Raw genomic sequence first — 57,671 nt, forward strand, 5'->3', positions numbered from 1 at the left:
ATAGATGACCGTCCGACGACGGATGCCGATGTGACCGACAACAGCGACCTGGTCCTGGCCATGGGGCAGGCCAGAAAAACCGATCAGCCGGCCGCCCCGCTGATCCGATGGATCGGGGACCGTCAGGAAGCAGGACAGGCCATGGTGATGGTCTGCGAGACCGATCGCCAGGTCAGCCGCCTCGCCGCCATCCTCGACCCCCACGGCGTGTCGGCGACCACCGGCACGCCGTTCCCCCAGCGACTCCGGCCGGGACGGGTATGGATCTGCAGGGGCAGCCTGTCCGAGGGATTCATCTGGCCGGGCGACGGGCTGGCGGTGGTCACGGAAACCGAGATATTCGGCCCCCGGGCCAAACGCCCCCGACCCGCCAAGAAAAAGGTGCGGACCGAACTGCTGGCCTTTTCCGACCTCAAGCAGGGGGACCTGGTGGTCCACGACGAACACGGCATCGGCCAGTACGAGGGACTGGTGAAACTGAACCTGGAAGGCACCGTCAACGACTTCCTGCTGGTTGTCTACCGGGGCGACGACCGCCTCTACCTGCCCGTTGACCGCATGGGCCTGCTCCAGAAATACATGGGGGTGGAAGGCATGATGCCCGCCCTGGACAAAATGGGGGGCCGATCGTGGGAGCGGGCCAAGGAGAAGGTGCGCCAGTCCGCGGAAAAGATCGCCGGTGAGCTGCTCAAGATCTACGCCCAGCGCAAGGTCAACACCGGGCACGGCTACGGCGCGGCCGACAGCCATTTTGCCGACTTCGAGGCGGATTTTCCCTACGAGGAGACGCCTGACCAGCTCAAGGCCATCGAAGCGGTACTGGACGACATGCGCAGCCCCACCCCCATGGACCGACTGGTCTGCGGGGACGTGGGCTACGGGAAAACCGAGGTGGCCCTGCGGGCCTCCTTTCTGGCGGTCAGTGAAGCCAAGCAGGTGGCCATGCTGGTACCCACGACGGTACTGGCCGAACAGCACTATGCCACCTTCGCCCGGCGCTTCGATGCCTATCCGGTAAAGGTGGCCTGCCTGAGCCGCTTCCGGTCCAAGGCCGATCAACGCCGCATCGTCGAAGAAATCAAAAAGGGCACCGTGGACATCGTCATCGGCACCCATCGACTGCTGCAAAAGGATGTCGCCTTCGCCGATCTGGGACTGTTCATCCTCGATGAGGAGCAGCGATTCGGGGTGCGGCACAAGGAAAAACTCAAACGCCTGCGGACCACCGTGGACGTACTGGCCCTCACCGCCACCCCAATTCCAAGGACCCTGCACCTTTCCATGATGGGCATCCGGGACATCAGCATCATCCGTACGCCGCCGGAAGAACGTCATGCCATCATCACCTATGTGTGCGAGTTTGACGACACGGTCATCAGCGAGGCCATTCGCAGTGAACTGGCCCGCGGAGGGCAGATCTTTTTCGTGCACAACAACGTGCATGCCATCGACCGCATGGCCGCCTACCTGCAGGAGCGGGTGCCCGAGGTCCGCCTGGCCGTGGCCCACGGGCAGATGGCGGAGGATGACCTGGAAGCGGTGATGATGCGCTTCATGGACCGGGAGATCGACATGCTCGTGTGCACCACCATCATCGAATCCGGCATTGATGTGGCCACGGCCAACACCATCCTGGTCAACCGGGCGGACCGCTTCGGCCTGTCCCAGATCTATCAGCTGCGCGGCCGCGTGGGCCGGTCCGACGAACAGGCCTATGCCTACCTGTTCATTCCCGAAGAGAGCCGACTGGGCAAGGATGCCCAGAAGCGCCTCAAGGTGCTCATGGAACACAGCGACCTGGGTTCGGGTTTCCAGATCGCCATGAACGACCTGAAAATCCGCGGCGGCGGGGCCATCCTGGGCGCATCCCAATCCGGCCACATCGCCGCCGTGGGTTATGACATGTTCCTCAAACTCATGGAAGAGGCCGTGGCCCAGATCAAGGGTGAGCCCATCGTCGAAGGACTGGAGCCGGAAATCAACCTGCCCATGTCCGCGCACATCGCCGAAGACTATGTCGCCGATATCGACCAGCGGCTGTCCATCTATCGCCGCCTGGCAAAAATGAACGATCTCAAGGAAATCGCCGACATGAAAGCGGAACTGATGGATCGATTCGGCCCCCTCACCGAAGCGACGGAAAACCTGCTGCTCAAGATCATGCTGCGGGTGCTGTCAGTGCGCGCCGGCGTCAAGCGCCTCGACCTCTTCGGCCATCAGCTGTGCCTGGCGTTCAGTGAAGCCCACCAGCAACACCCCCTGGGGATTGTCCAGATGATCACCGCCGGCGGACGGCCCTACCGGTTCACGCCGGACCATCAGTTTAAGGCAACCCTGACCAAAGGCGCCCCCCGGGCCATTCTGGCCCAGGCGAAAAACATCTTGATCGAAATAGCGCAACATGTTAACTCCTGATCGTTTATGGGAACCATATTTAGAAGATTTGCAATAAGTTATCGACCAGCAAAAACGTCGCTGAAGTCATGTCGGGCATCGGCCGCCGCCAGGGTCTGCAGGGCCGCCTGCTTCGTCATCCTGGCGCTGTCGACGGGGTGCTCAGGTCCGGACGATTCATCCCATGGGGAGGCCGTGCTGATCCGCACCGACCGGCAGACCGTCACCCGGGCCCAGTTCGACCGCGCCTTCGAGGCCGCCCGGATTGCCTACAGCGACGACCGGTCGGTGGACCCGGAAACCCTGGCGAACGCCCGGTTGCGCCTGCTCGATCAGATGACCGAAGAGCTGGTTATCGATCGCCGGGCCGCGGAGCTGGGGATCGTGCTGGAAGAGACCGAACTTGAAGCGGCAGTCCATGAAATCAAAAAGGACTACCCGGAAGACGAATTTGAACAGATGCTGCTGGAAAGCGCCATCCCTTTCTCCCTGTGGAAAGATCGGCTTCGGGCGCGCCTGGTGATGGAAAAAGTCGTCGATCGGGAACTGGTTCAACCGGTGGAGATAACCACACAGGATATCCAAGCCTACATCGAGGCCCACGAGGCGGACTTCGCTGCCCCGGAACAGAAGTCCACGGATACGGATCTGAATCGCCATATCGTGGAACGGATCCGGCGCGAAAAGGTCGAAGCGGCCTACCCCCAATGGATGAACGGCCTGCGAAAAAAATACGCGGTAGAGATCAACTGGGAGCTGTGGGAACAGTCCCAAGGCACACGGGAAAAATAATTACAGCCGGGTGCCCAGTCCCCCTGATGCCGGCTCCGCCGGATGGAAAAAGGAATCATGACCTTGGAACGAAATGTCTTTTTGAATATACTGATCGTAATGTCGATGCTGGTATTTTCCGCCACGGCAACGGCTTCATCGGCTGCCGAAGTGCTCGACCGGATTGTGGCGGTGGTCAACGAAGATATCATCCTGCTGTCTGAGCTGAGGCAGCGCATGGTGCCCTTCGCCCAGCGCATCCGTCAACAGGGGTTCACCGAGGACCAGGAACGGCAGATGCTGTTTAAATTGCGCGAGGACTTGCTCAACCGTCTGGTGGATGAAAAACTCACCGATCAGGAAATCGAGCGCAACGACATCCGGGTGGATGAGGCCGCCATCGACAACACCATTGAACGCATAAAAGCGGCCAACTACTTTACGGACGAGGACCTGCGCGATTTCTTGCAGAAAGAGCAAATGACCATGGAGCAGTATCGCGAAAAAATCAGGGAGCAGGTCCTGCGAACCCGTCTGGTCAATTACCGGGTGAAATCCAAGATTGTCATCACCGATGATGAGATCCTGGCTTATTACGACAGCCATCCCGAACTTTACGGCGGGAAAATCCGCTACCATTTGAGAAACATCCTGATGCGGGTGCCCGAGTTTTCCACCGATGCCGAAAAGGCCGGAATTCATGAACGGATGCAACAGCTCCGCTCACGGATAGAAGCCGGTGAATCCTTTGCCGATCTGGCCCGAACCGACAGCCAGAGTCCCGCCGCTGCGGACGGTGGAGATATCGGTGAGTTTGATGAAGAGACCCTCTCGCCGCAGATCCGGGCGGCGATCGAGGGATTGAAGCCGGGCCGGACCACCGGGGTGCTGGACACGGACCAGGGATTTCAACTCTTTTATGTGGAAGCAATCAGCCGCACAGAAGGCAAGCCCCTGGAAAGCGTCAGGGCGGAGATCCACCAGAAGCTTTTTGCCGAGGTGGTAGACCAGAAATTCATCTCCTGGCTGGAGGATCTGCGCAATGGGTCTCACATCAAAATCATCAATTAGTGTCCGCCCGGGAAGGGGCGGTTCCGGCCACGATCAAACCAGGCAAAGGCTTTTGCCACCGGCATCGGCAGGGATGCCGGGAAAACTGGCACTCGCAGAAGGCAGCCGTCCGGAAGCATTGCCGTTTGGGGACTGACACTGACCGGGATCGGGCCCACGATCCTTGGATATAGCGGTTCTTCTATGGAATCGAAAACCAATCAGGAAACGTTTGGAAGCTACTTGCAGGGCTTTCGACTTGAACAGGGTTTGGCGATCGAAACGGTCGCCCAGCAGACGAAGATTGCCGCGCACTGCCTCAGGGCCATGGAGGAAAATGCCATTGACCGGCTTCCCCCGCGGGCCTACGTAAAAAGCTTCATCCGCACCTATGCCGATGCCACGGGAGCCAATGCGGATGTGGCCATGGCCCTGTACACGGCCGAGCTTGAACAGCAGGCCACCGTCGAACAGCGGCGCCTGAAACGGCGGGCAAAATTAGGACTGCTGCGCCGCACACTGATGGCCGTCGGGGTAATCACCAGCATCCTGTTGCTGGTGCGGTACACCAATTTTTTCCCCGATACGGAACCGCACCCGGGCGCCGTCGCGCCTGAACAGGCTGCTGCGCCGGAGCCATCCGCCGGCGGGACCGCTCCGGCCGCAAGCGGCCTGTTCGTGGAAAAACCGACGGGCAAATTGAAGCTTCAGGTGGTCGCCGTGGAACAGACCTGGCTGAAAGTCATTGTGGACGGCCAGAATGCCCGATCCTATGAGTTGAAGCCCGAGGACCGCCTGGAACTGGAAGGAACGACCGATTTCAACCTGTTGATCGGCAACGCCACCGGATTGAGGATATTCCTGGATGAACGGCCGGTAAAAATATTCGGTGACAGCGGCCAGGTGGTCAGCCTGAAAATTCCATGAACCGACGCCTTGCGTCTGATCGCACCGGCCGGACATCACCCTGAAAACGAACACCCTAAATCTCGACACGTTAATCTGATGCAGCAGGATCGCCAAAAAATACTGACCGTCAGCATCAAACGATTGCTGCGTCGCGGTGCCAGCAGCCGGCTTCGCAAAATCGTCAATAAAACCCATGGTGCCGACCTGTCCATCCTGTTCCGGGACCTGCCGCTGAAGGACCGGCGGCTTCTGTTCGACATGATCGACGACGTCGAGCAAAAGGGAATCCTGTTCAGCGAACTGGATGAGGATCTCTTCATTGAATTCATCGACGGCATGGATCCGGATGAGGTCGTGGCGATCCTGGATGACATGCCCAATGACGATGTCGCCGATCTGCTCAACCAGCTTCCCGACGAAACCGCCAGCAGCCTGCTCAAGCGCATGAAGAAAGAGGGGTCCGACGAAGTCGAGGACCTCATGCGCTTCGAGGACGATACCGCCGGCGGCATCATGAACCCCGACTTCATTGCCCTGAATCAGGAAATCACGGCCAAGGCGGCCATCGAGCAGATCCAGAAGGAGTTCGCCGACGTCGAGATGCCCTTTTATCTCTATGCGGTGGACGAATACGGCAACCTGGTGGGCGTGTGCTCCCTGCGCCAGCTGGTGGTGGTCAAGCCCCAGACGCCCCTGAAGGCCTTCATGACCACCGACGTCCTTTCGGTGCAGACCCACATGGACCAGGAGGAAGTCGCCAAGCTGGTGGCCCGTTACGACATCCTGGCCGTACCGGTGGTGGACGACAGCAACCGGCTGGTCGGTATCGTCACCGTGGACGACGTCATCGACATTTTCCGCGAAGAGGCCACCGAAGACATCCTGAAAATGGCCGGCGTGGGCGAAGAATTCGTGGAAACCAAAAGCATTTTCAAGAGCACCCGCATCCGGCTGCCCTGGCTTTTTGCCAGCTGCCTGGGCGGCATCTTCGCCTTTTACGTGATCGGCACGTTCGAGGACAGCCTGAGCCGAATCACCTACCTGGCCGCCTTCATCCCGGTCATCATGGGCATGGGCGGCAATATCGGCACCCAGTCCTCGACCATCGTGGTGCGCGGTCTGGCCACCGGCCGGCTCAACATCCATGACATCTGGACGGTGGTGGGCAAGGAGCTGACCGTCGGTTTCATCCTCGGCCTCGTCTACGGCCTGCTGATCGGATCGGTGGCCCAAATGCAGTACAGCACCTTCATGCTGGCCCTGGCGGTCTGTCTGGCGGTGGTCTGCTCCATGTCCGTGGCGGCCCTGGTGGGATCCTGCGTCCCCATGATCTTTGCCCGTCTCAACATCGATCCGGCCGTGGCCACCGGACCGTTTGTAACCACCGCCATCGATATCATCAGCGTCTATTTTTACTTTACCATCGCCACCCGCTTTCTCGGCGTCTGACACCATGGCCTGCCTGAGTACCCCCGCCATCCTGCTGCGCCGAATCGAATTCGGGGATTACGATCTCATCGTCACCCTGTTCACCCGGGCACAGGGCAAAACCAGTGCCATTGCCAAATCCGCCAAAAAAAGCGTCAAGCGCTTTCCGGGTGTGCTGGAACCGTTTTCCCGACTCAACGTGGTCCTGGCCAGGGGGCGGGGAAAAGGCATGCCGGTGCTTCAGGAGGCCTCTCTCGAAGATCCGTTTTTCAAAATCCGCGAGAGTATCGTCAAAACCGCCTATGCCAGCTACTGGATGGAGCTGATCTACCTGTGGATGGCCGAGGGAGAGCCCCAGGAACCGCTGTACCGGCTGATGCTGCACGTGCTGGAAGCACTCAACAGTGGGGAAACACCCGTTGAAGTACTCAGCATCCTGTTTCAGATGCGATTTTTGTCGCTGGCGGGATTCCGGCCCAATTTTGACCACTGCCATGCCTGCAAGACCTGTCTGGACCAGATCCGGCATGCGTCGGTGTTCTCGGACCCGGCCAAAGGCGGCATCGTCTGCCCGAGTTGCGGGATCCCCGCCAACGGCCTGCTGAAGATCTCCAAAGGCACCCTGAAACAGCTCATGTGGACCGATTCCGGCGGCCTCGAGCGGGCCGCCCGCGTCAGGTTTACGCCGACGGCCGTTGCCGAGGGACTGACATTCCTGGAATCCTTCGTCCCCTTCCACATCGGCAAACGCCCCAAGAGCCTGAAGGTGCTCAGGAACATCAGGCAGGTGGTCAATAAAAAAACAAATATGTCAAAGGGATATCAACCACCATGACGACCCGGACCGACACAATGACGCTGGGCACTATCGGGCCGATTCTGGAAGCGCACCCCGTCTGTGCCTCGGCACCCTGCCGGATCGATTTCGGGGGGACCCTGGACATCAGCAGCTTTCACTATCCGCTGCGGCACCTGGCCCCATCCACCGTCAATATTGCCCTTGACCGGCGCACCACCGTCAGCCTGCGTCCGGCCGCGGACCATCGGGTGCAGATCTCGTCGGCGGGATTTGCCGACGCGGCATTCCATCCGGCGTCCGCCCCCTATGATCATCCTTTGGGGCTCATGTTCGCCGTGGCCGACTATTTCGGCGCCGGCGGGGTTCACATCGACATCCAATCCGCCTCTCCGCCCAGGAGCGGGCTGGGGGGGTCCTCGGTGGCGGCCGTGGCCCTGATTGCCGCCTTTTCCAAGGTGATGGGCCACATGGGGAAAAAGGCCCTCTCCCGGGAACGCATGGCGCTTCTGGCCCATGCCATCGAGCAGGGCGTCGCCGGCGTTCCCTGCGGCCTCCAGGACCAGCTGGCTGCCGCTTTCGGCGGCGCCAACGCATGGTCCTGGCCGGCCGATCCCGGCCGGGCACCCTTCGCCAGACGCACCCTGATAGAAGCGGATGCCATTGCACGCCTGGACCGCCACCTGCTGGTGGCTTATCTGGGCGTCACCCATGTGTCCAGGGAGGTCAACACCACCTGGGTCAGGCAGTTCATCGGCTCAGAGGGCCGCGACCGCTGGCAGGCGATCATCCGCCTGACCCGGGATTTTGAGACGGCGCTCACCCGATGGGACATGTCGGCGGCCGCCGATGCCATGAACCGGGAAACGGCCATTCGAAAAGCCATGACCCCGCGGGTGCTCGACGATATGGGCGACCGGCTGGCGGCGGCCGCCGTTCAATGCGGATGCGGCGCCCGTTTCACCGGTGCCGGGGGCGGGGGGTGCATGTGGGCCCTTGGCGAAAAGGATGATGTGGCCGCCCTGAAACCCCAATGGCAAAAGCTGCTTGCCCGGCGCCCCGCAGCGGGAATCCTCGAGTGCCGTCCGGACCCAGACGGCGTTCGCTGAATCCTGCTCGTCTGGAAAAGGACCAGCCTGCCTGTTCAGGGACAGCCAGAAATAACCGACGCAATCAACGGCATCGATGGGAAACAACATGAAAAAAATACTGTTCACGGTGATGCTGGCACCACTGGTCTGGGCGTCATTTTCGGGAAGGGGGCTTGCCGACACCATTCGCTGGGTGCAGTATGACGTGTCTCCCTATGCAGCCGAACATCTTCCCGCTGGCGGATTCTGGTGTCAGATGGTCAAGGAGGCGCTTGCCCTGCACGGACACGATGCGACGATCCGATGGTTCCCCCTGAAGCGTGCATTCGCGATGGTCGAAGAAGGCGCTGCAGACCTGTCCCTGGGGTGGCTGAAAACGCCGGAACGTGAGAAAGCGGTCCTTTTCAGCGACGCGCCGGTCGCCCGGTCGCCGGTCGTTATATTCCATCGCAGGGATAAAGCCTTCGATTGGGAGACCCTCGACGATCTCAAAGGGCTGCGCATCGGAGACCGACTGGGCAATGTCAACGGGGGGAAAGCCTATCTGGCGGCTGAAAAAGCCGGCGTGATTTCGGTCGAACGGGTTCCCACGGACGAACAGAACCTGAAAAAACTGCTCAAGGGGCGGATCGACGTGATCGTCGGCGCGGAGTCAATGATCAAAGGCGTGCTGCGGGACAGGTTTTTACCGCAGGAACGATCGAAAATCGCCATGCATCCCAGGCCGCTCCATGTGGTGTACGGCTATGCCGTGTTCAACAGGCAGCTCTCGCCACACCTCATACGCGCATTCAATGACGGCATCCGGCAGCTGCGCGAAAACGGGCGTTTCGATCAATTGTCCCGTGAAACCATGCAGCAGTAGTCATTCGCGCCTTCCCACAGGAATCTCTTTCGGGGGACGGTCCAGCCAAACCTGTGTCGGCGAAGGCAAAATGCAGGTGTCCCGGCCGGAGCCAACGCGCCTCTTGTTAAACCCCATCGATAATGGTACGTAAAGCGCTTATCAGAAAGGCATCAGATCTGAAAACCCCAATCGATTATAAACTTTTTCAGTCATTTGACGAGTGATACGGACAATCGAGGAAAGTGTATGAATTTTCAGGATGTGATTCTCACGTTGGACAGATTCTGGGCCCGCAAGGGCTGCGTGGTGGTTCAGCCCTATGACCTGGAGGTGGGCGCCGGCACGTTTCATCACCACACCACACTGAAAGCACTGGGGCCCGAGCCCTGGGATGTCGCCTATGTCCAGCCGTCCCGGCGCCCCACCGACGGCCGCTACGGGGACAACCCCAACCGGCTGCAGCACTACTACCAGTACCAGGTGCTGCTCAAACCCTCCCCCACCAACGTCCAGCAGCTTTACCTGCAAAGCATGAAAGCCCTGGGCGTGGACCCGCTGGAGCATGACATCCGCTTCGTGGAGGACGACTGGGAATCGCCCACCCTGGGCGCCTCGGGACTGGGTTGGGAGGTGTGGCTGGACGGCATGGAGTGTACCCAGTTCACCTATTTCCAGCAGGCCTGCAGTATGGAGCTGTCTCCCATATCCGTTGAACTGACCTACGGCCTGGAGCGCATCGCCATGTACCTCCAGGGCATCGACAACGTCTACGACCTGAAGTGGAACGAGACGGTCACCTACGGCCAGGTGCACCACCAGCAGGAGGTGGAACAGTCCACCTACAATTTTGAAGTCGCCGATGTGAAGATGCTGCTGGACCGCTTCAACATGTACGAAGCCGAAGGCAAGCGGATCATCGAAAAGGGCCTGGTCCTTCCGGCCTACGAATACACCCTCAAATGCAGCCACACCTTCAACCTGCTGGATGCCCGGGGTGCCATCAGCGTCACCGAGCGCACCGGGTACATCGGACGGATACGAAACCTGGCCAGGGCCTGCGGCATGGGCTACCTGAAGCAGCGTGAGGCCATGGGTTTTCCGTTGATTAAGAAGTGTTAAGCAAATGTATCCTGACGGTTATATTCAGTCGAAATTATCCGGGGCTTAACACTTGAAACGGATGTACGCATTCGGTTTGGTCCGACCCTCGTCCTGAAAAATGACCAAAGTCGAGCGGTTCGTAAAATTGTATTAATTTATTGAGGTGAATATGGATACCCTACTACTTGAAATCGGCGCCGAAGAGATCCCGGCAGGATATATCCAGCCCGCCCTGGACGCTCTGGCCCGGAACCTTCTGAAACGGCTGGACACGGCCCGCGTCGCCCATGGCGGGGCACGCACCTGCGGGTCGCCCCGGCGCCTGACGGTGATCGTGGACCAGGTGGCGCCCAAACAGGCAACGGTGACCGAAGATATCATGGGGCCGCCGGAAAAAATCGCGTATGATGATGGGGGCCGGCCCACGGTGGCGGCCGTCAAATTCGCTGAAAAGGCGGGCGTTGCCGTCAAGCGCCTGAAGGTCGTCCAGACGGACAAGGGACGTTACCTGAGCGCCCGCAAGACCAACCGCGGGCAGGCCACCGTCCGGCTGCTCAAAACCATCCTGCCCGAGGTCATCCTGGCCACGCCGTTTCCCAAAAGCATGCGCTGGGCCGATCTCTCCATTCAATTCGCCCGCCCCATCCAGAGCATCGTGGCGCTTTACGGCAGCCGGGTGGTCTCGTTTACCCTGGGCGGCAGCATTAAAAGCGGCCGCCGGGCGCTGGGCCACATGTTCATGAATCCGGGCAAAGTGACCATCCCCTCCCCGGAGGCCTACGCGGAGACCATGGCCTCGGTCAACGTGGTGGTGGACATCGACAGACGCCGGGAAATGACCGCTGCGGCCGTGGCCGATGCCGCCGCCGGCATCGGCGGGCAGGTGCTGCCCGACGAAGAGTTGCTGGATATCGTCACCAACCTGGTGGAAACGCCCATCGCCACGGCGGGAAAATTCGACGACATTTTTCTCGATGTGCCCGGGGAAATTCTCATCACGGCCATGCGCGAGCACCAGAAGTACTTTGCCGTGGTCGACACGGCTGGCCGGCTGATGCCCGGTTTTGTCGCCGTCAACAACACCCGGACCCGGAACATGGACCTGGTGGCCACCGGGCACGAGCGCGTGCTGCGGGCCCGGCTGTCCGACGCCCGGTACTTTTACACCGCCGACGTCAAGGTGCCCATGGACGACTGGGTCGAGGATCTCAAACGCGTGCTCTTCCAGGCCAAGCTGGGCAGCATGAACGAAAAGGTGATGCGGGTGAAAGCCCTTGCCGGATGGCTGGCCGATGCCGTCAACCCTGCCGAAAAGGAAAACGTGACCCGTGCCGCCCACCTGTGCAAGGCCGACCTGGTGAGCCAGGTGGTGGGTGAATTTGCCAAGCTGCAGGGCGTCATGGGGCGGATTTACGCCCTGGCGGCCGGCGAGGCGCCGGATGTGGCGGCGGCCATCGAGGAGCATTACCGGCCCACCCACAGCGGGGGACAGCTGCCGGAAACGGAAACCGGCGCCCTGCTCTCCATCGCCGATAAAATCGACTCCATCTGCGGATGCTTCTCCGTCGGCCTGATTCCCACCGGCGCCGCAGACCCTTACGCCCTCAGGCGCCAGGGAATCGGCATCCTGCAGATCATGCGCAGCCGCAATATCGGCGTTTCCCTGTCCCGACTGGTGGACAAGGGGGTCTCCCTGTTCGCCGACAAGAGCAGCGATCCGCCCGACCGCATCGCGGCGGCCGTCATGACGTTTCTTAAAAACCGCCTCTCCCGCCTGCTGGTCGACCAGGGAATGTCCAAGGATATCGTCGCTGCGGTCATCAGTGCCTCGACGGACCGGATCCCCGATGTGGAGCGCCGGGCGGCCGCCCTGGAAAAACTCAAGGGCAAGGCGGACTTCGATCCCCTGGCTGCGGCCTTCAAGCGGGTGGAAAACATCCTGAAAAAAGCCGCCCGGACCGAATCCGCGCCGGTCAGTCCGGCCCTGTTCACACACGACTCGGAAGGCGCCCTGCACACGGCCTGCCAGTCGGTCACGACCCGGGTGGACCGCCTCATGGACCAGGGAGACCTGGAGGGCGCCCTGGGTGCCATCGCCACCCTGCGTGACCCGGTGGATGCCTTTTTTGACGATGTCATGGTGATGGCCGACGATGACGCGGTCCGCCGCAACCGGCTGGCCCTGCTGGCAGCCATTTCGGCCCTTTTCGGCCAGATTGCCGATTTCTCCCAGATTTCGACCTGACCCGGCGATGTTGGGTCAGACCGAGGAATTCTGAATTGTGGGATCGAGGAACTTAAAAAAGCTCAAATCGATTCTAATTCCTGAATCACGGAAGTCCCTGATCCCCGAATCCCTAAATTATTATTTTCAGGAGGCGCTATGCCCTTTGATCCAAACAAAGACAAGGTGCTCAAAAAATGGCAGTGTCCGGAGACCGGGCTGCTGGTCACCATCAATCGCTATGACCAGGGGGAAGCCAAAGTGCAGATCGGCCCCCGTATCCTCAAGAAAAAGGACGGCAGTGACCGCGCCCCGGTGAAAGCCGGCCGCCTGACGACCGAAGACGTTCTCTGGCTTTATGACGTCATGGATGAAATCAAGGACGAACTGACGGACCTGCAAAGACCCAGTTGATCCATTGCGATGCCAGAAATACCGGACGGATGGCGGTTCCCGTTTCGCCTCCGTCCGGCCAGTTTCACAACCCCCGGGACGAACGCATATCCGCAGACCCTGCCCTTTCATGTCCGACCTGAGCGCCTGTGGATCGAGATCATCGTGCTGGCAAGGCCGGAGAAAGGAATCTGTATATGCATGCCGCGACGCCCCATAACACAATTCAACGACCCAATCTCGAATGACAGATCATGCCTGACCGCCGCGCCATCGTGAACCCCGTGAAAGGGAAAAAACCGCCTGAAACCGGCACCGTGGCCATCATTGCCGCCACGGAAGGCGACCTGCGGCTGCTTGCGCGCCTGACGGAGACCCCCTTGGTGGCGCAGCGAAAGCTATACATGAGCACCCTTCAGGTGCACGCGGACGGCCAGCGGCGGTTTACCCTAACCGGACCGGTCGTCGGTGCCCCGTACGCCGCCATGATCGTCGAATCGTTGTGGGTCTGGGGGGTCAGGACCCTCCTTTTCGTGGGCTGGTGCGGGGCCGTATCGCGCCAGGTCAAGGCCGGGGACATCATCGTACCGGAAAACGCCATGGTCGACGAAGGCACATCGGGCCACTATTGCGATCCGTCATGCCGCGTGGCCCTGCCGGCCCGCCCGCTGGTGCACCAGGCCCGGCTGGCCCTCCAGCACCACGGTGCATCCTTTCACGAGGGTTCCGTCTGGACCACCGATGCCATCTTCCGGGAAACCGTCGAAAAGGTGAAACACTACCAGGCCAGAGGCGCCCTGGCCGTGGAGATGGAACTGTCCGCCATTTTCACGGTGGCCGGTTTTCGCCGCATGGCAGCCGCCGGCATGCTCGTCGTATCCGATGAACTTTCCGATTACCAGTGGCGTCCCGGCTTCAGGACGCCGTCCTTCAAATCATCCCGCGAGAAGGTCTGCCGGGCGGCGCTGACCCTGGTCAGCTGTTTAGGGGTTTAGGGAGGGAGTATTGAATAAGGGATACGCCCGCCTGAGGCCTCGCCCCCTTGAACCGTGAACCCTAATTTATTCTTTACCCATGACCCAGACAACCACAGACGAACTGGTCGACCTGCTGACCGCGTATAATCAGGCCTATCGCCAGGGCTCCCCCATGGTCGAAGACGCGACTTATGACGCGCTGGTGGAACGGCTGCGCACGATCGCACCGGACCACCCGTTCCTGAAGGCCGTGGAGCCCGAACAATTTCCAGGCAGGCAGGAAGTGCGACATCCGGCCCCCATGCTCTCCATCGAAAAGGCTTACACGCGCGAGCAGCTGGAGCGGTTCGTGGCCCGGGTCCGGAAAGAAGCCGACGCAATGGGGCTGGAGTCGGTGGCCTTCCGGCTGACGCCCAAGCTGGACGGCCTGGCCGGTCGGGACGACGGCCAGGTGTTCGCCACCCGGGGCAACGGCCGCGTGGGGTACGAAATCTCCAGCGCATTTGAAAAAGGCGTTGTCCCCATCGGTGGCCGGGGCCGGGGAGTGGGTGAAATCGTGGTGGTGAAAAGCTATTTCGACCAATGCATGGCCGAATTTTTCGAGCACCCGCGCAACATGGTGGTGGGCATCATCTCGTCGGACACCCTCAACGAAAACGCCAGAACCGCCCTGAACGACCGCAAGGTTCATTTCGTTCCCTACAGCCAGGTTTTCTCGATGGTCGTCGACGGTGCCCGACTGGTGGAAGAGACCCGGTCCCTAGTGGAGCGGCTGCTGGCCGATGTGGACTACCCCACCGACGGCGTCGTGGCCGACGTCACGGATGAGCGATTGAAGGAACGCATGGGCGCCACGGCCCACCACTACCGATGGCAGATCGCGATAAAGACCAAGGGCGAAACCGCCAGGACCACGGTGACCGGCATCCAGTGGCAGGTGGGCCGCACGGGCAATGTCACACCGGTCATGGAGGTGGAACCGGTATCGCTTTCGGGTGCGACCATCCGACGGGTGACGGCCCACCATGCCGGCAACATCCGCAACGCCGGCATCGGCATCGGCACCCGCATCGAAATCATCCGCAGCGGTGAGGTCATTCCCAAGCTGGAAGCGGTCCTGGAGGCCCGGGGAGAGTTACGATTGCCCGATGCATGCCCCTCGTGCAGCCAGCCGCTGACATGGCAGAACGATTTCCTCAAGTGTACCAACAGCGCCTGCCGGGCCCAGATCGAGCAGCGCCTCAGCCACTGGTTCCGGATCCTGGGAAATGCCGACTGGTTCGGCATCAAGACCGTTCAGAAAATCGTGGACAACGGCCACGACAGCCTGGAGGCGATCTATCGCCTTTCCGAAACGGATTACACATCCATGGGCTTCGGACCGGTGCAGTCCAAAAACCTGGCGGAAGCCATCGTCATCAGCCGGACCAAGCCGGTGGAGGACTGGCGGTTTCTGGCGGCCTTCGGCATCGCGGACCTGGGCACCGGGGACAGCCGCAAGCTGCTGGCCCATGTGCCGCTGGAAAAAATCGTGGACGTGGAACCGGACGCCATCATCCGGATCAAAGGGTTCGGCGATAAAACCAGCGGACGGATCGCGGAAAGCATCGGCGCCATGGCCGGCACCATCCGCCACATGATCGACCTCGGTTTCAATCTCCAGCGCACGCCCCTGGTCTCCGAGCAGGCTGCCGTCAGCAGCCCCATAGCGGAAAAAGGGATCGTCTTTACCGGAAAAATGGTTCACGGTTCCCGGCAGGCAATGCAGGACCAGGCCCGAGCCCTGGGCGCCCGGGTGCAGACCGCTGTCAGCGGCAGCACGGACTATCTGGTTTGCGGCCAAAAAGTCGGGGCATCCAAGATGGACAAAGCCGAACGACTGGGGGTGGCCATCCTCACCGAGAGCCAATACCTGGCCATGCTCGACGATGCGACGCCAGGCCATTGAAAAAACGGACAGGCACCGCTACCCGTGAAGGCCTTCCATGAACCGATCTTCGAAGACAGCCGCCATTATCCTGGCCGCCGGTTTTTCCCGGCGCATGGGGCGATTCAAACCCCTGTTGAATCTGGCCGGCATGACAGTGCTCGACCGGGTGGTGTCCCTTTACCGCAATGCCGGCGTGACGGACATCCGGGTCGTGACCGGCTTCCGTTCGCAGGCGATCCGGTCTGCCCTGCCCGCCGGCACGGTATCCGTGGTTCACAACCCGGACCATGAAAAAGGCATGTTCTCGTCCGTGCTGGCCGGCGTCAAGGCCCTTGCCCCGGACGTGAGGTCCTTTTTTGTCCACCCGGTGGACATCCCCCTGGTCCGTCCCCACACCCCGGCCATGCTGATGGCGGCATTCGACGGACACCCGCCGCCGGTCGTCTACCCGGTGTTTGACGACCGCCGCGGACACCCGCCGCTGGTTCATGGACGACTGCGGGCGGCCATCGGCACCCATGACGGCAGCGGCGGCCTGCGCGCCCTGCTGGGCCGTTTCGATGCAACGGCCCTGGATGTGAACGTGGCCGACGAAGGGATCCTGCTGGATCTGGACACGCCTGATGACTTCCGGCACCTCTCAACCCGCCTGGAGAGCGCCGCCTGTCTCACCGAGCGGGAGTGCCGGATGCTCATGGAAAAGGTTTGCGGCCTGCCCGGACCGATCATCGACCACTGCCGACGGGTGGCGCAGGTGGGGCAATCCCTGGCCAGGGCGGTCAATGCCGCCACCGGCGCCCGCACCGTTGATGTCTCCATGGTCCGGTCCGCCGCCCGGGTTCATGATGTGGCGCGCCTCGACAGGCACCACGCCGCTGCCGGGGCGCGCCTGCTGGAAAAAATGGGATTTCCCGCCATGGCGGAGATCGTCGCGGTTCACATGGATATCAACGTGACCGCGTCGTCTCCCCTTGACGAAGCCCAGATCGTCTATCTGGCCGACAAGCTGGTCGCCGGGAACAGGGTGGTCAGCCTGGCGCAACGGTTTGCCGCAAAACTCGAGAAATATGGCCATCAACCTGAAATTGCAGCCAACATCGACAGACGGCGGCGGGCGGCGCTGGCGATCCAGGGCAAGGTGGAGCGAATCGCCGGCAAAGCCGTCGATCAGATCCTGAAGACGGCTCGAACTGGGGAAGGGGCCCTTTATGCACAAGATTCTGAAATCCTGGCTGACCGCAGGCCATGAGAAAAAGATACTGCTGCTCCGCCATGGCGACACCGGCGCCGGTGATGATGAAAAGCGCTTTATCGGCCAGTCGGATGTGCCCCTGAACGATATGGGGCGTCACCAGGCACACTACTGGCGGCAATGCCTGGCCGAGGCCCCACCGGCACACATCGTCTCCAGTGATTTGCGCCGCTGCATGCAAACGGCCCGCATCATTGCCGCCGGCCAGCACACGCCGGTCACCCCGCAGGCCGGCCTGCGAGAAATTCTCCTGGGGAAATGGGAGGGGATGACCTTCCGCCGTGTCAGGGAACGCTGGCCAGACGCCTTTGAGAAACGCGGGAGGGACCTGGCCCACTTCCGCCCCCCCGGGGGGGAGAGCTTCCTGGACCTTCAGCACCGGGCGGTCCCCGCATTTGAACAGGCCGTCCGGCAGCCGGGCAGGCGGATTCTGATCGTCGCCCACGCCGGCGTCAACCGGATGATTCTGTGCCATCTGCTCGGGATGCCGGCGGCGAACCTGTTTCGGATCAGCCAGGACTGCGGGGCGTTGAACCTCATTGACGACCGGGCCGGCAGGCATCGAATCGTATCGCTGAACCTGATCCCGTCCCCGTCGGGACGTCGTAACGGATACCCGGCCGCCGCCGACCGGCGGCCGGACGGTGATTCCGGGCCCCCGGTTTGACCGTCCCCCGTTCCTGCCTTATTTTGAATTCCGGGCCATCCTCCGGCAGCGTTTGCCCGAACCGGTTTGCAACCCCATTTACGAGGATCAATGAAATCCTTCTCCCTGATAGAACCCTATCTGCGCGCCAACCGTTACCGCATCCTTTTCGGCCTGTTGTGCCTGATCGTGGTGGATCTGCTGCAATTGTTCATCCCCCGCGTGATCAAGCGGGTGGTAGACGACCTGACCCTTTTACGGGTGGACCGCAGCGGCCTGCTCGATGCGGCCCTGACCATCCTGGCCCTGGGGCTGTGCATCGGCATCTTCCGGTTCTTCTGGCGCCGCAGCCTCCTGGGCACGGCCCGACTGGTGGAAGAGGCGTTGCGAAACCGCCTTTTCGCACACGTCCAGACCCTCTCTCCGGCCTATTTCGACCGGGTCCTCACCGGCGACCTGATGGCCCACGCCACCAACGATATCCAGCAGGTGCGCATGGCCTCCGGCATGGGGCTGGTGGCCTTGAATGACGCTCTTTTTTTAGGATCGGCGGCCATCGGTTTCATGGTGTATATCAATCTGGAACTGACCCTGTATGTCTTGATTCCCATGCCGCTGATCGTTCTGGGCACCCGGTTTTTCAGCCGGCGGATGCACCGGCGCTACAAGCGGGTACAGGGCGCATTCAGCGAACTCACCGAGGCCATCCGTGAGCGCTTTTCCGGCATCCGCGTCATCATGGCCTACAATGCCCAGGAAACCGAGGCCCGTCGGGTAGCCCGGATCTCCGGTGCCTATGTAAAAGAGAACATCGACCTGGTGAAAATTACCGGGGCATTTTTCCCGCTGATGCTGCTGCTCACCAATCTGAGCCTGGCCATCGTCCTGTTTCAGGGCGGCCGCCAGACCATCTTCTCGCGAATCACCCCCGGCGATTTCGTTGCCTTCATCAGCTACCTGGGGCTGCTCACCTGGCCCATGATGGCCCTGGGCTGGGTGACCAATCTGATCCAGCGCGGACGTGCCTCCCTGGACCGCCTGGACGGCATCTTGCAGACACGGCCGGAGTTGGCCGAAGCCCGGGACGCAATTTCCGTCTCCGGGTTCCATCAGCGACTGACCGTCGAGGATGTCAGCTTTGCCTACGACACCGACCGGGGCCGCGTGCTGGACCACATCGATCTGCGGCTGGACAAGGGGGACACCCTGGGCATCGTCGGGCCTCCGGGTGCCGGCAAGACCACCCTGATGCATGTATTGATGCGTCTCTACGATGTGACTTCGGGCAGGATCCGCATCGATGGCATCGACATCCGCCAACTGAAGATCGAATCCCTGCGGTCACTGGTGTCCGTTGCTCCCCAGGAGCCCTTCCTGTTTGCGGGAACCGTCCGGGAAAATATCACCTTCGGCAGCAAAAGGGTATCCGACGCCGAACTGCAGCAGGTCACGCACATGGCGGCCCTGGACGACACCATCGACGAACTGCCCGACGGGTTCGACACGGTGGTGGGAGAAAAAGGCGTCATCCTGTCCGGCGGGCAGAAGCAGCGGGTGGCCCTGGCCCGGGCCCTGCTCAACGACGCCCCCATTATGGTTCTCGACGATCCGGTCAGCCAGGTGGACACGCGGACGGCCGCCCGCATCGGCCGCACGCTGAAAGCCATGGCCGGTGAGAAAACGCTGTTGATCGTCTCCCACCGCCTGTCGGCCGTTCGCCATGCGGACCGCATCGTGGTAATGGAAAAGGGACGCATCGTCACCGCCGGCAGTCATGCCCGGCTGATGGCCGCCGGCGGATACTATGCCCGGTCCTATCGGCTTCAGGAGATGGAAGATGCGATTTGACTACGGCTACGATGAAGAGCAGCGGCTGGGGAAATCATACGACCTCAACCTGCTGCGGCGAATTCTTCCCTTTGCGGCCCCCCATCGGGGCAAACTGGTCGTATCCGTGCTGCTGGTGGTGGCCATTACCCTGCTGGAATTGTCCGTCCCTTACATCACCAAGGAAATCATCGACCGTCATATCCTTCCACAAAACCGCATCAGCGGCAATTCCGGCAGCTCGGATCAGGCCGCGCCGCAACAGCTGACCGTTGACCTGACGGACCCCGAGGTCGCTGCAGTGGTGGCCCGGCACGACCACCTGTTCCGGATCCGCGGTGACCGGGCGACCATCCACCTGGCGAATCTGGACCGTCTCGATCAGGCCACGTTGAGCCAGTTACGGCACCGGGACCTGTCCGGGCTGGCTGCGGTCGCCGGCCTGTTCATGGCGGTGGTGGTGGCCATTTTCGTCTTCACCTTTGTCCAGAATCTGATCATGGAACTGGCCGGCCATCGGATCATGCACGACCTGCGTGTGGGCCTGTACCGTCACCTCCAGGCCATGCCCCTGTGGTTCTTCAACCGCAACCCCGTGGCCCGCCTGGTCACCCGGACCACCAATGACATCCAGAACATGCACGACCTGTTCACGTCATTCATTTCCATGGTGTTCAAAGACATGTTCCTGCTGGTGGGCATCGCCGTCGTCCTTCTGGCGATGGACTGGCGTCTGGCCCTTTTAACCTTTCTGGTACTTCCCCTGGTCGTGATGACGGCCTTCGGTTTTTCCATGCGGGTTCGGGATGTGTTCCGGGAACTGCGCATCAAGGTGGCGGAAATCAACACCCGCTTTTCCGAAACCATCAGCGGGATCAAGGTCATCCAGACCTTCCGCCGCGAACGGGAGAACTTCGATGCCTTCGCCCGTCTCAATCACGACAACTACCTGGCGGGAATGCGGCAGATCAACATCTTTGCCGTGTTTATGCCCATCATCGAAATGCTGGGCATTACCAGCATCGCCATTGTCGTCTACGTCGGCGGCGGCCATGTGCTGGACCAGTCGGTGAGCATCGGTGTCCTGGCCGCATTTCTGGCCTACATGAAAATGTTTTTCCGCCCCATCCGCGACCTGGCGGAGAAGTACAACATCCTGCAAAACGCCATGGCCTCGGCCGAACGGATCTTTCTGCTCATGGACAGTCCGGCCACCGGCATAAAAACGGGGACGGCGACCATACCCGGCCCCATAGAAGAGATCCGCTTCGATGGGGTGTCGCTGGCCTACAACGGCGGCGAACCGGTGCTGGAATCGATCGACCTGACCATCAAAGCCGGGGAAACCATAGCCATTGTGGGCGCCACCGGCTCGGGAAAAACCTCTCTGGTGAACCTGCTGGTACGCTTTTACGAGCCCACCGCGGGAACCCTGCGTGTCAACGGCATCGATACTGCGTCCATCCCCCGGGCCGAGTTGAGAAAACGAATTGCACTGGTCATGCAGGACCCGTTCCTGTTCACCGGTTCGCTGAGATCAAACATCTTTTTTGGTGTCAACGGTTTTTCGGACGACCGGCAGGCGACCATCCTCGAGGCATCCCGGTGCAGCGACCTGATCGCCCGTCTTCCGGACGGCCTGGACACCCGCATCTCGGAAGGGGGCGGTTCCCTGTCCAGCGGTGAGCGCCAATTGCTCTCGGTGGCCCGTGCTTTTACAGCCGATCCTGAAATTATCATCCTCGACGAGGCCACCTCCTATGTGGATTCCCAGACCGAAGCGCAGCTGCAGCAGGCCATCGCCAACCTGATGCGCGGGCGAACCTGCGTGGTGGTGGCCCACCGCCTCACCACCGCCCGCACCGCCGACCGGATCGTCGTGCTCAGCAACGGCGTGGTGATGGAAACCGGCACCCACGCGACACTGATGGCCGCACGGGGATTATATTACCGGCTCTACCAGTTGCAAGGCCGTTAGGGCCGCCGCACCACGCCGCTTATCTTGCGTTCTCTGCGGACCGCCGGCGTCCGGCTATTCGTACGTTTTTCAATGGATTAGCACCTTTTCCGTGAACATCCGATCCACGTACATAAGACTTGCCAAAATGGGTTTGACATGGTAGGTTAGCCTCGTTTTCGGTGGTTCCTTGATCATTCAAATCTTACATAAATTCCGATAGTGTTCTACTCATTAACGCAACATTGTAGTGGTTCCTGATGATGGGCTATCAGGGCCTCCCCTTTAATCTCTTTAATTACAGGAGGATTGGATAGATGGCTTATGATGCGGTAAATATGGCAGACTGGCAGATTTCTGAAGCAGCTGAGGAAAACATGCCGACGCCGGAACAATGGCAGGAAAAGCTGGGACTCAAGAAAGAGGAAATGCTTCCCATGGGGCGTCTGGCAAAAGTCGATTTCCTGAAAGTAATCGAACGGCTCAAGGACAAACCCGATGGCAAGTACATCGAAGTGACCGCCATCACCCCGACCCCTCTGGGTGAAGGCAAAAGCACCACCTCCTGCGGTCTGATGGAAGGTCTGGGCAAACGCGGCGTCAACGTGGGCGGCGCCCTGCGTCAGCCCTCCGGCGGCCCCACCATGAACGTCAAGGGTACGGCGGCCGGCGGCGGCAACTCCCTGCTGATCCCCATGACCGAGTTCTCCCTGGGCCTCACCGGCGACATCAACGACATCATGAACGCCCATAACCTGGCCATGGTGGCCATGACCGCTCGCATGCAGCATGAGCGCAACTACAACGACGAACAGCTGGCCCGCCTCACCGGCATGCGCCGCCTGGACATCGATCCCACACGCGTGGAAATGGGCTGGATTATCGACTTTTGCGCCCAGGCCCTGCGCAACATCGTCATCGGCCTGGGCGGCCGCTTCGACGGCTTCACCATGCAGTCCAAGTTCGGTATTGCCGTCGGTTCCGAGCTGATGGCCATCCTGGCCGTGGCCACCGACCTCGGCGACCTGAAAGAGCGCATCAACAACATTACCGTGGCCTTCGACAAATCCGGCAAGCCGGTCACCTGCCGCGACCTGGAAGTCGGCAACGCCATGGCCGCGTTCATGCGCAACACCATCAACCCGACGATGATGTGCACCGCCGAATACAACCCCTGCTTTGTGCACGCCGGCCCCTTCGCCAATATCGCCGTGGGCCAGAGTTCCATCATCGCCGACCGCGTCGGCCTGAAGCTGTTCGACTACCACGTCACCGAATCCGGCTTTGCCGCCGATATCGGTTTTGAAAAATTCTGGAACGTGAAGTGCCGCTTCTCCGGTCTCAAGCCCCACGTCTCCGTGCTGACCTCCACCATCCGCGCCCTGAAGATGCACGGCGGCGGCCCCAAAGTCGTTGCCGGCAAGGCCCTCGACGACGCCTACACCAAAGAGAACCTGGAACTGGTGGAAAAGGGCATCGAGAACATGGTTCACATGATCGGCGTCATCCGCAAGGCCGGCATCAATCCGGTGGTCTGCATCAACCGGTTCTACACCGACACAGATGCCGAATGCGCCATCGTTCGCAAGGCTGCTGAGGCAGCAGGCGCCCGTTGCGCCGAGTCCAAGCACTGGGAAAAAGGCGGCGACGGCGCCCTTGAATTCGCCGATGCCGTCATCGACGCCTGCAACGAAGAAAACGACTTCGACTTCCTCTATCCGCTGGACATGAAACTGCGCGACCGCGTCTCCATCATCGCCAAGGAAGTCTATGGCGCCGACGGCGTGGATTGGGCTCCGGAAGCCAATGCCAAGGCCGAAATGCTGGAAAATGATCCCAAATACGCCGACTTTGCCACCATGATGGTCAAAACCCATCTTTCCCTGAGCCACGATCCGGTCAAAAAGGGTGTGCCCAAGGGCTGGCGTCTGCCCATCCGGGACGTGCTCATCTACTCGGGTGCCAAGTTCCTCTGCCCCTGTGCCGGTACCATCAGCCTGATGCCCGGAACGGGCTCAAACCCCGCCTTCCGCCGCATCGATGTCGACCCGGAATCGGGTAAAGTGACCGGTCTGTTCTAGATCGATCCAAAACGTTGCATGTTCATTGGCCCGGGCCTTTCGCCCGGGCCTTTTTTGTTGAAATCCTTGACAAAAATAGGAAAACGCCCATACTATCACCCCAAATAGCAATTGCCGGTCTAACTGAGAACCGATGGAATGAACCATTCACAATTTGAAACTTGAAATTGGAAATTAGATAACGCGTTCGCAAGCTTCTGTTTGTTCCAATTTCTATTTTCTAATTTCCCCGATCGGAACCCGATGGAAAAAATCACCGACGACACCATGCGCCAGACGATTGTCTCCACGCTGATCGAGACGTTCGATGCCATGCTGTCCATGACGCTGGAAGCGGTCGATGAAAGTGCGCCCGCCGCTCTCGATATAAACAGGATGGTGGGGGCGATCCACTTCGGCGGCGAAGTGGTGGGCGTGATGAGCTTTAATCTCTCCGAGGCATTCGCCCTCACCGTCACGGCTGCCATGCTGGGCATTGAAGCGGATCAAATAAAGAACCAGGAGGAAATCAAGGATGTCATCGGCGAGTTGGCCAACATCGTCGCCGGCAACCTGAAAACTGAATTTCTGGACGTCGGCCTCACGTGCGTCATTTCAACGCCATCCATCACATCGGGAAGCGATTTCAAGATCGATCCGGTTGACATTGCCGAGCCGCTTCAATTTACATTCAAATCCCAGGATGATTGGGTCCAGGTGGAATTATGCGTCAAGGAAGAGATTGGCGCCAAGGAAGATATCATGAGCGACCTCTCCAGCGAGGTCATCATGGAGCGGGTCGCCGGCGTGGACATCAAGACGGCCATCATCAACTCCGTCATCGATGTCTTCTACACCATGCTGGACATGGAAGTGGAAGCCATCCAGGAAGTGCCTGAATCCTTTACTGAAGAGATGCGGACCGTAGGGTCGGTGACTTTCGCCGGCGAGGTCGACGGCATGTTCAACATCCAGGTCAATGATGACTTCGGTAAAGCAATGACGGCGGCCATGCTGGGCATGGAAGTGGACGAAATCGAAAGTGAAGAAGAAGTCTACGATGTCATCCGGGAACTGAGCAACATCATTGGGGGCAACCTGAAATCCAATTTTGTGGATGCCGGGCTTTCCTGTGTCTTGTCCACGCCGGCCATCACCAACGGACGGGACTTCAAGGTGAGCCCGACCCACGTGATCACGCCCTCCCGATTTCTCTTTTCACACAAAGACAGCATCATCATCGTTGAAGCCGGCGTCAAAAGAGACAAGTCCGTTTCCGAGGAAGCAGATGATGAAACCGGAGAGGACAAAGCGCCGCCGTCGTCGACAGATCAGGTGATGATGACCGAAACCGATGGAGAAGTAGATCAGTTCAAGAATCTCGGCCTCGTCATGGACATCCCGCTTCAGGTCACCGTCGAACTGGGCCGATCCAAAAGGCGGATCAATGATGTGCTTAAAATGGGACCGGGATCCGTGGTTGAACTGGAGCAGATGGAAGGGGAGCCGGTCGATATCCTGATCAACCAGACACTGATCGCGAAGGGTTTCGTCGTGGTGGAAAAAGAGAAGTATGGTATCCGGATCAGCGAAATTGTCAGCCGGAAGGAACGGATGAAAAGCATCCGATGATCCACGGTGGGAATCGTCGGCCGGTAAGGGATCATTGGATATTGTTGCGGGCCATCACCTCGTCGTAAATAACCAGATCCATCAACCCCATTTCCTCAATAGGATTTTTTCTCGCCAGGTGTTCCAGCATGCACCCCTGCCTGATTTCAAAATCAGGCATCAATGCCACACCGTCGGAGAACAGTTCAACCGTTCGGCCGCCGTCGACCAGGGGCCGCCCATTTTTAAGTCTGTTGATGGCCGCGTCCCAATCCCGATGAAACGCCGTACGGACCACTTGTTGAAGTTCTCTCACGTTGCCTGGCCAATCGTATGCCTTCAGCTCTGCCAAATGGGAAAGTAAGGGTTGGGCGATGCTTTCCCGTGCTTCCGGACGGCTGCATTGATTGAGAAAATAGTCAACCAACTGGGGAATGCGTTCGACGCTGTGACGAAGTGGCGGGATGTAAATGGAAAGCCCGCTGAGCAATTCGCCCAGTTCAGGATTTACGTCACCGGTCGCGACACAGGCTTCCAGCGGGCGGGTGGCGGTGGAAAAGACCAGCATGCCGCCTTTGTGTCCGTCGGACGAAAAATCAAAGGCCAGAAACTTGCGCCTGAGCAATTCCAGCAGGCGCACCTGCAGTCTCATCTCCATTTCATCAACGTCATGGAGGTACAGCACACCCTGGTGAAAAAGCCTGAACAGGTTGAACATGGAAGTGTCGGGCTTGGATGAAATCGGTTTGATGCAGGGTGTATCGTCCGCGCCTTCGGCGACAGAGAGTTCCGGACAGTTGATTTTGACGAAAGGAGATCCGCTATGGGGAGAGCGGGCGTAAAGCAACCTGACGATCGCCTCCTTGCATAACCCCTTTTCACCGGACAACTGCACACCCAGGCTGGCATGGCCCATGGCATCGATAACATTGTAGAAAATATCCGCATTATCGCGATTTAAAAAAGGCGTTGTCACCGAGGGGTCTCTTTCTATGGTACAGAAGTTGTGGTATGGAACGCTGCCCGGTCGGCGGGTGGTCACTGCCGGCTATCGGGGGGATAAACCAGACAGAAATCGGACGAAAATCATCAAAACCGCCAATAGCGCTGCGTATATGTATAATTGACGAAATTCCCTCTAAAAATCAACCCTATTTTTACATGTATGAAATACGCTATAATATACGTATTTTTTGCGGCCGTGAAAAACCCGGGGGCCGTCCTGAATACCGGTCGGGGCCTGCAGGATGACCGGCGGTAAACCAGAGGCCGGCAAATATCAAGGAGAGGGGGCACAGTCGGCATGCCTGCGGCGGCGGGTTCAGGGCAGTTAACGGCGCAGTGTTTTCTTGACAGAAGAGGTCAAACATGCTTGAAAAGTCTCGCAAGAACGGGCCGTTCGGCTGCAGCGGCGATACAGTCGCCCTGCCGGCGGCGCCGGTGAAAATCCATATTCCCAGGGTGTAATGCCCGGTGGAAAAATTTCCAACCGCAACGAAAAGAGGAGAAACAAATGAAAATCCTGGTCGGTTACGACGGGTCCAATTCGGCCAAGGATGCCTTGGCGCTGGCTAAAAAACACGCAACCGCTTTTAATGCGGAAGTCATCATCGTTTCATCCCTGACCGGCGGAAACGTCACCCACGCAGTGGAAGTGGAACATGCGAATGAAGATCTTGAATATGCGGAAAAAATATTTAAAGCCGATGGAATTCCCTGCGCCACCAAGCTGCTGGTACGCGGCATGACGCCGGGCGAGGACATTGTCGAATACGCCAAAGAAAAAGCCATCGACGAGATCATCATCGGCATCAAACGCCGCTCCAAAGTCGGCAAGCTGCTTTTCGGATCAAACGCCCAATATGTCATCATCAAGGCCCCCTGCCCCGTCGTCACCATCAAATAGCCGCCAAATAGCCGTTTACCGGGGCGGCATCAACCAGCCGCCCCGGTCCCTGGAAAAACATCAGTTTTCCATCAACCCAGAAGCCATGCTGACCCCACGAAAGGAAATCCCGTGATCATCGCCGGCCTCACCGGGGGCATTGCCAGCGGCAAATCGACGGTGTGCGGATTTCTTCGCGATGCCGGAGCCCGGATCGTTGACGCCGATAAAATTGCCAGGGCGGTCGTCAGACAAGGGACCCCCGCCTACGATGAAATCTGCTCTTATTTCGGCGGAACCATTTTACAGCCCGACGGTGGTATCGACCGTGAACGGTTGGGCGACATCATTTTCAACGACCCGGAAAAAAAAGCGCGCCTCGATGCCATCGTTCACCCCCGGGTTTTCGAACAATCCGCGCATATGATCGATCGCATAGCGGTCCAGGCACCCGATGCAGTGATCATTCTGGACGTCCCGCTGCTTCTGGAGGCGGGCATGGAAAAGGACCTGGCGGAAGTGATCGTTGTCTATGTGCCGGAAACGCTTCAATTGAAGCGGCTGATGAAACGCGATGGCATCGGTGAAAAAGCGGCCATGGCCCGAATCCGGTCCCAGATGCCCATTGAAGAAAAGCGCCGGCGGGCCACCATCGTGATCGATAACAGCGGTGCCATGGAAACCACACAGCGATCCGCCCTGGCTGTCTTCAAGCGGTTGCAGAAAAAAGCGGCCCCCCCGTTTGCCGGTGACCCGACAACGGCCTGAGAGGGATAGGGCATCATCCGTCGGCGCCCCGGGTAACCATCCGATTTTGTTTGACAGGTTTTCTGCCCTGCCTTATATTGGTTTCGCTTGATGATACGGGTCACATCGGCACCCGGGACCGACCCCGCCTAAGGAGGAATATGGAATGGCTGCAATGATTGCAGGCACCCTCCCTTGCCATTACAGGCTGTCCTGATCCGGAGATGTATCCGGAACTGCAGACCAAGAAGATCTTACCCTATCGGGTTGTTTCGGCTCCTTCGCAATTGAACACGGAAAGTGCTCGTCGTCCATGCAACAACATTTAATGCGCCGGAAACGGATTTGTGAACAACACCTGCAGACGTTGGGCGGGATAACGTCTGCCCTTGGAGAAAAGGACAGCTACACCCGGGCCCACGGCCACCGGGTTGCCCTGTATGCGGTGCGTCTGGCCAGGCGGCTGGGGCTGCCCGCGGAAGACATCCGCAATATCGGGATCGGAGGATGGTTTCATGATGTGGGCAAACTCGCCCTGAGCGATCACATTTTAACCAATCGGGAAGCCCACCTTTCCGGGGAACTCCGGCAGGAAGTTCGCTGTCACCCGCTGATTGGAGCGGCCCTGCTCAAGCATATCGACTTTCTGGGACCGGCTGTGGATTTTGTATTGTTCCACCATGAGCGGAAGGATGGCAGCGGTTATCCCTTTGGTCTCAAGGATGGAGAAATTCCGCCGGGAGCGAAGATTGTCAGTATTGCCGACTGCTTCGATGCAGTCACCACGGACCGCCCCTACCAAAAGGGGCAGTCCATCGCATCAGCTTTTAAAATCCTCCGCGACGGCTGCCGCCGGTGTTTCTGTGAAGCCTACGTTGAGGTGTTTATCGAAGAGATTGAAGAAAACGGGATAATTCGGAACACCGGCCCTGCGTCACTGCTCGTGGACCAGCTGGTTCGTTCGGCCGCCGGTTACCCTGACATGTAACCGGGCATCCGATGGCGTTCTTTGCCGACAATGGCCGCCGGAGATCATGTTGGAACGGGCGCGATGGTCATGATGGTACGGAAAAACGGTAACGGGCCGAATTCGGCCTGTTTTTTTTTTGGTCCTTAAAAAGAAGATGAAACGAATATGGATCGGACTTTTTTAGAAGAATTGAACAAGCGGCGAACCTTCGGCATCATCAGCCACCCGGATGCCGGCAAGACTACGCTGACGGAAAAACTGCTCATGTTCGGCGGGGCCATCCAGATGGCCGGGGCCGTAAAGGCCAAACGGGCCGGCCGCTATGCCACCAGCGACTGGATGACCATCGAAAAAGAGCGCGGTATTTCGGTGACCACGTCGGTCATGAAGTTCAATTACAACGGATTTGAAGTGAACCTGCTGGACACGCCGGGTCACCAGGATTTTTCCGAGGATACCTATCGGGTACTCACCGCCGTGGACAGCGCCCTCATGGTGATCGACAGCGCCAAGGGCGTGGAGCCACAGACCGAAAAGCTCATGGAGGTGTGCCGCATGCGCAACACCCCCATCATGACCTTTATCAACAAACTGGACCGCGACGGGTTATCGCCCCTGGACATTCTTGCGGACATCGAGGAAAAGCTCCAGATCGAGTGCGCCCCCCTTTCCTGGCCCATTGGCATGGGAAAGCGCTTTCGGGGCGTCTACAATTTATATCACCGACAACTTCACCTGTTCACCGCCGGCGGACAGACCCGCCATCAAGAGGGGGTCCTGATCACCGATCTGGCCGATCCACGGGTGGACGAGATGCTCGACAGCCAGGCCGGGGAATTGCGCGACGACGTTGAACTGCTGGAAGGCGCCGCCAACCCGTTTGAACTGGACCAGTATCTCAAAGGCAGCCAGACACCGGTTTTCTTCGGCAGTGCCATCAACAACTTCGGCGTACGGGAGCTGCTGGATGCCTTCGTGGAAATGGCACCCCCGCCCAAGGCGCGGGCCACGACCACCCGCATGGTTTCCCCGGAAGAGCCGGCCTTTTCCGGTTTTGCCTTTAAAATTCAGGCCAACATGGATCCTGCCCATCGTGACCGCATCGCCTTTGTACGCATCTGTTCGGGCAAATTCACCCGGGGCATGAAGGTGTTCCAGACCCGCGTCGGCAAACCGGTCACACTTTCCAATGCCACCATTTTCATGGCTCAGGACCGCACCCACGTGGATGAGGCCTATCCCGGTGATATCATCGGGATTCACAACCACGGCACCATCAGTATCGGGGACTCCTTTTTCGAAAAAGAACGCCTCAGCTTCACCGGAATTCCCAATTTTGCACCCGACCATTTCCGCCGGGTTCGACTGGAAAACCCCCTTAAAGCCAAGCAGCTGCTCAAAGGGCTGACCCAGTTGGCCGAAGAAGGGGCCGTCCAGTTTTTTCGTCCGATGTCGGGGAACAGCTATATTTTGGGTGCCGTCGGCGTTCTTCAGTTTGACGTCACCATGGCGCGGCTTAAAGCTGAATATGGGGTCGATGCCGCCTATGAACCGGTGACCTTTGCGGCGGCCCGGTGGGTGACCAGCGACGACAGGAAACAGCTGGAGGCCTTTGAAAAAGACATGTATGCCAGCCTGGCCCATGATTCCCAGGGGAAGCTGGCCTACCTGGCATCAAGCCTGTGGCGCCTGGAAAATGCCATGGAGGAGTGGCCGGGGATCGACTTCCACAAAACCCGTGAACTGGCCGAATCGTAGACGGTGCGGCCCCAAGGCCAGGCCGTGTCCGCCCGGTGGAAAACAGCCCGACCGGCAACCCGGACATGGCCCGGAAGACGCCCTCGCCGGCTATGGCGTCCAGCCACCGGCGGGAAGGGTGTCGCCGTCAATTGAAAGCAGGTAGGACCTGAGGTTGGCCCGTTTTTTCTTGATTCCCAGTTTTCTTCGAATGGCGTATCGGACCGCCTCGATGGTTCGGGTGGACAGCCCCAGTATGACCGCAATCTCTTTGGTGGTCTTTCCCGCCTTTACCAGGTTGGCCACCTGGATTTCGGTGGGGGTGAAGTTCAGGTAGTGCCGTGACATGCGGCGGGTCAGCGGCGAAATAATTTCATCGAGGTTGGACTCCACGAGGTTGAGGTATACCTGCTGCCGGTCATCCAGCCGGCTTGCCTTGAGCTTCTCCAGATACGGGGTGATCAGGCTCTTGGCATTGGCCAGGATTTTCTCTTCAACTTCCATTCGATCCGCCTCACGCTTCCGCAAAAGCACCTCCAGGGCGGTATTGACCTCCGACAGGCTCTCGGTTCTCTGTTTCAGTTCCTTCTCCCTGGCTTTCAAGGCTGCCGCTGCATCCATCTCCTTGGTGATATCCAGGATGATGCCGTTAAAAAACAACTGATCGTCGGTTTCATCGGTGACCGCGACGGAAATGATATGCAGCCATCGCCAGCCGTTGCCCGAACGGCCGCGGATGCGGACGGTCTCGTCCAGTCGGTGGGAGTCGAGCAGCCCCTGCCCGGCCGCCAGCAGGTTGTCCCTGTCATCCGGATGGATAAGATTGAGCCAGGATTGAAAATCGACGACCCGTGTGCGGTCAACCATTTCCCCAATCGAAGGGCTGATAAGAATCTGCCTGGGCTGGCATGGGTTATCCGGGTCGTGGCGCAGGCGGAAGAGCACAAAGTTGGATGCGCTTTCTATCAAGGATCGCAGGTGACACTCATTTTCTCTGAGCGCGGCCTCCGCCGTTACCTGTACATCGATATCCCTAACCACCGTCACCCGGACCTCACGCCCGCCGATCAGGACCGTCTTTCCCTGTATCATCACATGGAACCGGGTCCCGTCTTTTCTCACCGCAACGGCATGGTACGGTGATTCACAGCCGGAAAGGTTCTTTTCTCTGACCCGGGACTGGTATTCCGGTGCAATGACGTCGGTCGCGTAGGTCCCGATCAACGCCTTGCGGGGAACACCGAACATGGTGGAAGCGGTAAGATTGGCATCGATGCAGATCCCCTTGATGCTGATGAAGACCGCTTCGAAGGTGACCGTGGAAAGGGCCCGCAGTCGCTGACGGTTCTCTTCCAGTTCGGTTTTCGTGCGAATCAGGCTGCTGGCATCATGGATCTGGACAATGTAATAGCGGGCGGCACCGGCTTTATCGGCGAGCACGGAAAGAGAGAGCTGCCCCCTGACCGTTTCACCGCTCCGGTGCCGGCATTCAAGGGGAATCTGGGAATGGCCTGATTGGTCCGCCCGGATGACTGCGGATAATTTTTCCAGCCGGCGCCACTGATCCGGCGACACGAGGGCATCCAGCCGGGTGTTCAGAAGTGCCTTTTCGGAATACCCAAGCATGGCGCACAATGCCGGGTTGACCCGGACAAAACGGCCGTCGGGGAGGATGACGGCCGACCCGATGCCCGCATGGTCGAACAACGCACGAAAGAGCGCCTCGTGATCCTGAATCAACTCATTCAACGAAGGCGCCCGCGGGCCATGCCCGGAAGACCGTTGTCTCCCTTTCCGCTTCTGCGGACTGGATTCAGAAATGGTTGTCGTGGGTGAATTCATGGGGTTCACGGCGTTTGGGGGCACCACCGACCTTGGCGGGATACCCCAAGGGAATCAAGGTGACCAGTTCGTGCCCGGCCGGGACGTTGACCGCCGCAGCGGCGCGATCATGGTCGAACAGTCCGACGATGACCGTGCCCAGTCCCAGATGGTGGGCCATGAGACAGAGATTTTGCGTGGCCAGCCCCAGGTCATACATCATCCAGTCGCCGAACTTGGTGGTCTGCAGATCCTTGTAGTAGCCGGATATTCCGGTTCTGGCGCACATGGCCAGCAGCACCGGTGCATCCACGATGGCTTTGACGGCCGGGTTTCCCTTGGGGGGAAGGCTGGCCTGGAGCTGTTCCTTAACCGCCTGATCCCTCACCACCACCACTTCCCAGCACTGGCAGTTGGTCCAGGACGGTGCCCATCGAACGGCTTCCAGAAGTCGATCCACCAGTTCCTCGGGCACATCCCGTTCGTCGTATTTGCGAATACTTCTCCTGCCTTTGATGATCTCCATCAAATCTGCCATCGGATCGACTCCTTTCATTGGATATTGAACTGGCCCGACTCGATATAGGGAACGTCCTCGACATCGATCGCCCGGACGATGGCCTGGTTGAGCCGTTTCTTCATCTCCCCCACCACGGGGCGCCGTTTGTTGACCGTCCCGGCAAAGGCCATGGTTTCCGCCATCAACGTTTCGACGGGGCAGGCCTTGTGCACGATATGATGCGCCACGCATTGATCGGCGGTGAGCCGGGCACCGGTGTATTCCATGTACTCGACCATGTACATGGGCATGGCCTTTCTCAGCAGTGCATTCATGCCCGGCAGGAAGGGGATTCCCAGATCCACTTCGGGAAAGCAGAAAAAACCGCGGTCCGACCGCATGAAGCGGAAATCGAAGGCACAGCACATGATCGCACCGCCGGCGAAGGCGTGACCGGAAATGGCGGCGACCGTTACCAGGGGATAGGTGGCGATACGCTTGAACAGGCGATTGAGCAGATAGAAAAAATCTTTGGCCCGGGCAATATCGTTGCCCTGAATGACCGGTACCAGCCACTCCAGGTCGATACCATTGGAGAAAATCTTTTCATGGGAGGATGTCACCACCAGGGTGGTGGCCTCGGTGGTGCGCTCGATCTCGTCGAGGGCAGCCAGGTAGGCATTGAGAAAATCCGGATTGAAACGATTCTCCCCGTCATTGAGGGTAATCGTGGCCACATGCGCATCTACCGCGTACTCCACCTGTGTCATGGTCTGCTCCTTGAAATGCGTCCAACGCTGGTTTTGGATTGGTGTCGGTCCCCCAGGACCGTGCCGCCTGGCGGCGGTCTGATTTTATGTCCTGCGGGCAGAGTTGGGGGGGTTATAGCAAGGCCGGACGGGTGCTGCAAGGAAAACAAGACGCCGGATTGCTCACCGTCCGGCAAAATAACGTGTGATGTCGGGCCGCGGAACCGCGCCTGAGGGAGGATAAAAAAAAAAGGCGACCTGCGCCGGGTCGCCTTTTGGATGGGAACGGTCCGGGTCGATCAGGAACAGCAGGAGCCCTTGGTGCCGCAGCTGGTGCAGCCGGCGCCAAAGTCGATGCCGCAGTCCAGTTTAAAGCCGTACTGGTGGAAATCCACCTTGATGGGCTGGGCTTTTTCCATGAATTCGGTATTGACGATGAATTGGAATCCGTCGATGTCGAACGTGGTGTCCGTGTCGGCAAGCTCATCCAGAGCCATGGCCAGGCCGGGACCCCCTCAGCCGCCTTCGTTGAGGAAAATACGGATCGGTTTGACTTCTTTTCCCTTGAAGTATTCGGCAATCTGCTGAACTGCCGGTTGTGTGACCTCGAGCATGATACCCTCCTTGGATATAAAAAATCGGTCCTGAACGGCTCAGCACCGGAAACCGCCAAGTGGTTTCAGCCGTGCAACTTAACCATGTCCATCAGGTTTGTCAATCTTAATTCCAGATGCTATCGGTCAGGAATATAACCGTTCCGATTTCATCCGGTTTCCGGGAGAAAAGCATTGGGGAGGAAGCTGCTATCGACCGGGGACGCGGGCAGGCCCTACCCCACCCTGGCCGTCAGGCAACGGGTGTAGACGTCCAGGTGCGCCGCCGAGAACAGCATAAAAATAACCTTTTCCGGCACCTCATGGGCTTCCAGGAACCCGGCGCAGACGTCCACGGCAATTTTGCAGGCCTCGTCAATGGGGTAGCCATAGACACCGCAGCTGATAGCGGGAAACGCCAGGGTCCTGAGTCCGTGATCCCTGGCCAGGGTCAGGCTGCAGGCATAGCAGGAGGCCAGCAGGCGGCTGTCTTCCGGCCGGCCCCGGTATACCGGGCCAACCGTGTGGATCACCCGGCCGGCCGGCAGCCGGTAGCCCCGGGTGAGGCGGGCTTCCCCGGTGGGACAGCCGCCGAGGGTCCGGCATTCGGCCAGCAGCTCGGGCCCCGCGGCCCGATGAATCGCCCCGTCCACACCGCCGCCGCCCAGCAGCGATGTGTTGGCGGCATTGACGATGGCATCCACACTCAGGCCGGTGATATCTCCCTGCCTGGCTTCCAGTCGGTCTTTCAAGTTTGCCGGGTTCATTGGGTTCATTGGGTTTGTTGGGTTTGTTGGGTAATAATCTCGGCTTACAGGTCGTAGAGGGTCTCATCGCGCCGGGGCGCCGGCCGGGCGGCGACGCCGGCGCGGCCTTTTTTCTCGGGAAACAGGAACGGATCCTCCCCTTCCAGCAAGTCCCCCATCTCTGCCTCCACCTGCTCCGGGTCCTCACCGCGCTCCATTCGCCGCAGGGCTTCTTCCATCCCGGCGCCCAGTTCCATGCCGGTCATGTCGGTGAGTTTGCGCATGATATTGGCCGCCTGGCGCGGATCGTCCTCGTTGATCCGGTCCGCTTCCCCGGCCAGCATCTGCATGGCTTTTTCCATTTTCCCCTCGTCAACGGGCAGGTCGTCCCCCTCACCGGCCTCCCGGGCCCGGCCGGTGAAGGCAAAGGCGGACATCTGCCGCTCCAGCGTGCGGGTTCTGCACGCCGGACATTTGGGTTTTTTGGATGTGTTGATGGTTCTGGAAAAAAAATTGAACAGGGTGTTGCAGTCCGGGCAATAAAATTCATAGATGGGCATGGTTTCTCCACAATCGGCTCTGCTTGGATGCTAACGGCTTGTTAATGCATGGAAAGGGTAGCGACGTCATGATCCGAATAATAGGACGCCCGCCCCATGATGTCAACGGTTCCGAAACCGATGTCGGCACGCCGTTGAGGATTAAATAAATTTCAGGAAATCAGGTTGTTGAACCGCCGCCGGCTATTGATGGCCCACCGGTGGGAACCGGTTGACTTGATACCGGCCTTCTGCTATGGCAGCGTCGAACCGGAACCGGCGGGAAAAAGCGGCTGGCACGAGCTGGCACCGGATGCCGGTTCGCTGATCAGACCAACACAATGGGGCCGACCAGGGCTGACGGGTCCCGAAACCCGATGAAAGGAAACCGAACATGGAAAGAACATTATCAATCGTCAAGCCGGACGGCGTGGCCAAGGGGGTTATCGGCGAAGTGGTCAAACGGCTGGAGGCCAATGCGCTCAAGGTCGTGGCCATGAAAATGATCCACATGACCAAGGCCCAGGCCGAAGGCTTTTACGCCGTGCATCGCGAACGCCCCTTTTTCGGCAGCCTGACCGACTTCATGTCTTCCGGACCGGCGGTGGTCATGGTCCTTGAGGGAGAAAACGCCATAGCCCGCTACCGGGAGCTCATGGGCGCCACCAATTACAAGGAGGCCGCCGAGGGCACCATCCGGCGTGATTTTGCCACCGACATCGAAAAAAACGTGGTCCATGGCTCCGACGCCCCGGAAACCGCGGCCTTTGAGATCGGCTACTTCTTCAATGCCTTTGAAATCAACGCCCGATGACCGTCGGTATCACCCGCGAGAACATCACCATCGTCCTGCAGCGGCCCCGGTATCCGGAAAATATCGGGTCCGCGGCACGGGCCATGTGCAACATGGGGTTCACCCGCCTGATCGTGGTGGCCCCGGAGCGCTGGGACGAAGAGCGGATCCGCCGTCTGTCGACCCACACCGCAGGAACGGTCGTGGACCGGATCCGGCGTTTCGATTCCCTGGACGAGGCCCTGGCGCCATTTGGCCACGTGGTCGGCACCACCGCCCGGCTGGGTGGGCAGCGCCCGGTGCTCAAATCCCCTGAAGCCCTGGCAGAAAAGCTCATTCCCCTTTCCAGAAACAACCCGGTGGCCATCCTTTTCGGCCCCGAAGACCGCGGACTCACCAACGACGACCTGAAACACTGCCATCAACTGGTCAACATCCCCACGGTGGCGTTTACCTCACTGAACCTGGCCCAGGCGGTCATGGTGGTCTGCTACTGCCTCTCCACCGCCGCCCTGAGCGATCCGCCGGCCTTTGCCCCCCGCCTGGCCAAGCGCATCGAACTGGACCAGATGTACGACGAGCTCACGGCGGCCCTGGTTCACATCGGATACGTGCGGCCGGACAACCCCGACTACTGGATGACCCGCATCCGCCGGTTCCTGGCCCGGCTCTCGCTGCGAGCCGGTGAAACCGCCATCATCCGCGGAATCTGCCGGCAGATCCATCGCTACGGGGACCGGCGCTATGCCGACGGCCTGAAAGACGGCGGCAAGGACTGAAGGGTCTTGCGATCGTTTACGGTTTACCGTTACCGGTTCACAGTTAAGGGAAATCGGCGGGAACTGTGAACCGGTAACCGGCAACGGCAAACCGTAAAAAGATACCGGCTATTCCTTCCAGACACCCCCACAGCCAACAACGATTCCATGCTCCAGATACAAACGGTGGGTCGTACAGGCGGGTATTTCTTTTTTGTGGTGGGAGACGAAGATCAGGCCGGTGGCCCCCCTGGCGGCGATGTGCGTCACCAGATCCAGCACCCGGCGTCGGTTTTCCGCGTCCAGACCGGCACAGGGCTCGTCCAGGATCAGGAGCTGTGGAGATTTCACCACGGCCCGGAGAATCAGGACCAGCTGGCGCTGCCCCTGGGAGAGTTGGTTGAAGGGGGCGTGGCCGAGGGATGAAATCCCCACCTGCGCCAGCCACCCCCGGGCGGTTTCGATCTGCCCGGAATCAGGGTGCCGATAAAGCCCCACCGAATCGAAAAATCCGGAACAGACCACATCCAGGACCGACATCCGCTTCTGGTACCCGGCGGCCAGGTCGTGGCTCACCACGCCGAGCCGTTCCCGGATCTCCCACAAGGACTGGTCGGTGCCTCGACCCCGGCCGAACAGGCGGATCCGGTTGCCGTACACCTGCAGGCATTCGCCGGTGATCAATTTGAGAATCGTGGATTTCCCGGCGCCGTTGGGGCCGGTAACCGCCCAATGCTGCCCGGCCTTCACGACCCAGGTCAAACGGTCCAGCACCGTGGTTTCACCGTAGCGAACGGTCACCGCCTGCATATCGATCAGGGTTTCGGATGAAAGCGGTCTGTGCTCCCCGGGATGCGCCCGGCATCGGATCGGGCGGTCCGGCGCCCCGTCGGCCGACAGGCCGGCTGCCGTGGGGACGGCGGCATGAAGGGGCCGCGCCACCGGCCCGGCAGAGGCAATCCGCCCCTGCTCGACAGTCAGCAGGTGGGTGCAGGCGGCGGGCACCTCCTCGTGCCGGTGGGTGACCAGGATCATGGGCAGGCCAGCGATCGCCAGCCCGTCGAGCATGTCCCTGAGATCCTTCCGGCCCCAACGGTCCAGGCCCTCATAGGGCTCATCGAGAATCAGCATCCTGGGCCGCCGCATCAGTGCACGGGCAACCAGCACCCGGCTCATCTCACCGGTGGAAACGGCCAGAACCGGTTTGTCCATCAGGGGGGCCAGCCCCAGCCGCCCGGCAACGTCGGCCAGCCGATCCGCCATGTCAGCCGGGGGGATGCAGTCGCCAGCCTGGGGGCCGATCAGTTCGCGGACGGTGGTGGCGTCACCGAACCGGCCGGCGAAGCCTCTCGCGTGGTCGAGAACGCTTTCACGGCGCCAGATGTCCCGACGGGCGTCACTGGCCACATAGGCGATGGCGTCGACGGGAGGGATGCCGTCAAAGGCATGGTAGCAAATGTTTCCCTGAACGACCGGCAGGAGGCCGGCGACGGCCTTGGCCAGGGTGGTCTTGCCCGCCCCGTTGGGGCCGGTGACCACCCACTGCTCGCCGGCGTTGATGCGCCACGACGAACCGTCGAGCAGCCAGCGATCCCGGAGCCTGACGGCGATACCATCGACGGTGATCAGCGGTGTGGTCATAACCTAACCCGGATAAACCGGAGAGGACAACGTGCAAGTAATCCTTAAAATAACAAGCTGCAAATCTCAAAAAAATTCCAAATTGCAACACCCAAATCTCAAATAAGATACAATCCAACAGTTGACTGTGATTGTGATTGTTCCAGTTTTGATAACTGGAATGTCCTCGCTACAAGATTATTAGGTTTGGAATGTTGAATTCGGCTATTTTATCAATGGTCGTCGCGTAAGTACCGGACCACGGCGTCTCCCACGTCCCGCGTGCCCACCGCCGGGCCGCCGGCGGCGATGTCGGGCGTCCGGATGCCCGCTTCCAGCACCCGGGCCACGGCCGATTCAACCGCATTGGCCGCATCGGCCCGATTCAGGCTGTAACGCAGCATCATGGCGGCGGAAAGAATCTGGGCGATGGGATTGGCAATGCCCTTGCCGGCGATATCCGGGGCGCTGCCGCCGGCCGGCTCGTAAAGGCCGAAGCCGCTTTCACTGATGCTGGCCGAGGGAAGCAGCCCCATGGAACCGGTAATCATGGCGCACTCGTCGGAGATAATGTCCCCGAACATATTGCCGCACAGCAGCACGTCGAACTGGTGGGGATCTTTGACCAGCTGCATGGTCGCGTTGTCCACGTAAATGTGGCTCAGGCTCACATCGGGGTAGTCCCTGGCCGTTTCGACCACCACTTCGCGCCACAGCACCATGGTGGTGAGAACGTTGGCCTTGTCCACCGAGGCCACCCGCCTGCTTCTCAGCCGGGCCGCATCGAAAGCGGCCCGTGCGATGCGTTCGATCTCACGACGGGTGTAAACCATGGTGTCGAAGGCGCGCTCGTCGGGCCCGCTGCCCTCCCGTCCCTTGGGCTGACCGAAATAAATGTCGCCGGTCAGTTCCCGGACACACAGGAGGTCGAAGCCGTCCCGTACAATGTCCGGATGCAGGGGGCTGGCAGCGGCCAGGGCAGGAAATACCTTTGCCGGGCGAAGGTTGCAGAACAGGTTGAAATGCTTGCGCAGGGGCAAAAGGGCGCCGCGCTCGGGCTGCTGCGCCGGCGGCAGGCCTTCCCACTTGGGCCCGCCGACGGAGCCGAAGAGGATGGCGTCGCTGGCCTCGCACAATCGCAGGGTGTCATCGGGAAGCGCCTGACCGTGCCGGTCGATGGCGATACCGCCGACATCGGCGGGGGTGGTTGCCAGTTGACAGTCAAACTTCTCCTGAACCGCCTCAAGCACCTTCAGGGCCTGCGCCATGACTTCCGGGCCAATGCCGTCTCCAGCCAGAACTGCGATTTTAAACATTTGCAACCATCCAGATTCATTTAAAATGTTAGTAAGCGGCGGCGATCATAAAAGGTTGCCCCCGGTTTGTCAACCACCGGGAGACACCAGCCGGTCAGCGTGCAGGCGATTCGGATCCGGAAAGACGGCCGCTCCGTCTGCCGGCGAAGGCCGGCGAATGGAAACCGACGGAACCCATCAGACGCTATTGGGCGGATTGCTGGCGCCGTTTTTTCAAAAGCCAGTCGATGGCATCGGCCGGATCGGGCGGTTCCTGTGAAGAAGCCGTCACAACGGTGGCCGGCGGCACCGGGGCGGCGGTCGCGGGTACGGCCGGGGCGGCCGCCGGGAAGGTCAGGTCCGGCGGCCGGGGGGGCATGCGCAGCATCAGGTCGGCGGCCGGGGCGGCAGTCGCCGCATCGGCAATGTCCTCCGGGTCCGGGGTCTCCTCGACGGCCGGGGCGGAGACGGGAAAATAGGTGAGGTAGGTATCGCGGACCCATGTGGCGGCCATGTCTTTCCACCGATCCGGTGCCATATAGAAGCCGGTGCCCAGCGCCAGCATGGCCGCCACGGCAGCCAGGATGGGTTTGGCGTCAAACCCTTGCCAGCGCTCTTTCTGGATCGGCCGGTAGGGTTTCCTGGGTGCCGGTGCGCGGATATTGTTTTCCGTCTCCGCAGGCGGCTCGTCAACAGTGAAGGATATGCGTTCACGGCACTGGCTGACAATCTTTCGGCTGATGGTCCGGCGGGTCACCTGGTAGGCAAAAAACATGGCCAGATCGCAGATGATGTTGATCTGCCTGGGAAATCCGCTGGAGAATTCGTAGACTTCTTCCATGGCCGCGCTGGAGAATATTTCGTATCCGGCGCCCGCAGTCTTGAGGCGGTGGCGGATATAGGCGCTGGTTTCGGACGGGTCCAGCGGATCCAGGTTGTAGGTAATGGTGATGCGGCGCATCAGGGCCCGGTTTTCCGGCTGCAGGAGAATGCTGTTGAATTCATTCTGCCCCACGAAAAAGATATTGAGCAGTTTGGCATCCTGCCGCTCGAGGTTGGACAGCAGCCGGATCTCCTCCATGAGGTCGTGCTTGAGCCGCTGGGCTTCGTCGATGAGCAGCAGAACCGATTTTTTTTCTTTGTGGGCATCGTTGAGAAAACGGCTGAACGGCTCCAGGAAATCGCTCTTGGTTCTCACTTCGATGGGAAGCCCGAAATATCGGGAGACCATGCGGTAAAAGTCGTATTTGCTGAGCCCCGGGTCGGGAATTTTCGCCGTGTAGGCCTTGTCCTGGATGTCTTCAACGAGCCGGTTGATCAAGGTGGTCTTGCCGGTGCCGACATCGCCGGTCAACAGCAAGAACCCCTTGTTGTCCATCACCCCGTATTTAAGGGTGGAAAGGGCCTCGCGGTGCTTGGGTCCCATCCACAGGAAACTGGGATCCGTGGTGATCTGGAAGGGTTTTTTCTTCAGGCCGTAGAATTCTTCGTACATGGTCGGTTCCGTTTCGGCGGTTCAGGGGCGAAACACCGCTGCGATGGCATCGGCCACCGGATTGAACTTTCTCTCGGGCGCGGATTCGGATTCGTCGGCCGTGGCGGACGGCGTGTATGACTTAACGCATTTATACTGTTCCCACCCCTTCACCGTTTCATCCAGGTCCACCGTTTTCCATTTGGGGTGGCCGTTGAATCGCAGCCACTCCAGATTGTCACTCATCAGCCGGGCGACATTCCCGATGGTATTGCAGTGGTGGTTGCGGAAATCATAGGCGACCAGGACGGCCTTGACCGACACCGTATCCACGTCGGCCGCCTGCCAGGGGTAGGTACCGGAGGGAATCCGGGATGCCGGGTAAAATGCGCGGATGCCGTCGTCGGTCAGGGAAACCAGGTGCAGACCGTCTGCCGCCGATACATCCAGCGCCAGCCGCTCCACCGGAGCGCCGTCGACGATGATCATGGCATCGATGCTGCCCGACTGGAGTGCTGCCATCGCCGGGGCATGGCCAATGGCAATCATCTGGCGGGGCAGAACCCCCGAGATCTCGAAAAGCAGCCGGCTGGTCAGATAGGTGCCGCTCTCCACATGGCCGATGGCCACCCGCTTGCCCTGCAGGTCGCTGAATCTGTGGATCGCCGTGGTGCCCAGGATGTGGACCTCCTGGTCGTACAGGGGGAACACCCACTTGATTTTATCAGCGATCAGTTTGAGCCGCGGGTCACTCCTGACCTTGGCCACAAAGGCCAGCACGTCGGACTGCACCAGGCCCAGGTGATTGCCGGGGCGCTGGTATACGGCGTAGATGTTTTCGACGGATCCGCTTGAATTGAAAACGGACAGGTGAACGCGGCTCCGCTGGACCAGAGTCTTTAAATCCATACCGATCTGGTGGGCAGTGCTTTTCACGTCGCCGGTAATGATGCCCAGAAAGCCCCGTCCGTCCTCGGCGGCCGCCGCGGGCATGGCGCAGGCCGGCAGCATCACGATTATCACCCACGCCGCTATGAATGTGTGTTTATTCATCGACCTGCCTCGTTACCGGGGTTTCATTGCCGGTGGAAGGATCTCCTGTCACGACCAGGTTGTCCCGGTGGCGCAGGCACCGAACGGACTGGGTTCAGCTGGGATTCGGATTGGTTATGATAGAAGAGTCCAAAACCGGAGTCAACACCAAAACAGGCGCTCCGGCACCGGGGCCGGCAAGCGGGCGGGCGGTCGATTCAGGGCCGCGGATCTTCCCGGCCGGCCTGGTCATCCATGGCCTGGCGGGCGTTGACGGCCGCCGGGTCGCTGCATGAATCGGAAAGGCTGCACCCGGTACATCCGCAGGTGCACCCGTCCTTCTGTTTGAAGTCCCGGTAAAAAAGTCGCCCCACGTAAACGGCGGCAGTGACGACGATCAAAATGACGATGGTGGTTTCCATGGTTCCTGCCCCTGACGAGCTTGCGAAGCGTCAACTGTTCCGGTTCCGGGTCTTCGGGCCGGAGGCTGACAGCAGTTTGATTCGTTATGTCCCGTGCGCCGGATCAAGTCCGGCCTGAAAAACGGGAGGTGTATCGCAGCTGCCGCGTCAGTATCCGAGCGCGCTGCCGATCTGGTAAATGGCCACGGCCATCAAAAAGGCCAGAGAGGTGTTGAAGACCATTGAAAATACGCCCCATTTCCACGACGACTCCCGGGCGATACAGACCACCGTGACAAAACAGGGGGCGTAGAACATGATAAAAATCATCAGGCTCCAGGCGGTAAGAACGCGCCAGCCCGGCTCCACGGCCAGCCTGCCGGCCAGGGAATCGGCGGCCTCTGCATCCACCGCCCCCAGCGAATAGGCCGTTCCCAGGGTCGAGACGATCACCTCCTTGGCGGCGAACCCGCCCAGCAGGGCAATGTTGGTGCGCCAGTCAAAACCGGCCCAGCGGGTAACTGTTTCGACGCCGGTTCCGATGCGGCCGGCCAGGGAATGGCGCAGGGCGGCATGGGCCTGCCGGGCATCGACGGCCACCAGGGCGGCCTTCAATTCCCCGGCCGCGGCGGAGAGGGGCTGCCCTCCGGTTGACCTCTCGAGTTCTTCGGCCGCCGGCAGTGCCGCCGAGGACACGATGTCGCTGCGCAGGGCGTCATAGGTGTCGATCTGTGAATCCGGCAGGCGGGGAAAGGTCATGGCCGCCCACAGCAGAACGCTGATTCCCAGAATCACGGTCCCGGCCTTCTTGATATATTGCCAGGTTCGTTCCCAGGTGTGGATCATCAACCCCCGGAAAGTCGGCAGGCGATAGGGGGGCAGTTCCATGACAAACGGCGTGGACGCCCCCTTGACCACGGTCAGACGCAGGAACTTGGCCGCCAGCAGGGCGCCGGCCCAGGAGATCAGGGTGAGGATGAACATCATTCGGGCCCGGCTGTCGGGGAAAAACGCGGCGATGAGCAGGGCGAAGACGGGCAGCTTGGCCCCGCAGTTCATGAACGGGGCGGTCAGCAGGGTGGCGATGCGTTCTTTGGGTGACCGCAGGGTCCGGGTGGCCATCACGCCGGGCACCGCACAGCCGCCGGCAATGCCGCCGGAAACGATGTAGGCCATCACCGAACTGCCGTGCAGCCCGAAAACCTGGAACACCCGATCGAGCATGAACGCCACCCGGGCCAGGTACCCCGAATCCTCGAGAATGGCGATGCCGAAGAACATGAACAGGATCAGCGGCACGAAGCCGAGCACACCGCCCACCCCGTCGATGACGCCGGAAACGACCAGGGACTTGATCAGGCCGTCGGGCAGCAGGCCGGACACGCCGTCTCCGAGCCATTCAAAAAAAGCCTCGCACCATCCCACCGGCACCTCGCTGTAGGTGAACACGAACTGGTAGAGGCCCATGAGCACCAGCAGCATGAGAATGGGACCGGCGAAACGGTTCACCAGCACCTTGTCGATGCGGTCGGACAGAAACAGCCGGTTCTTGTCATGGCGTTCCCGGACCACGCCCTGTTTGAGCATGGAACTGATAAACCCGTAGCGGTGGTCGGCGATCATGGCCTCCGGGTAGGTCTCCAGGGTCTCTTCGATATGCGCCCCCACCTCCCGGGTGACGGCCTCCAGCCGGTCGGCCAGGTCCGGGTCCGCCTCCCGCCCTTTTTCGAGAATCTGGGCGTCGTTTTCCAGGTACTTGATGGCGATCCAGCGCGACGGGTACAGGCCCGTGAGAAAATTGCTTTCGGTAATGAGCTTTTCCATCTCCTGGATGGCGGTTTCAAGATCCCGGCCATAGGAGACGCGCAGGGGGTCGGGGCGGGGCGCCTCGGCCACCGTTTGCACGGCGTCCATCAGGTTTTTTTTACCAAACCCGCTACGGGCCACGATGGGCACCACCGGCACGCCGAGCAGCCGGGAAAGTTTCTTGTCGTCGATCTCGATGCCCCGGCCCCTGGCCACATCGATCATGTTCAGGGCCACGCAGGTGGGGATGCCCAGTTCGAGGAACTGGATCGTCAGGTAAAGGTTGCGCTCCAGGTTGGACGCGTCCACGATGTTGACGGTCACACGGGGGCATTCGTTGACCAGGAAGTCCCGGGCCACCACCTCCTCCACGCTGTAGGCGGTGAGGGAATAGGTTCCGGGCAGATCCACGATGTGCATGTCGTGGCCATTTTGCCGGTAGCTGCCCTCCTTGCGGTCCACGGTGACGCCGGGATAGTTGCCCACGTGCTGCCGTGAACCGGTCAGGGCGTTAAAAAGGGTGGTTTTCCCGGCGTTGGGATTACCACCCAGTGCAACACAAATGTCCATTGTTATCCGTTGACCTCGACTTCGATATGATCGGCTTCGTTGTTGCGAAGCGTCAGGGTAAAGCCTTTGACGCGCAGGGCCACCGGGTCGTATAGCGGTGCCCGGCCCTGGATTCTGATTTCAGCGCCCGGCACCAGCCCCATGTCCCGGATCCGGCGGCCCAGTTCACCGCCGACCTTGACGCTGGCGATGGTTCCTTCCTGATTGATCTGCATGTTGCGAACATTGATTCTTTTCATTGGAACTCCACAAAATCCCTAAAATATTTCACGGTTCGTAAATTTTTAGGTATGCCAAACTTTACAAGGTGTCAATAGAAAAATTCGGACCACAGGTACGGGATCCGTGAAAACCGATCAAGGCGGCAAGCTGGGCCTTCGATCCGGAATTCCACCTTCCACCTTCCACCTTCCACCTTCCACCTTCCGACCCACGGGTCAGTGCCGGCACCCTCATGTACTGCCGGCACAATGATCCGGGGTGATGACGTTGTTGGTTTCCGTCGTCAGGGACGCCGCCGGAGTTTCCGTTTTGACCAGACAGCTGCGCACAAAGCGCCACACCGGCTGTACCGAAAGGATCAGGATGAGCACCGCGCCGGCCAGCCCGACGGCATGCGGGATGGCTTCGCCGGCCTGCCCCACCATGGCCCTGGCCGAGATGCCCAGGGCACTGTAAATCCAGTCCACCAGCAGGCCGAAACCCACCGCACAAAGAGCGATGGCCGCCAGGTAGATGCCCGTGGCCCGCCTGCCCAGCACTCTGGTGAGCACGGTCAGGGAGGTGACGTTGGTGGCCGGTCCGGTCATCAGGAACACCAGGGCTGCACCGGGGCTGACCCCCTGCAGGATCAGGGTGGCCGCAATGGGCGTGGAGGCCGTGGCGCAGATGTAGATGGGAATGCCGACCCCCAGCATGATCAGCATGGACCCGAATCCGCCGCCCATGAAACGGCTGAAAACCGATTCGGGGATCATCACCGTGATGATGCCCGACAGCAGCAGCCCGAACAGAAACCACACCGCCAGATCGCCCCACACATCGGTGAAGGCAAACCGGAAGCCCGCCTGTATCTTTTCAGTGAAACTGTGGTGATTGCGGTGCACCTCCGGCCGGCAGTTCTGCCCGTCGCAGCAGCCGTCCACCGGGCAGGAGAGGTCCGGGACGATGGGGCGGCTGGTGTCCGGCCTGCCCAGCAGGTTCTCTGAAATGCCGGCGGCAAAGGCGGTGACGAAAGCCGCCACCGGCCGCACCACGGTCATGATGGGGTCCATCAGGGCGTAGGTGATGGCGATGGAGTCCACGCCCGATTCCGGGGTCGAGATCAGAAACGAGGTCACGGCCCCGTTGTTGGCCCCCTGCTTTTTCAGCGCCGCGGCCGCCGGCAGCACCCCGCAGGAGCACAGCGGGATGGGAATGCCCATCAGCGAGGCCTTGAACACCGATTTGAAGCGCCCCTGTCCCAGGTGCCGCGAGACGGCCCCGGGGTTGAGGAATACGCGCAGCAGCCCGCTGACCAGCAGTCCGAAAAGGATGAAGACCGACGATTCCAGCAGGAGGTTCCAGGACTGAAGCAAAATATCGAGCACCAGGTTCATTGGCTACCGCTCCTATTGTTTGGCCATCGATAAAATCGTAACCGTTCACGGAGTTGAAAAGATCAATTTATTGAAAACACCGAACAGTAAGCGTTTACAGGGTGCCGTAGATGCAAGGCGACGGGCATGCAGACGTACTATCCGTACTTCAAATGCCCGGTAACGCAGCATCCTACGGCACCCTGTGAACGCTTACGATTCCCCGATGTGGTCAAGCCCCACACGAACCAGATCCATCACGTGGGCGTCGTCCAGCGAGTAGTACAGGATCTGCCCGTCGCGCCGGGGGCTGACCAGCGAAAGCTCCCGCAGGCGCCTGAGCTGGTGGGAGACCGCCGATTCGCTCAAGCCCAGGTAGGCGGCGATGTCGCACACGCACATCTCCCCGCCGCGCAGGGCCAGGATGATCCTGAGCCGCGTGGGATCCCCCATGATCTTGTAGGTCAGGGCCAGCCGCTCCAGGTCCGCCTCACCGATGGCCTCTGCCCTGGCCCGGGCCACCCGCTCGAGGTGCACCACACGTACATCGCAGACCTCCTCGGTACAGGTGGTAAGGGTATTTTTTTTAACCACATCGCCCTCCTGGGACAATAATATATGAATACATGCTCAAATATAAAAACAACCGGGGCCTTGTCAAGCAACCGGCGTTCGTTTTGCCATTTTTTATCGAAAGGGGTGGCAGAAAAAGGGGATTGGCAGACCTGAGTTCAGGGATTGTGGGCTTGTAAATTGTCGTCTTACAGATGGGCGAGGCCCTTGCCCGGCACCGGCATCCGCCCGGAGGCAACATCGGATTCCGGCGCGGCAATGCGGGGTTTTATTTGCGCAGTGCTCTCACCCGCTCGATGGTCTCGGCCGGCAGCGTCGTCACCGGTGCGCCGGTGGCCAGGGCATGGTGGTAGACCTGGGCCGTCTTCTCCAGCAGTTCGGCATTTTTCCACGCCTGATCCAGCGTCCTTCCCAGGTTCAGCGCCCCGTGGTTCTGCAGAACAAAGCAGTCGCACCCGTTGGCCACGGTCCGCCGGACGTTTTCGGCCAGTTCCGGGGTGCCGGAAAAGGCGTAGGGCACCACCGCAACGGTCTCGCCGATGGCCAGGGCCACCTCGTCGAACAGGGCCGGGATGGGCCGGTTGATCAGGGCGAAGATGCTGGCGCAGGCCTGGTGGGTGTGGACTACGGCGCCCACGTCCGGCCGGCTCCGGTAGATGCCGGCGTGCATGGCCGTCTCCATGGAGGGCTTCAGGTCGCCGGCAATGGAATTCAGGTCGAAATCCAGCACGCAGATTTCCTCGGGAACCAGGTTCATGTAGGGCTTGCCCGACGGGGTGATCACCAGCACCGGTTCGCCGGGGATGCGCACGGACACGTTCCCGCCCGCGCTGAGCAGGGAGCCGAAGTAGCCGTGTTGGCAAAGCCACCGGCAGCAATCGATGATGTCCTTGCGGGGTTGCAGGTAGGGGTCCATCGTTTCTCCTTCATGGAAGATCGCGGGTCAGTGTCTCTGGGTGCCCGTGCACTCGAACAATCCGTGGGCAAACGGACTCGGCGGACGCGCGTTTTTTTCCCGCACAGGAATAACCAATCGTTTAAACGGCGTCAATCGTAAAGCGGGCCGGCCGGAAAAGATCATGGTCCGGAGCCATATGCGTCTGCCGACCCTCACGCACGCGCCTTATATTGCACTCACGGGTCCGGGCCATTGCCAAACCGCTCCGTGTGATTTAGTTTCAGCAGTGTCCCGTCCGGACCTTTGCACCGACCGGCGGTTGGGGTTCCCCGACAGTCTCCCGGGTCAACCGGTCGCCATTCACCAGGAGAAAAGACGCATGCCAGACGACGTATACCGCCAGCTCCACCATGCGCTGAAGTCGTTCATCCCCGAATCGCGCATGGCCACGGACCCCCTGCGAACCCTGGCCTACGGCACCGACGCCAGCTTCTACCGCCTGATCCCCAGGATCGTGGTCCGGGCGGACAACGAAGCCGAGGTGGCCGGAATTCTCCGGCAAACCGGAGAGAAAAACATTCCGGTCACCTTCCGGGCCGCCGGAACGAGCCTCTCCGGCCAGGCCATCAGCGACTCGGTACTGCTGGTGGCCGGGGAGTCGTGGCAGCAGTGGGAGGTGCTCGACGGCGGGAAAAAAATCCGCCTTCAGCCGGGCATCATCGGCGCCCGCGCCAACGGGATCCTGGCCCCCTATGGCCGCAAGATCGGACCGGACCCGGCGTCGATCAACGCGGCCATGATCGGCGGTATCGCCGCCAACAACGCCTCGGGCATGTGCTGCGGCACGGCCCAGAACAGCTACCGGACCGTGGACAGCATCCGCATCGTGCTGGCGGACGGCACCGTGCTGGACACCGGTGATGAACACAGCCGGGCGGCCTTTGCATCCACCCACGGCCCCATGCTGGCCCGCCTGGACGAACTGGCCCGGCGGGTCAGGGCCGACGTACCCCTGGCCGACCGCATCCGCAGCAAATTCAAGATCAAGAACACCACCGGGTACAGCCTCAATGCCCTGGTGGACTACAGCGACCCCTTCGACATCATCACCCACCTGATGATCGGCTCCGAGGGAACCCTGGCCTTCATCTCCCACATCGTCTACCGCACCGTGGCGGCGCCGCCCTTCAAAGCGACGGCCCTGATGATGTTTCCGAAAATCGACGACGCCTGCCGAACGGCCCGTCGCATGCAGGACCTGCCCGTGGTCGCCGCGGAGCTGATGGACCGCGCCTCCCTGCGCAGCGTGGAGGGAAAGACGGGCATGCCGGCCATGATTCAAGGCGTCTCGCCGACCACCACCGCCCTGCTGGTGGAAACCCAGGCGGCTGATTTCGCCACCCTGTCGGCCCATGTCCGTGAAATTGCCGATACCCTTGAAATGCCGATGTCCACGAGATCCGTCCCTGGCGGCCGCACCCACGAGTGGCAACTGGCGGGAGCGGGCATGGACGTTCCGGCGGTCTTCACCGACGACGCCGGACGGAGCGACAGCCTGTGGCGGGTGCGCAAGGGCCTGCTGCCCTCCGCAGGCGCTGTGCGGCGGCTGGGCACCACGGTGCTCATCGAGGACGTGGCCTTTCCCATCCACAGCCTGGCGCCCGCCACCCTGGACCTGCAGGCCCTGTTTGGCCGGCACGGCTACCGGGAGGCCATCATCTTCGGCCACGCCCTGGCCGGCAACCTGCATTTCGTCTTCTCCCCCGACTTCGGCATTCCCGCCGAAGTGGACCGCTACGCCCGCTTCATGGACGACATCGCCCGCATGGTGGTGGACGTCTACGACGGGTCGCTCAAGGCCGAGCACGGCACGGGCCGCAACATGGCGCCCTATGTCGAGAAAGAGTGGGGCAGCCAGGCTTACGGCCTCATGGGCGAAATCAAAACCCTGTTCGATCCCCGGGGGCTGCTCAATCCCGGCGTGATCCTCAACCCCAACCCCAGGGTTCACCTGGAAAACCTCAAGCCCCTGCCGCCGGCCGACCCGCTGATCGATGCCTGCATGGAGTGCGGCTTCTGTGAATGCCACTGCCCGTCGCGCAATCTCAGCCTGACACCGCGCCAGCGCATCGTCGTCCAGCGTGAGATCGCCCGGCTGACGGCATCGGGCGACGACGACGCCCGGTTGGCCGAACTGAAAAAGGGCTACGGCTGGCAGGGTGAGGCCACCTGCGCCGCCGACGGTCTGTGCGGGGTCTCCTGCCCCGTGGACGTGGACACGGGCAAATTCACAAAAACCTTCCGCTCCCGGCAGGTCAAGGGGCAGCCCTACCAGTGGCTGGCCGACCGGGCCGCCGATCATTTCGGGCCGCTGACCGCCGGCATCCGCACCGGCCTGAGCGCTGCCGACCGGCTGCACCGCCGGATCGGCAGCGAGGCCATGGGCCGCCTGACCGGCGTCCTCAGGCGCCTTTCCGGCAACCGCCTGCCGGCATGGCTGCCGTCGCTGCCCACGGCGGCAGCGCCGCCCCGGGGCCGATCCGCCGGCAGGGGAGACCGGGCCGTGGTCTATTTTCCGGCCTGCGTCAGCCGGACCATGGGGCCGGACCCCGGCGACCCGCTGGACGCCCCCCTGCATGAGGTTACCGAGCGGGTGCTGCGACGGGCCGGCTACCGGGTGGTCTACCCCGAGCGTATGGACGGCCTGTGCTGCGGCCTGCCCTTCGAGAGCAAGGGCTTCTTCGCCCAGGCCGACCGGAAGTCCCGTTCGCTGGAAGCGGCCCTGCTGCGGGCCTCCGACAACGGGCGCCTGCCCGTGCTGTGCGACACCAGCCCCTGCCTGGAGCGCATGCGGCGCACCTTCGGCCCGCGCCTGACGCTTTTCGAGCCGGTTGAATTCACCGCCTGTCACCTGCTGGACCGGCTGACCATTACCCGGACCGAAGATCCAATTGCCCTGCACATCACCTGCAGCGCCCGCAAAATGGGCCTGGACAAGGCCTTCATGACCGTGGCCGAGGCCTGCGCCGAAACCGTGGTGGTGCCTTACGGCATCGAGTGCTGCGGATTTGCCGGAGACCGGGGATTCAATGTGCCCGAGCTCAACAGCGCCGCCCTGGCGGGCCTCAAAAAGGCGGTGGCCGGCTGTACGGCCGGCTACGCCAACAGCCGCACCTGTGAAATCGGCCTGAGCCATCACAGCGGCATCCCCTATCGATCCATCATGGTGCTGGTGGATCGATGTTCCAGGGGATAGGGGCCGAGGGAAAAATAACCGGACCGACACCTGACCCCTTGAACCCTCGAATCCTTGAACCCTTTTTGAAAGTGACCATCGGGAAACGACCCACATGCCATCTGTAATCCTCAAACCGAAACGTGAAAAATCCCTTCTCAACCATCACCCCTGGGTGTTCTCCGGTGCCATCGCCCGCATGGACGAGGCCCCCGGCCCCGGAGGAACCGTCGACGTGCTCGCCGCGGACGGGCGCTGGCTGGCCCGGGGGGCCTATTCGCCCCGATCCCAGATCCGCGTGCGGGTCTGGTCATTCGACCATGCCGAAGCGATCGATGAGGACTTTTTCAAACGCCGCCTGCAGCAGGCCCTTGGCCTGCGCCGGCGGATCCTGGCTGGCACGGACACCAACGCCTGCCGGCTGGTGGCCGGCGAAGCGGACGCCCTGCCGGGGCTGATCGTGGACCGCTACGACCGCTGGGTGGTCTGCCAGTTTCTGAGCGCGGGGAGCGAGCGTTGGAAAGCGGCCATCGTCGACGGTCTCGAGGACCTGATACCGGACCTGTCAGGCATCTACGAACGGTCGGACGCGGAGGTGCGCAAAAAAGAGGGGCTGGCCCTGGCCACCGGCTGCCTGCGTGGCGCCGAACCGCCCGATGGGGTCGACATCAGGGAAAACGGCTGCCGCTACCGGGTGGACGTCAAGGGGGGGCATAAAACCGGGTTTTACCTGGACCAGCGCGACAACCGGGCCTGCTTGGCCGCCTATGCCCGCGATGCCGACATGCTCAACTGCTTCGCCTACACGGGCGGATTTGCCGTGGCTGCCCTCCTGGCCGGCGCCGCTCACGTGGTCAACGTCGATGCCTCGTCATCGGCACTGGAACTGGCCCGCATCAATATTGAGCTGAATGGCCTGGGCGAAGACAAAACAAGTTTCGAAACCGGCGATGTGTTCGCGCGGCTTCGCCATCACCACAACCAGGGGAGGACCTTTGACCTGATCGTGCTCGATCCGCCCAAATTCGCCACCTCCAAGGGCGACCTGATGCGGGCCAGCCGGGGGTACAAGGACATCAACCGCCTGGCCTTCCATTTGCTGCGCCCCGGCGGCACCCTGTTTACCTTCTCCTGCTCCGGCATGATGGGACGCGACCTGTTCCAGAAGATCGTCGCCGACGCGGCGCTGGACGCCGGCCGCCAGGCGGTGATTCTGCAATGGCTGAACCAGTCGCCGGATCACCCCACGGCCCTGAATGTTCCCGAGGGCAGCTACCTCAAGGGGCTGGTGTGCAGGGTTTGTTAGCGGTTCAGGTTGAAGGCTGAAGGAATTTAGCATTAAAAACAGAAAAGGAGGATTCCCATGAAAAAAACCATTCTCACGCTTCTGGCAATCCTTGGTGCGGCCGCTTGGATGGCCGGGCCGGCTGCCGCCCAGGGCGGCCTGGTCAGCCTCAAGAGCAGCCACGACGTGGTGGACACCGCCAATCGGCTGGAAAGCGCCCTGAAGGAAAAGGGCGTCACCGTCTTTGCGCGCATCGATCATGCCGCCGGCGCCCAGGGCATCGGGCAGCCCCTGAAGCCCACCCTGCTGATCATCTTCGGCAACCCGGCCATGGGGACCCCATTGATCCGGCGCAGCCGTTCGATGGGCATCGACCTGCCCCTGAAGGCCCTGATCTGGGAAGACAGCGCCGGTCAGGTCTGGTTCTCCTACAACGCCCCGGAGTACCTGGCCCGTCGCCACGGAATCACCGAAATGGGAGAACAGGTCCGGAAAATGGAAAATGCCCTGTCCAATTTCGCCTCGGCGGCCACCCTGCCATGATACGCCAGACCCGGTAAAAAACATGGGGTACCCCATGAAGGCGTGCCGCTTTCCGGCCGGCGCCTCCCCGGGTCCCGGTCGGACGCTTTGGACAGGGATCCCGCCAGCCCAGGCCCTTGTTTCATATGTATTACTTTTCTTATGTAGAAGAATGTTTCTATACCCGAAAAGAACCATTCCCGGGCATGTTCACCGTTGCCGCTGACCGGGCAATGTGCTAAACATGAAGAACTTTCCCAGCACTTATCATCACGGCAACAGGCCTTGAGACGACCGGCCGCCGACCGATGCGGCCGATGGCCCTCCCTGCAGCGCATCCACCGATACGCGCCGGACGGGCAATGCCGACGCCCCCTGCGGGCGAGAACCGCAATAAACCGTTGATGAGGTATTTACGGACAACATGCCAGCGGAAGATGTGACATCCGTTCCCAGCCTTGAATGGCAGGACGAAGAGGGGGTGGACCGGCGCCTTGCCCTGACGGACAAAATATTCCTCGGCCGCGTCTGCCGTGGAATCGAGCGGGATAAGTGCATCCTCGTGCGCAATCCGATGGTTTCCCGCGACCATGCCGTCGTCCGGCTGACCCCCCAGGGGGTGAAAATCACCGACATGAGCAAAAACGGCACCCGGATCAACGATGTCCGCATGGCACCGGGTGCCTCCCGGCGGCTTGAAAACGGTGATCTCATCACCCTGGGCGGCCTGTCCATCCGCCTTTCCTGCCCGCAGATCGCCGCCCGGCAGGAACCGGAGAACTGGATGGAGCAGACCGCGATCAGCCCCACGGCCGTCTGCATCACCAGCCTGGTGGCGGATGTCCGCGGCTTTTCCGCATTTTCCCAGAAGGCCGATTCAGCGGTGGTCTACACCCTGATCAAGGAAATTTTCGCTCGATTCAGCACCATTGTGAACGCCCATCAGGGGACGGTCAAAGATTATGCCGGCGATGCGGTTTTCGCTTTCTGGGAGCATCCCGGGGGGTTTTCGGGGGATCATGCCCTGTCGGCCTGCCAGGCCGCCATCAGCCAGTTGCGCAGCCTTCCCGGGATCCACCGGGAACTGACCGGCCGCGGCCTTGCCGTGCCCCCCCCGGTGCTCGGGTGGGGCCTGACCACCGGACGCGTGACGCTGTCCCATTACGGGTCCCGGTCCGCCGGCATGGCGCTGGTGGGAGATTGCATCAACCTGGCCTTCCGGCTCTCCTCCATGGCCAGCAAGACACTTCCCCAGCCCATTGTCATGTGCCGGCAGACCGCGATGCTGGTTACGCAGAAACTGCCGCTCCTGGACCTGGGCGACCGGGAGATCCGGGGCCGCAGCGGCATGGAGCACCTGTTCGGCGTCCAGCCACCGTGAGACACCTGTTTCAAGGGAGCGTAACGCCTTGGCATTTAACAGCCTGAACCGCATCTTTCACCGCCTTTCCACGGACGATTGCTTCGGGTGGATCGTTCGCCGGCGGGTTTTTGTCCTGGTTGTCATCGGTGCCCTGACCCTCTTTTTCCTGAGCGCCATCCCCCGGCTCGTCTTCAACACCTCCATATATGACATGGTAATCGAGGACATCGATGAAACCCGCCAATACCAGGCATTCAAGGAGGTCTTCGGGTCCGAGGAAATCATCCGGGTGGTGATTTCCTGCCGGGATGTCTTTGGGGCCGCCGCCTTTCGCCAAATCAGCCTGGTGGCCGAAACCCTCAGGCGCATCGAGGGGGTCCGCCGGACCATCAGCCTGCCGGACATCAAAAAAGCGGTCGATCTGTCCGGCACCTGGTCACTGGAAACCTTCCGCAATCGCGTGGCCGACGTCCCCCTGCTGCGCAACAACCTGCTGTCGGACGACCATGGCACCACCCTGGTCACCCTGGTGCTGGCCGACGGCGCCGACCACGACAGGGTCATTGCGCGCGTGCAGCAGACCATTGACCGGGCGGGAACGGACCTGGCCCTCTACCAGATGGGCATGCCGGTGATCTCCCAGGCCCTGGCGGTTTTCACCGAACGGGATTTTTTCCGCCTGCCCCCCATCACCTTTCTGGTGGTCGCCCTGATCCTGTTCCTGCTGTTCCGCAACGGCCGGGACGTGCTCCTGCCGCTGGCCTGCGTATCCCTTGCGCTGGTCTGGACCCTGGGATTCATTGCCATGACCGGGCTGGCGCTGTCGATCCTGACGATGATCGTGCCCGTCTTCCTGATTGCGGTGGGTACGGCCTATTGCCTGCATATCGTTTCCGAATACCGTCACCGGACCGTCCGCGCACCCTCTCCCGAAGCCGCCACCCTGGCCACCTTCCGGACGATTGCCTTTCCCACGGTGCTGGCGGCGGGCACGACGGTCCTGGGGCTCGGCTCCCTGTTCGTAAGCCGAATCGTTGCCATCAAGACCTTCGCCCTGTTTGCCTGCGGCGGCATGACCAGTTTCGTGGTCATCGTCCTGACCTTCCTTCCCGCCGCCCTCTCGCTGATGCCGCTGCGCAAGCCCGAAAAACGCGCCGGCAGGCGACCGCCGACCATTGTCCAGCGCCTGATCGACGTCATTGTCTCCCTGAACCTGGATCACCGGCGGATCACCCTGCCCCTGTTCGCCGCCCTGGTCCTGGTGTGCATTATAGGCATGCTCCGGCTGAAGGTGGAAACCAACCCGGTGGGTTATTTTCGCCAGGACGCCCAGGTGAGACGGCACTTCGACGATATCCACCAGCGCCTGTCCGGCAGTTTTCCCGTCAACGTCATGATGACCCATGGGGAAGAGGACTACTTCCAACGGATCGAGGCCATCGAGGCCCTGCAGCGGTTCCAGACGTTCGCCCAGACCCTTCCCGGTGTGGACAAGGCGGTCTCTTTTTCCGAATACCTGAAGCTGGTCAACTATGCGTCCAACCGCTATGAGCCGGCCGACTACCGGCTGCCCACCGAATCCTTCGAGGTGCGGATGCTGGTCAACAGCTATCGCATGATGCTGGGCCAGGACATGCTCGACGCCTTCATGGCGCCCGATTTCAGCCGCACCAACATCGTGCTGTTTACCAACATCGCCAGCTCCGGCGACTTTTTACGCCTGCGGGACCGGATCATGGATCACGTCAGGACCGGCTACCCCCATGAGATCGCCTGGGATGTGACCGGCTTCGGCATCGTGATCTCGGCCAGCAGCCAGCAGCTGACCAACGGCCAGATCAAAAGCCTGTCGCTGACCATGGCCATGGTCTTCGCCGTCATGTTCATGCTGTTTCTCTCCTGGAAAGTGGCGCTGATCGCCATCGCGCCCAACCTGTTTCCCATCGTGGTCAACTTCGGCATCATGGGGTGGCTGGGCATCGAGCTGTCCATGGCAACCAGCCTGATCGCCAGCGTGGCCATCGGCCTGGCGGTGGATGACACCATCCACTACCTGGTGCGCTTCAACCGTGAATTCAAAACCGATCTGGACCCCCAGCGGGCCCTGCGCACCACCTTGAACCACATGGGCCGCCCCATCATTTTCACCAGTGTGACCATCGGCGTCGGCTTTGCCATATTGATCGTATCGGGATTCAAGCCCACCGCCGTCTTCGGAGCCATGATGGCCATCACCATGTTTTCGGCACTGGTGGGGGACCTGATTCTGCTGCCCTCGTTGATGCAATACGTGGAACTGGTCACCCTGTGGGACCTGGCCCGCATCCGTATGGGCAAGGATCCGGGCCTTGAAATCCCCCTTTTCCATGGCCTCTCGCGAACCGAAATGCACTCCATTCTCATGGCCGGCACGTTAAAAAAGGTCACCGCCGGGCAGGTGCTCTTCCAGAAGGGCGACCCCAGCGATACCATGTACGCCGTCATCTCGGGTCGTTTTGAAATCATCGACTTCGAAACCAGCGACGGCCCCGGCGTTTCCCACGGGATTCAGAAGCACATCAATTTTGCCCGCAAGGGCGACATCCTGGGCGAATTGGGCCTGCTGCGGTCCGCGCCGCGCTCGGCCACGGTCGTGGCCACGGATGCGGGAGAACTGCTGCCGGTCAACTGGAACGTCATCCGCCGGCTCCAGTGGCTTTATCCGCCCACGGCCCTTAAATTTTTCAACAACCTGCTCACCATTCTCTGCGACCGGGTCGAAAATCTCACCCACTGCATCGCCAATGAAAGCCTGGTGGACGATCTCACCCGCCTGTGCAACCGCAAAGGGTTCTGCGGCATCCTGGAACGGGAGGTCAGGCGGGCCGCCCGGACGGGCCAGCCGTTGACCTTGTGCCGCATCGATGTGGAATTTGAAAA

At 60.7% G+C, this 57,671-nt stretch carries 47 protein-coding genes (2 of these 47 only partly in view); 30 read left to right on the forward strand and 17 right to left on the reverse strand.

The features are described from left to right. The 19 genes from mfd to fliN all read left to right on the forward strand — a co-directional run. A protein-coding gene (gene mfd / locus DSCA_RS08145) for a transcription-repair coupling factor (RefSeq protein ID WP_231716418.1) crosses the window boundary here: on the forward strand, nt 1–2,415 show its 3' portion. 1,089 nt of this gene lie to the left of the window's left edge; only the last 2,415 of its 3,504 coding nucleotides appear in the window; its start codon lies off the left edge, out of view; it ends in the stop codon at nt 2,413–2,415. Between the two features lie 6 nt (nt 2,416–2,421). After that, nucleotides 2,422–3,186, forward strand: a complete 765-nt coding sequence (locus tag DSCA_RS08150; RefSeq protein ID WP_155315955.1) for a SurA N-terminal domain-containing protein — start codon at nt 2,422–2,424, stop codon at nt 3,184–3,186. 57 nt (nt 3,187–3,243) lie between these two features. Further along, a complete protein-coding gene (locus tag DSCA_RS08155) occupies nt 3,244–4,236 on the forward strand; it encodes a peptidylprolyl isomerase (RefSeq protein ID WP_167527666.1) in 993 nt (330 codons plus the stop codon). A gap of 183 nt (nt 4,237–4,419) precedes the next feature. After that, the gene (locus DSCA_RS08160; RefSeq protein ID WP_155315957.1) at nt 4,420–5,142 is read left to right on the forward strand and encodes a helix-turn-helix domain-containing protein; all 723 of its coding nucleotides are present in this window, start codon (nt 4,420–4,422) and stop codon (nt 5,140–5,142) included. Nucleotides 5,143–5,220: 78 nt separating this feature from the next. Continuing rightward, complete coding sequence (gene mgtE, locus DSCA_RS08165; RefSeq protein ID WP_155315958.1) at nt 5,221–6,573, forward strand: magnesium transporter; 1,353 nt, start codon at nt 5,221–5,223, stop codon at nt 6,571–6,573. A 4-nt stretch (nt 6,574–6,577) separates the two neighbouring features. Continuing rightward, nucleotides 6,578–7,387: a DNA repair protein RecO gene (recO, locus tag DSCA_RS08170; RefSeq protein WP_155315959.1), complete on the forward strand. Its 810-nt coding sequence runs from the start codon at nt 6,578–6,580 to the stop codon at nt 7,385–7,387. Then, nucleotides 7,384–8,457 (forward strand): GHMP family kinase ATP-binding protein, encoded by a 1,074-nt coding sequence (locus tag DSCA_RS08175; protein WP_231716419.1) that lies wholly within the window; start codon nt 7,384–7,386, stop codon nt 8,455–8,457. Before recO ends, DSCA_RS08175 begins: the two co-directional genes overlap by 4 nt. Nucleotides 8,458–8,545: 88 nt before the next feature. Continuing rightward, on the forward strand, nt 8,546–9,304 hold the full coding sequence (locus DSCA_RS08180) for a substrate-binding periplasmic protein (RefSeq protein ID WP_167527667.1): 759 nt from the start codon (nt 8,546–8,548) through the stop codon (nt 9,302–9,304). Between the two features lie 228 nt (nt 9,305–9,532). Continuing rightward, on the forward strand, nt 9,533–10,405 hold the full coding sequence (gene glyQ / locus DSCA_RS08185) for a glycine--tRNA ligase subunit alpha (protein WP_155315961.1): 873 nt from the start codon (nt 9,533–9,535) through the stop codon (nt 10,403–10,405). Between the two features lie 151 nt (nt 10,406–10,556). Beyond that, nucleotides 10,557–12,632: a glycine--tRNA ligase subunit beta gene (gene glyS, locus DSCA_RS08190; RefSeq protein ID WP_155315962.1), complete on the forward strand. Its 2,076-nt coding sequence runs from the start codon at nt 10,557–10,559 to the stop codon at nt 12,630–12,632. Nucleotides 12,633–12,770: 138 nt separating this feature from the next. Then, the gene (locus DSCA_RS08195) at nt 12,771–13,025 is read left to right on the forward strand and encodes a hypothetical protein (RefSeq protein ID WP_155315963.1); all 255 of its coding nucleotides are present in this window, start codon (nt 12,771–12,773) and stop codon (nt 13,023–13,025) included. 233 nt (nt 13,026–13,258) lie between these two features. After that, nucleotides 13,259–13,999 (forward strand): nucleoside phosphorylase, encoded by a 741-nt coding sequence (locus tag DSCA_RS08200; protein WP_155315964.1) that lies wholly within the window; start codon nt 13,259–13,261, stop codon nt 13,997–13,999. Between the two features lie 79 nt (nt 14,000–14,078). Further along, nucleotides 14,079–15,929 (forward strand): BRCT domain-containing protein, encoded by a 1,851-nt coding sequence (locus DSCA_RS08205; protein WP_155315965.1) that lies wholly within the window; start codon nt 14,079–14,081, stop codon nt 15,927–15,929. Between the two features lie 37 nt (nt 15,930–15,966). Next, nucleotides 15,967–17,160 (forward strand): DVU_1551 family NTP transferase, encoded by a 1,194-nt coding sequence (locus tag DSCA_RS08210; protein WP_155315966.1) that lies wholly within the window; start codon nt 15,967–15,969, stop codon nt 17,158–17,160. Then, complete coding sequence (gene cobC / locus DSCA_RS08215) at nt 17,120–17,830, forward strand: alpha-ribazole phosphatase (protein ID WP_155315967.1); 711 nt, start codon at nt 17,120–17,122, stop codon at nt 17,828–17,830. The genes DSCA_RS08210 and cobC overlap by 41 nt, the downstream gene beginning before the upstream one ends. A gap of 90 nt (nt 17,831–17,920) precedes the next feature. Further along, nucleotides 17,921–19,657, forward strand: a complete 1,737-nt coding sequence (locus tag DSCA_RS08220; protein ID WP_155315968.1) for an ABC transporter ATP-binding protein — start codon at nt 17,921–17,923, stop codon at nt 19,655–19,657. Then, nucleotides 19,647–21,614 carry an ABC transporter ATP-binding protein gene (locus DSCA_RS08225; RefSeq protein ID WP_155315969.1) on the forward strand — a complete coding sequence of 656 codons (1,968 nt, stop codon included), beginning with the start codon at nt 19,647–19,649 and terminating at the stop codon, nt 21,612–21,614. Before DSCA_RS08220 ends, DSCA_RS08225 begins: the two co-directional genes overlap by 11 nt. Nucleotides 21,615–21,910: 296 nt before the next feature. Further along, nucleotides 21,911–23,674 carry a formate--tetrahydrofolate ligase gene (locus DSCA_RS08230; RefSeq protein WP_155315970.1) on the forward strand — a complete coding sequence of 588 codons (1,764 nt, stop codon included), beginning with the start codon at nt 21,911–21,913 and terminating at the stop codon, nt 23,672–23,674. 243 nt (nt 23,675–23,917) lie between these two features. Next, the gene (gene fliN, locus DSCA_RS08235) at nt 23,918–25,285 is read left to right on the forward strand and encodes a flagellar motor switch protein FliN (protein WP_155315971.1); all 1,368 of its coding nucleotides are present in this window, start codon (nt 23,918–23,920) and stop codon (nt 25,283–25,285) included. Between the two features lie 31 nt (nt 25,286–25,316). On the opposite strand, the gene DSCA_RS08240 is transcribed toward fliN, so the two are convergent. Next, on the reverse strand, nt 25,317–26,240 hold the full coding sequence (locus tag DSCA_RS08240; protein WP_155315972.1) for a sigma 54-interacting transcriptional regulator: 924 nt from the start codon (nt 26,238–26,240) through the stop codon (nt 25,317–25,319). Nucleotides 26,241–26,777: 537 nt separating this feature from the next. Here DSCA_RS08240 and DSCA_RS08245 point away from each other — a divergent pair. From DSCA_RS08245 to DSCA_RS08260, 4 genes are all read left to right on the forward strand, one after another. Next, on the forward strand, nt 26,778–27,170 hold the full coding sequence (locus DSCA_RS08245) for a universal stress protein (RefSeq protein WP_155315973.1): 393 nt from the start codon (nt 26,778–26,780) through the stop codon (nt 27,168–27,170). A 111-nt stretch (nt 27,171–27,281) separates the two neighbouring features. Next, entirely contained in the window at nt 27,282–27,917 is a 636-nt protein-coding gene (coaE, locus tag DSCA_RS08250; RefSeq protein WP_155315974.1) for a dephospho-CoA kinase, read from the forward strand. Between the two features lie 292 nt (nt 27,918–28,209). Beyond that, nucleotides 28,210–28,884, forward strand: a complete 675-nt coding sequence (locus DSCA_RS08255; protein WP_155315975.1) for an HD-GYP domain-containing protein — start codon at nt 28,210–28,212, stop codon at nt 28,882–28,884. 147 nt (nt 28,885–29,031) lie between these two features. Then, nucleotides 29,032–30,624, forward strand: a complete 1,593-nt coding sequence (locus DSCA_RS08260; protein ID WP_155315976.1) for a peptide chain release factor 3 — start codon at nt 29,032–29,034, stop codon at nt 30,622–30,624. Between the two features lie 90 nt (nt 30,625–30,714). Here DSCA_RS08260 and DSCA_RS08265 read toward each other — a convergent pair whose 3' ends face one another. The 6 genes from DSCA_RS08265 to DSCA_RS08290 all read right to left on the reverse strand — a co-directional run bounded on the left by DSCA_RS08265 (nt 30,715) and on the right by DSCA_RS08290 (nt 35,571). Then, entirely contained in the window at nt 30,715–32,352 is a 1,638-nt protein-coding gene (locus DSCA_RS08265; RefSeq protein WP_167527668.1) for a PAS domain S-box protein, read from the reverse strand. A 64-nt stretch (nt 32,353–32,416) separates the two neighbouring features. Beyond that, nucleotides 32,417–32,962 (reverse strand): nitroreductase family protein, encoded by a 546-nt coding sequence (locus tag DSCA_RS08270; RefSeq protein ID WP_155315978.1) that lies wholly within the window; start codon nt 32,960–32,962, stop codon nt 32,417–32,419. A 14-nt stretch (nt 32,963–32,976) separates the two neighbouring features. Beyond that, a complete protein-coding gene (locus tag DSCA_RS08275; RefSeq protein WP_155315979.1) occupies nt 32,977–33,693 on the reverse strand; it encodes an enoyl-CoA hydratase/isomerase family protein in 717 nt (238 codons plus the stop codon). A 278-nt stretch (nt 33,694–33,971) separates the two neighbouring features. Further along, on the reverse strand, nt 33,972–34,169 hold the full coding sequence (locus tag DSCA_RS32475) for a hypothetical protein (RefSeq protein WP_155315980.1): 198 nt from the start codon (nt 34,167–34,169) through the stop codon (nt 33,972–33,974). A 332-nt stretch (nt 34,170–34,501) separates the two neighbouring features. After that, nucleotides 34,502–35,032: an O-acetyl-ADP-ribose deacetylase gene (locus DSCA_RS08285; protein WP_155315981.1), complete on the reverse strand. Its 531-nt coding sequence runs from the start codon at nt 35,030–35,032 to the stop codon at nt 34,502–34,504. A 44-nt stretch (nt 35,033–35,076) separates the two neighbouring features. Then, nucleotides 35,077–35,571, reverse strand: a complete 495-nt coding sequence (locus tag DSCA_RS08290) for an FmdB family zinc ribbon protein (protein WP_155315982.1) — start codon at nt 35,569–35,571, stop codon at nt 35,077–35,079. Nucleotides 35,572–35,944: 373 nt separating this feature from the next. Between DSCA_RS08290 and ndk the strand changes: the two genes are divergently transcribed. Together ndk and DSCA_RS08300 are read left to right on the forward strand one after the other, a co-directional pair. Beyond that, nucleotides 35,945–36,364, forward strand: coding sequence for a nucleoside-diphosphate kinase (ndk, locus tag DSCA_RS08295; RefSeq protein ID WP_155315983.1), 420 nt, complete (start codon nt 35,945–35,947; stop codon nt 36,362–36,364). Beyond that, nucleotides 36,361–37,122: an RNA methyltransferase gene (locus tag DSCA_RS08300; RefSeq protein WP_155315984.1), complete on the forward strand. Its 762-nt coding sequence runs from the start codon at nt 36,361–36,363 to the stop codon at nt 37,120–37,122. The genes ndk and DSCA_RS08300 overlap by 4 nt, the downstream gene beginning before the upstream one ends. Before the next feature lie 108 nt (nt 37,123–37,230). Here DSCA_RS08300 and DSCA_RS08305 read toward each other — a convergent pair whose 3' ends face one another. The 10 genes from DSCA_RS08305 to DSCA_RS08350 all read right to left on the reverse strand — a co-directional run bounded on the left by DSCA_RS08305 (nt 37,231) and on the right by DSCA_RS08350 (nt 48,365). Further along, nucleotides 37,231–38,742 carry an ATP-binding cassette domain-containing protein gene (locus DSCA_RS08305; protein WP_155315985.1) on the reverse strand — a complete coding sequence of 504 codons (1,512 nt, stop codon included), beginning with the start codon at nt 38,740–38,742 and terminating at the stop codon, nt 37,231–37,233. A 212-nt stretch (nt 38,743–38,954) separates the two neighbouring features. Then, on the reverse strand, nt 38,955–40,037 hold the full coding sequence (leuB, locus tag DSCA_RS08310) for a 3-isopropylmalate dehydrogenase (RefSeq protein ID WP_155315986.1): 1,083 nt from the start codon (nt 40,035–40,037) through the stop codon (nt 38,955–38,957). 184 nt (nt 40,038–40,221) lie between these two features. Then, nucleotides 40,222–41,511 carry an ExeA family protein gene (locus DSCA_RS08315; protein WP_155315987.1) on the reverse strand — a complete coding sequence of 430 codons (1,290 nt, stop codon included), beginning with the start codon at nt 41,509–41,511 and terminating at the stop codon, nt 40,222–40,224. 21 nt (nt 41,512–41,532) lie between these two features. Beyond that, entirely contained in the window at nt 41,533–42,543 is a 1,011-nt protein-coding gene (locus tag DSCA_RS08320; protein ID WP_155315988.1) for a TAXI family TRAP transporter solute-binding subunit, read from the reverse strand. 197 nt (nt 42,544–42,740) lie between these two features. Then, nucleotides 42,741–42,944 carry a FeoB-associated Cys-rich membrane protein gene (locus tag DSCA_RS08325; RefSeq protein ID WP_155315989.1) on the reverse strand — a complete coding sequence of 68 codons (204 nt, stop codon included), beginning with the start codon at nt 42,942–42,944 and terminating at the stop codon, nt 42,741–42,743. A gap of 147 nt (nt 42,945–43,091) precedes the next feature. Next, entirely contained in the window at nt 43,092–45,299 is a 2,208-nt protein-coding gene (feoB, locus tag DSCA_RS08330) for a ferrous iron transport protein B (protein WP_155315990.1), read from the reverse strand. A 2-nt stretch (nt 45,300–45,301) separates the two neighbouring features. Next, nucleotides 45,302–45,538, reverse strand: a complete 237-nt coding sequence (locus tag DSCA_RS08335; RefSeq protein WP_155315991.1) for a FeoA family protein — start codon at nt 45,536–45,538, stop codon at nt 45,302–45,304. A gap of 213 nt (nt 45,539–45,751) precedes the next feature. Next, on the reverse strand, nt 45,752–46,897 hold the full coding sequence (locus DSCA_RS08340) for an SO_0444 family Cu/Zn efflux transporter (protein WP_155315992.1): 1,146 nt from the start codon (nt 46,895–46,897) through the stop codon (nt 45,752–45,754). A gap of 192 nt (nt 46,898–47,089) precedes the next feature. Then, the gene (locus tag DSCA_RS08345; RefSeq protein ID WP_155315993.1) at nt 47,090–47,470 is read right to left on the reverse strand and encodes an ArsR/SmtB family transcription factor; all 381 of its coding nucleotides are present in this window, start codon (nt 47,468–47,470) and stop codon (nt 47,090–47,092) included. A gap of 247 nt (nt 47,471–47,717) precedes the next feature. Then, entirely contained in the window at nt 47,718–48,365 is a 648-nt protein-coding gene (locus DSCA_RS08350; protein ID WP_155315994.1) for a class II aldolase/adducin family protein, read from the reverse strand. A 361-nt stretch (nt 48,366–48,726) separates the two neighbouring features. On the opposite strand from DSCA_RS08350, the gene DSCA_RS08355 reads away from it, so the two are divergent. The 5 genes from DSCA_RS08355 to DSCA_RS08375 form a co-directional block, all read left to right on the forward strand. Continuing rightward, nucleotides 48,727–51,603 carry an FAD-binding and (Fe-S)-binding domain-containing protein gene (locus tag DSCA_RS08355; RefSeq protein ID WP_155315995.1) on the forward strand — a complete coding sequence of 959 codons (2,877 nt, stop codon included), beginning with the start codon at nt 48,727–48,729 and terminating at the stop codon, nt 51,601–51,603. A gap of 94 nt (nt 51,604–51,697) precedes the next feature. Next, nucleotides 51,698–52,888 (forward strand): class I SAM-dependent rRNA methyltransferase, encoded by a 1,191-nt coding sequence (locus DSCA_RS08360; RefSeq protein ID WP_155315996.1) that lies wholly within the window; start codon nt 51,698–51,700, stop codon nt 52,886–52,888. A 57-nt stretch (nt 52,889–52,945) separates the two neighbouring features. Further along, the gene (locus tag DSCA_RS08365) at nt 52,946–53,410 is read left to right on the forward strand and encodes a DUF302 domain-containing protein (RefSeq protein WP_155315997.1); all 465 of its coding nucleotides are present in this window, start codon (nt 52,946–52,948) and stop codon (nt 53,408–53,410) included. Between the two features lie 403 nt (nt 53,411–53,813). Further along, nucleotides 53,814–54,770, forward strand: coding sequence for an adenylate/guanylate cyclase domain-containing protein (locus DSCA_RS08370; protein ID WP_155315998.1), 957 nt, complete (start codon nt 53,814–53,816; stop codon nt 54,768–54,770). A gap of 28 nt (nt 54,771–54,798) precedes the next feature. Beyond that, nucleotides 54,799–57,671: the 5' portion of an MMPL family transporter gene (locus tag DSCA_RS08375; RefSeq protein WP_155315999.1), read on the forward strand. It continues 319 nt past the right edge of the window; only the first 2,873 of its 3,192 coding nucleotides appear in the window; its start codon is at nt 54,799–54,801; its stop codon lies beyond the right edge, outside the window.

The organism is Desulfosarcina alkanivorans (assembly GCF_009688945.1).
Taxonomy (GTDB): Bacteria; Desulfobacterota; Desulfobacteria; order Desulfobacterales; family Desulfosarcinaceae; genus Desulfosarcina; species Desulfosarcina alkanivorans.

Bases quoted from the DNA above. Each gene is read 5' to 3' on its own strand.
- DSCA_RS08150 (WP_155315955.1), top strand. From the start codon at position 2,422: ATGGGAACCATATTTAGAAGATTTGCAATAAGTTATCGACCAGCAAAA.
- DSCA_RS08155 (WP_167527666.1), top strand. From the start codon at position 3,244: ATGACCTTGGAACGAAATGTCTTTTTGAATATACTGATCGTAATGTCG.
- DSCA_RS08160 (WP_155315957.1), top strand. From the start codon at position 4,420: ATGGAATCGAAAACCAATCAGGAAACGTTTGGAAGCTACTTGCAGGGC.
- mgtE (WP_155315958.1), top strand. From the start codon at position 5,221: ATGCAGCAGGATCGCCAAAAAATACTGACCGTCAGCATCAAACGATTG.
- recO (WP_155315959.1), top strand. From the start codon at position 6,578: ATGGCCTGCCTGAGTACCCCCGCCATCCTGCTGCGCCGAATCGAATTC.
- DSCA_RS08175 (WP_231716419.1), top strand. From the start codon at position 7,384: ATGACGACCCGGACCGACACAATGACGCTGGGCACTATCGGGCCGATT.
- DSCA_RS08180 (WP_167527667.1), top strand. From the start codon at position 8,546: ATGAAAAAAATACTGTTCACGGTGATGCTGGCACCACTGGTCTGGGCG.
- glyQ (WP_155315961.1), top strand. From the start codon at position 9,533: ATGAATTTTCAGGATGTGATTCTCACGTTGGACAGATTCTGGGCCCGC.
- glyS (WP_155315962.1), top strand. From the start codon at position 10,557: ATGGATACCCTACTACTTGAAATCGGCGCCGAAGAGATCCCGGCAGGA.
- DSCA_RS08195 (WP_155315963.1), top strand. From the start codon at position 12,771: ATGCCCTTTGATCCAAACAAAGACAAGGTGCTCAAAAAATGGCAGTGT.
- DSCA_RS08200 (WP_155315964.1), top strand. From the start codon at position 13,259: ATGCCTGACCGCCGCGCCATCGTGAACCCCGTGAAAGGGAAAAAACCG.
- DSCA_RS08205 (WP_155315965.1), top strand. From the start codon at position 14,079: ATGACCCAGACAACCACAGACGAACTGGTCGACCTGCTGACCGCGTAT.
- DSCA_RS08210 (WP_155315966.1), top strand. From the start codon at position 15,967: ATGAACCGATCTTCGAAGACAGCCGCCATTATCCTGGCCGCCGGTTTT.
- cobC (WP_155315967.1), top strand. From the start codon at position 17,120: ATGCACAAGATTCTGAAATCCTGGCTGACCGCAGGCCATGAGAAAAAG.
- DSCA_RS08220 (WP_155315968.1), top strand. From the start codon at position 17,921: ATGAAATCCTTCTCCCTGATAGAACCCTATCTGCGCGCCAACCGTTAC.
- DSCA_RS08225 (WP_155315969.1), top strand. From the start codon at position 19,647: ATGCGATTTGACTACGGCTACGATGAAGAGCAGCGGCTGGGGAAATCA.
- DSCA_RS08230 (WP_155315970.1), top strand. From the start codon at position 21,911: ATGGCTTATGATGCGGTAAATATGGCAGACTGGCAGATTTCTGAAGCA.
- fliN (WP_155315971.1), top strand. From the start codon at position 23,918: ATGGAAAAAATCACCGACGACACCATGCGCCAGACGATTGTCTCCACG.
- DSCA_RS08245 (WP_155315973.1), top strand. From the start codon at position 26,778: ATGAAAATCCTGGTCGGTTACGACGGGTCCAATTCGGCCAAGGATGCC.
- DSCA_RS08255 (WP_155315975.1), top strand. From the start codon at position 28,210: ATGCAACAACATTTAATGCGCCGGAAACGGATTTGTGAACAACACCTG.
- DSCA_RS08260 (WP_155315976.1), top strand. From the start codon at position 29,032: ATGGATCGGACTTTTTTAGAAGAATTGAACAAGCGGCGAACCTTCGGC.
- DSCA_RS08270 (WP_155315978.1), bottom strand. From the start codon at position 32,962: ATGGCAGATTTGATGGAGATCATCAAAGGCAGGAGAAGTATTCGCAAA.
- DSCA_RS08275 (WP_155315979.1), bottom strand. From the start codon at position 33,693: ATGACACAGGTGGAGTACGCGGTAGATGCGCATGTGGCCACGATTACC.
- DSCA_RS32475 (WP_155315980.1), bottom strand. From the start codon at position 34,169: ATGGCTCTGGATGAGCTTGCCGACACGGACACCACGTTCGACATCGAC.
- DSCA_RS08285 (WP_155315981.1), bottom strand. From the start codon at position 35,032: ATGAACCCGGCAAACTTGAAAGACCGACTGGAAGCCAGGCAGGGAGAT.
- DSCA_RS08290 (WP_155315982.1), bottom strand. From the start codon at position 35,571: ATGCCCATCTATGAATTTTATTGCCCGGACTGCAACACCCTGTTCAAT.
- ndk (WP_155315983.1), top strand. From the start codon at position 35,945: ATGGAAAGAACATTATCAATCGTCAAGCCGGACGGCGTGGCCAAGGGG.
- DSCA_RS08300 (WP_155315984.1), top strand. From the start codon at position 36,361: ATGACCGTCGGTATCACCCGCGAGAACATCACCATCGTCCTGCAGCGG.
- DSCA_RS08305 (WP_155315985.1), bottom strand. From the start codon at position 38,742: ATGACCACACCGCTGATCACCGTCGATGGTATCGCCGTCAGGCTCCGG.
- leuB (WP_155315986.1), bottom strand. From the start codon at position 40,037: ATGTTTAAAATCGCAGTTCTGGCTGGAGACGGCATTGGCCCGGAAGTC.
- DSCA_RS08315 (WP_155315987.1), bottom strand. From the start codon at position 41,511: ATGTACGAAGAATTCTACGGCCTGAAGAAAAAACCCTTCCAGATCACC.
- DSCA_RS08320 (WP_155315988.1), bottom strand. From the start codon at position 42,543: ATGAATAAACACACATTCATAGCGGCGTGGGTGATAATCGTGATGCTG.
- DSCA_RS08325 (WP_155315989.1), bottom strand. From the start codon at position 42,944: ATGGAAACCACCATCGTCATTTTGATCGTCGTCACTGCCGCCGTTTAC.
- feoB (WP_155315990.1), bottom strand. From the start codon at position 45,299: ATGGACATTTGTGTTGCACTGGGTGGTAATCCCAACGCCGGGAAAACC.
- DSCA_RS08335 (WP_155315991.1), bottom strand. From the start codon at position 45,538: ATGAAAAGAATCAATGTTCGCAACATGCAGATCAATCAGGAAGGAACC.
- DSCA_RS08340 (WP_155315992.1), bottom strand. From the start codon at position 46,897: ATGAACCTGGTGCTCGATATTTTGCTTCAGTCCTGGAACCTCCTGCTG.
- DSCA_RS08350 (WP_155315994.1), bottom strand. From the start codon at position 48,365: ATGGACCCCTACCTGCAACCCCGCAAGGACATCATCGATTGCTGCCGG.
- DSCA_RS08355 (WP_155315995.1), top strand. From the start codon at position 48,727: ATGCCAGACGACGTATACCGCCAGCTCCACCATGCGCTGAAGTCGTTC.
- DSCA_RS08360 (WP_155315996.1), top strand. From the start codon at position 51,698: ATGCCATCTGTAATCCTCAAACCGAAACGTGAAAAATCCCTTCTCAAC.
- DSCA_RS08365 (WP_155315997.1), top strand. From the start codon at position 52,946: ATGAAAAAAACCATTCTCACGCTTCTGGCAATCCTTGGTGCGGCCGCT.
- DSCA_RS08370 (WP_155315998.1), top strand. From the start codon at position 53,814: ATGCCAGCGGAAGATGTGACATCCGTTCCCAGCCTTGAATGGCAGGAC.